Source organism: Curtobacterium sp. AC272, assembly GCF_979258155.1.
Genome location: NZ_OZ409838.1, coordinates 2,441,991 through 2,498,421, shown reverse-complemented (window position 1 = coordinate 2,498,421; position 56,431 = coordinate 2,441,991). Strand labels below are relative to the sequence as shown.

Annotated in this window: 48 protein-coding genes, 3 tRNA genes and 12 pseudogenes (2 of these 63 only partly in view); 31 read left to right on the top strand and 32 right to left on the bottom strand. The window is 69.0% G+C overall.

From position 1 onward, the window contains the following. The 3 genes and pseudogenes from ACZZ0J_RS12795 to ACZZ0J_RS12785 all read left to right on the top strand — a co-directional run. A protein-coding gene (locus ACZZ0J_RS12795; RefSeq protein ID WP_463438248.1) for a hypothetical protein crosses the window boundary here: on the top strand, positions 1-30 show its end. The gene continues 375 nt to the left of window position 1, outside the view; the window shows 30 of its 405 coding nt (coding positions 376-405); the start codon falls outside the window, past its left edge; its stop codon occupies positions 28-30. Beyond that, positions 30-218, top strand: a pseudogene (locus ACZZ0J_RS12790) (FAD-dependent oxidoreductase); the annotation flags it as partial. The gene ACZZ0J_RS12795 and the pseudogene ACZZ0J_RS12790, both read left to right, overlap by 1 nt. Positions 219-316: 98 nt before the next feature. Beyond that, complete coding sequence (locus ACZZ0J_RS12785) at positions 317-1,363, top strand: flavin monoamine oxidase family protein (RefSeq protein WP_463437206.1); 1,047 nt, start codon at positions 317-319, stop codon at positions 1,361-1,363. Between the two features lie 5 nt (positions 1,364-1,368). Here ACZZ0J_RS12785 and ACZZ0J_RS12780 read toward each other — a convergent pair whose 3' ends face one another. After that, on the bottom strand, positions 1,369-1,821 hold the full coding sequence (locus ACZZ0J_RS12780) for a hypothetical protein (protein WP_463437205.1): 453 nt from the start codon (positions 1,819-1,821) through the stop codon (positions 1,369-1,371). A 159-nt stretch (positions 1,822-1,980) separates the two neighbouring features. On the opposite strand from ACZZ0J_RS12780, the gene ACZZ0J_RS12775 reads away from it, so the two are divergent. Beyond that, complete coding sequence (locus ACZZ0J_RS12775; RefSeq protein WP_463437204.1) at positions 1,981-2,634, top strand: hypothetical protein; 654 nt, start codon at positions 1,981-1,983, stop codon at positions 2,632-2,634. On the opposite strand, the gene ACZZ0J_RS12770 is transcribed toward ACZZ0J_RS12775, so the two are convergent. Beyond that, the gene (locus ACZZ0J_RS12770; RefSeq protein WP_463438183.1) at positions 2,627-3,376 is read right to left on the bottom strand and encodes an SDR family oxidoreductase; all 750 of its coding nucleotides are present in this window, start codon (positions 3,374-3,376) and stop codon (positions 2,627-2,629) included. The genes ACZZ0J_RS12775 and ACZZ0J_RS12770 overlap by 8 nt on opposite strands. 71 nt (positions 3,377-3,447) lie before the next feature. After that, a pseudogene (locus ACZZ0J_RS12765) lies at positions 3,448-3,546 on the bottom strand (short chain dehydrogenase); the annotation flags it as partial. A gap of 124 nt (positions 3,547-3,670) precedes the next feature. Between ACZZ0J_RS12765 and ACZZ0J_RS12760 the strand changes: the two are divergent. Further along, positions 3,671-3,991: a helix-turn-helix domain-containing protein gene (locus ACZZ0J_RS12760; RefSeq protein WP_463437203.1), complete on the top strand. Its 321-nt coding sequence runs from the start codon at positions 3,671-3,673 to the stop codon at positions 3,989-3,991. Continuing rightward, positions 3,991-4,509 (top strand): MmyB family transcriptional regulator, encoded by a 519-nt coding sequence (locus ACZZ0J_RS12755; RefSeq protein ID WP_463437202.1) that lies wholly within the window; start codon positions 3,991-3,993, stop codon positions 4,507-4,509. The genes ACZZ0J_RS12760 and ACZZ0J_RS12755 overlap by 1 nt, the downstream gene beginning before the upstream one ends. Positions 4,510-4,693: 184 nt before the next feature. On the opposite strand, the pseudogene ACZZ0J_RS12750 reads toward ACZZ0J_RS12755, so the two are convergent. Further along, positions 4,694-5,338, bottom strand: a pseudogene (locus tag ACZZ0J_RS12750) (SDR family NAD(P)-dependent oxidoreductase); the annotation flags it as partial. Positions 5,339-5,443: 105 nt separating this feature from the next. Beyond that, positions 5,444-5,884 carry a VOC family protein gene (locus ACZZ0J_RS12745; RefSeq protein WP_463437201.1) on the bottom strand — a complete coding sequence of 147 codons (441 nt, stop codon included), beginning with the start codon at positions 5,882-5,884 and terminating at the stop codon, positions 5,444-5,446. Between the two features lie 60 nt (positions 5,885-5,944). Here ACZZ0J_RS12745 and ACZZ0J_RS12740 point away from each other — a divergent pair, with 60 nt between their 5' ends. The 4 genes from ACZZ0J_RS12740 to ACZZ0J_RS12725 all read left to right on the top strand — a co-directional run bounded on the left by ACZZ0J_RS12740 (position 5,945) and on the right by ACZZ0J_RS12725 (position 11,020). Next, a complete protein-coding gene (locus ACZZ0J_RS12740; RefSeq protein WP_463437200.1) occupies positions 5,945-6,979 on the top strand; it encodes a nitrilase-related carbon-nitrogen hydrolase in 1,035 nt (344 codons plus the stop codon). Continuing rightward, positions 6,976-8,061: an agmatine deiminase family protein gene (locus tag ACZZ0J_RS12735; RefSeq protein WP_463437199.1), complete on the top strand. Its 1,086-nt coding sequence runs from the start codon at positions 6,976-6,978 to the stop codon at positions 8,059-8,061. Before ACZZ0J_RS12740 ends, ACZZ0J_RS12735 begins: the two co-directional genes overlap by 4 nt. Before the next feature lie 159 nt (positions 8,062-8,220). Next, positions 8,221-9,642 (top strand): APC family permease, encoded by a 1,422-nt coding sequence (locus ACZZ0J_RS12730; protein WP_111083706.1) that lies wholly within the window; start codon positions 8,221-8,223, stop codon positions 9,640-9,642. A gap of 19 nt (positions 9,643-9,661) precedes the next feature. Then, positions 9,662-11,020 (top strand): NAD-dependent succinate-semialdehyde dehydrogenase, encoded by a 1,359-nt coding sequence (locus ACZZ0J_RS12725; protein WP_463437198.1) that lies wholly within the window; start codon positions 9,662-9,664, stop codon positions 11,018-11,020. Positions 11,021-11,104: 84 nt separating this feature from the next. Here the strand turns inward: ACZZ0J_RS12725 and ACZZ0J_RS12720 are convergent, their stop codons facing one another. The 4 genes and pseudogenes from ACZZ0J_RS12720 to gabT all read right to left on the bottom strand — a co-directional run bounded on the left by ACZZ0J_RS12720 (position 11,105) and on the right by gabT (position 15,576). Then, positions 11,105-11,266 carry a hypothetical protein gene (locus tag ACZZ0J_RS12720; RefSeq protein WP_194647222.1) on the bottom strand — a complete coding sequence of 54 codons (162 nt, stop codon included), beginning with the start codon at positions 11,264-11,266 and terminating at the stop codon, positions 11,105-11,107. A 36-nt stretch (positions 11,267-11,302) separates the two neighbouring features. Then, positions 11,303-12,691 (bottom strand): flavin monoamine oxidase family protein, encoded by a 1,389-nt coding sequence (locus ACZZ0J_RS12715; protein ID WP_463437197.1) that lies wholly within the window; start codon positions 12,689-12,691, stop codon positions 11,303-11,305. Next, positions 12,688-14,219: pseudogene (locus tag ACZZ0J_RS12710) on the bottom strand (NAD-dependent succinate-semialdehyde dehydrogenase). Before ACZZ0J_RS12710 ends, ACZZ0J_RS12715 begins: the two are co-directional and overlap by 4 nt. Continuing rightward, positions 14,216-15,576 (bottom strand): annotated as a pseudogene (gene gabT / locus ACZZ0J_RS12705) (4-aminobutyrate--2-oxoglutarate transaminase). Before gabT ends, ACZZ0J_RS12710 begins: the two co-directional pseudogenes overlap by 4 nt. A gap of 430 nt (positions 15,577-16,006) precedes the next feature. Here gabT and ACZZ0J_RS12700 point away from each other — a divergent pair. Further along, on the top strand, positions 16,007-17,203 hold the full coding sequence (locus tag ACZZ0J_RS12700) for a PucR family transcriptional regulator (protein ID WP_463437196.1): 1,197 nt from the start codon (positions 16,007-16,009) through the stop codon (positions 17,201-17,203). A 20-nt stretch (positions 17,204-17,223) separates the two neighbouring features. Then, complete coding sequence (locus ACZZ0J_RS12695) at positions 17,224-17,841, top strand: TetR family transcriptional regulator (protein ID WP_463437195.1); 618 nt, start codon at positions 17,224-17,226, stop codon at positions 17,839-17,841. On the opposite strand, the gene ACZZ0J_RS12690 is transcribed toward ACZZ0J_RS12695, so the two are convergent. Both ACZZ0J_RS12690 and ACZZ0J_RS12685 read right to left on the bottom strand, forming a co-directional pair. Further along, positions 17,824-18,525 carry an NUDIX domain-containing protein gene (locus tag ACZZ0J_RS12690; protein WP_463437194.1) on the bottom strand — a complete coding sequence of 234 codons (702 nt, stop codon included), beginning with the start codon at positions 18,523-18,525 and terminating at the stop codon, positions 17,824-17,826. The genes ACZZ0J_RS12695 and ACZZ0J_RS12690 overlap by 18 nt on opposite strands. Before the next feature lie 226 nt (positions 18,526-18,751). Beyond that, positions 18,752-18,837: transfer RNA gene (locus ACZZ0J_RS12685), tRNA-Leu, on the bottom strand. A gap of 86 nt (positions 18,838-18,923) precedes the next feature. Here ACZZ0J_RS12685 and ACZZ0J_RS12680 point away from each other — a divergent pair. From ACZZ0J_RS12680 to pknB, 8 genes and pseudogenes are all read left to right on the top strand, one after another. Further along, positions 18,924-19,604, top strand: coding sequence for an FhaA domain-containing protein (locus tag ACZZ0J_RS12680; RefSeq protein WP_123292929.1), 681 nt, complete (start codon positions 18,924-18,926; stop codon positions 19,602-19,604). Continuing rightward, positions 19,601-20,152, top strand: a complete 552-nt coding sequence (locus ACZZ0J_RS12675) for an FHA domain-containing protein FhaB/FipA (protein ID WP_263054938.1) — start codon at positions 19,601-19,603, stop codon at positions 20,150-20,152. The genes ACZZ0J_RS12680 and ACZZ0J_RS12675 overlap by 4 nt, the downstream gene beginning before the upstream one ends. A 6-nt stretch (positions 20,153-20,158) precedes the next feature. Then, a complete protein-coding gene (locus tag ACZZ0J_RS12670) occupies positions 20,159-20,941 on the top strand; it encodes a Stp1/IreP family PP2C-type Ser/Thr phosphatase (RefSeq protein ID WP_333924867.1) in 783 nt (260 codons plus the stop codon). A gap of 185 nt (positions 20,942-21,126) precedes the next feature. Beyond that, positions 21,127-21,516 (top strand): hypothetical protein, encoded by a 390-nt coding sequence (locus ACZZ0J_RS12665; protein WP_333924868.1) that lies wholly within the window; start codon positions 21,127-21,129, stop codon positions 21,514-21,516. Beyond that, entirely contained in the window at positions 21,513-22,955 is a 1,443-nt protein-coding gene (locus ACZZ0J_RS12660) for an FtsW/RodA/SpoVE family cell cycle protein (RefSeq protein ID WP_463437193.1), read from the top strand. Before ACZZ0J_RS12665 ends, ACZZ0J_RS12660 begins: the two co-directional genes overlap by 4 nt. After that, positions 22,952-24,405, top strand: a pseudogene (locus ACZZ0J_RS12655) (peptidoglycan D,D-transpeptidase FtsI family protein). The gene ACZZ0J_RS12660 and the pseudogene ACZZ0J_RS12655 overlap by 4 nt, the downstream one beginning before the upstream one ends. Continuing rightward, positions 24,402-26,183, top strand: coding sequence for a serine/threonine-protein kinase (locus tag ACZZ0J_RS12650; RefSeq protein ID WP_463437192.1), 1,782 nt, complete (start codon positions 24,402-24,404; stop codon positions 26,181-26,183). Before ACZZ0J_RS12655 ends, ACZZ0J_RS12650 begins: the two are co-directional and overlap by 4 nt. Before the next feature lie 133 nt (positions 26,184-26,316). Beyond that, positions 26,317-28,113, top strand: coding sequence for a Stk1 family PASTA domain-containing Ser/Thr kinase (gene pknB / locus ACZZ0J_RS12645; RefSeq protein WP_463438182.1), 1,797 nt, complete (start codon positions 26,317-26,319; stop codon positions 28,111-28,113). Between the two features lie 214 nt (positions 28,114-28,327). On the opposite strand, the gene ACZZ0J_RS12640 is transcribed toward pknB, so the two are convergent. Further along, positions 28,328-28,972, bottom strand: a complete 645-nt coding sequence (locus ACZZ0J_RS12640) for an anthranilate synthase component II (protein WP_463437191.1) — start codon at positions 28,970-28,972, stop codon at positions 28,328-28,330. Positions 28,973-29,053: 81 nt separating this feature from the next. On the opposite strand from ACZZ0J_RS12640, the gene ACZZ0J_RS12635 reads away from it, so the two are divergent. Further along, positions 29,054-29,308: a cell division protein CrgA gene (locus ACZZ0J_RS12635; RefSeq protein ID WP_111083690.1), complete on the top strand. Its 255-nt coding sequence runs from the start codon at positions 29,054-29,056 to the stop codon at positions 29,306-29,308. Between the two features lie 364 nt (positions 29,309-29,672). Here the strand turns inward: ACZZ0J_RS12635 and ACZZ0J_RS12630 are convergent, their stop codons facing one another. Together ACZZ0J_RS12630 and ACZZ0J_RS12625 are read right to left on the bottom strand one after the other, a co-directional pair. Beyond that, positions 29,673-30,527 (bottom strand): rhomboid family intramembrane serine protease, encoded by an 855-nt coding sequence (locus ACZZ0J_RS12630; RefSeq protein ID WP_463437190.1) that lies wholly within the window; start codon positions 30,525-30,527, stop codon positions 29,673-29,675. A 7-nt stretch (positions 30,528-30,534) separates the two neighbouring features. After that, on the bottom strand, positions 30,535-31,074 hold the full coding sequence (locus tag ACZZ0J_RS12625; RefSeq protein ID WP_111083688.1) for a peptidylprolyl isomerase: 540 nt from the start codon (positions 31,072-31,074) through the stop codon (positions 30,535-30,537). Positions 31,075-31,190: 116 nt separating this feature from the next. Between ACZZ0J_RS12625 and ACZZ0J_RS12620 the strand changes: the two genes are divergently transcribed. Then, positions 31,191-31,766 carry a hypothetical protein gene (locus tag ACZZ0J_RS12620; protein ID WP_463437189.1) on the top strand — a complete coding sequence of 192 codons (576 nt, stop codon included), beginning with the start codon at positions 31,191-31,193 and terminating at the stop codon, positions 31,764-31,766. Positions 31,767-32,151: 385 nt separating this feature from the next. Here ACZZ0J_RS12620 and ACZZ0J_RS12615 read toward each other — a convergent pair. The 10 genes and pseudogenes from ACZZ0J_RS12615 to dnaA form a co-directional block, all read right to left on the bottom strand. Next, positions 32,152-32,224: transfer RNA gene (locus tag ACZZ0J_RS12615), tRNA-Ala, on the bottom strand. 55 nt (positions 32,225-32,279) lie between these two features. Then, a tRNA-Ile gene (locus ACZZ0J_RS12610) sits at positions 32,280-32,356 on the bottom strand. Positions 32,357-32,431: 75 nt separating this feature from the next. Next, entirely contained in the window at positions 32,432-32,839 is a 408-nt protein-coding gene (locus ACZZ0J_RS12605) for a DUF3566 domain-containing protein (RefSeq protein ID WP_027466922.1), read from the bottom strand. Further along, complete coding sequence (gyrA, locus tag ACZZ0J_RS12600; RefSeq protein WP_216834274.1) at positions 32,832-35,489, bottom strand: DNA gyrase subunit A; 2,658 nt, start codon at positions 35,487-35,489, stop codon at positions 32,832-32,834. The genes ACZZ0J_RS12605 and gyrA overlap by 8 nt, the downstream gene beginning before the upstream one ends. Positions 35,490-35,615: 126 nt before the next feature. Then, a pseudogene (gene gyrB / locus ACZZ0J_RS12595) lies at positions 35,616-37,620 on the bottom strand (DNA topoisomerase (ATP-hydrolyzing) subunit B). 132 nt (positions 37,621-37,752) lie between these two features. Then, entirely contained in the window at positions 37,753-38,253 is a 501-nt protein-coding gene (locus tag ACZZ0J_RS12590; RefSeq protein WP_111083686.1) for a DciA family protein, read from the bottom strand. Then, positions 38,253-39,527, bottom strand: coding sequence for a DNA replication/repair protein RecF (recF, locus tag ACZZ0J_RS12585; RefSeq protein WP_463437188.1), 1,275 nt, complete (start codon positions 39,525-39,527; stop codon positions 38,253-38,255). Before recF ends, ACZZ0J_RS12590 begins: the two co-directional genes overlap by 1 nt. A 31-nt stretch (positions 39,528-39,558) precedes the next feature. Then, entirely contained in the window at positions 39,559-40,446 is an 888-nt protein-coding gene (gene gnd / locus ACZZ0J_RS12580) for a phosphogluconate dehydrogenase (NAD(+)-dependent, decarboxylating) (protein ID WP_123292939.1), read from the bottom strand. 70 nt (positions 40,447-40,516) lie between these two features. After that, entirely contained in the window at positions 40,517-41,662 is a 1,146-nt protein-coding gene (dnaN, locus tag ACZZ0J_RS12575; RefSeq protein ID WP_111083683.1) for a DNA polymerase III subunit beta, read from the bottom strand. A gap of 407 nt (positions 41,663-42,069) precedes the next feature. Further along, positions 42,070-43,524, bottom strand: coding sequence for a chromosomal replication initiator protein DnaA (gene dnaA, locus ACZZ0J_RS12570; protein WP_111083682.1), 1,455 nt, complete (start codon positions 43,522-43,524; stop codon positions 42,070-42,072). Between the two features lie 517 nt (positions 43,525-44,041). On the opposite strand from dnaA, the gene rpmH reads away from it, so the two are divergent. From rpmH to ACZZ0J_RS12525, 9 genes and pseudogenes are all read left to right on the top strand, one after another. Then, complete coding sequence (gene rpmH, locus ACZZ0J_RS12565; RefSeq protein WP_022889115.1) at positions 44,042-44,179, top strand: 50S ribosomal protein L34; 138 nt, start codon at positions 44,042-44,044, stop codon at positions 44,177-44,179. 47 nt (positions 44,180-44,226) lie between these two features. Beyond that, a complete protein-coding gene (gene rnpA / locus ACZZ0J_RS12560) occupies positions 44,227-44,577 on the top strand; it encodes a ribonuclease P protein component (protein ID WP_123937122.1) in 351 nt (116 codons plus the stop codon). Next, on the top strand, positions 44,574-44,954 hold the full coding sequence (yidD, locus tag ACZZ0J_RS12555) for a membrane protein insertion efficiency factor YidD (RefSeq protein WP_194647233.1): 381 nt from the start codon (positions 44,574-44,576) through the stop codon (positions 44,952-44,954). The genes rnpA and yidD overlap by 4 nt, the downstream gene beginning before the upstream one ends. 8 nt (positions 44,955-44,962) lie before the next feature. Next, a pseudogene (gene yidC, locus ACZZ0J_RS12550) lies at positions 44,963-45,936 on the top strand (membrane protein insertase YidC). Further along, positions 45,937-46,436, top strand: a pseudogene (locus ACZZ0J_RS12545) (Jag family protein). It begins immediately after the preceding pseudogene. After that, positions 46,433-47,113, top strand: coding sequence for a 16S rRNA (guanine(527)-N(7))-methyltransferase RsmG (gene rsmG, locus ACZZ0J_RS12540; protein WP_463437187.1), 681 nt, complete (start codon positions 46,433-46,435; stop codon positions 47,111-47,113). The pseudogene ACZZ0J_RS12545 and the gene rsmG overlap by 4 nt, the downstream one beginning before the upstream one ends. A gap of 81 nt (positions 47,114-47,194) precedes the next feature. Beyond that, the gene (locus ACZZ0J_RS12535; protein WP_131845076.1) at positions 47,195-48,082 is read left to right on the top strand and encodes a ParA family protein; all 888 of its coding nucleotides are present in this window, start codon (positions 47,195-47,197) and stop codon (positions 48,080-48,082) included. Between the two features lie 5 nt (positions 48,083-48,087). Beyond that, positions 48,088-49,052, top strand: a pseudogene (locus ACZZ0J_RS12530) (ParB/RepB/Spo0J family partition protein). Between the two features lie 179 nt (positions 49,053-49,231). Further along, positions 49,232-49,540 carry a helix-turn-helix domain-containing protein gene (locus tag ACZZ0J_RS12525; protein WP_463437186.1) on the top strand — a complete coding sequence of 103 codons (309 nt, stop codon included), beginning with the start codon at positions 49,232-49,234 and terminating at the stop codon, positions 49,538-49,540. Positions 49,541-49,577: 37 nt separating this feature from the next. On the opposite strand, the gene ACZZ0J_RS12520 is transcribed toward ACZZ0J_RS12525, so the two are convergent. From ACZZ0J_RS12520 to murJ, 8 genes and pseudogenes are all read right to left on the bottom strand, one after another. Then, complete coding sequence (locus tag ACZZ0J_RS12520; protein WP_463437185.1) at positions 49,578-50,165, bottom strand: ClpP family protease; 588 nt, start codon at positions 50,163-50,165, stop codon at positions 49,578-49,580. Next, positions 50,080-50,418 carry a ClpP family protease gene (locus ACZZ0J_RS12515; RefSeq protein WP_463437184.1) on the bottom strand — a complete coding sequence of 113 codons (339 nt, stop codon included), beginning with the start codon at positions 50,416-50,418 and terminating at the stop codon, positions 50,080-50,082. The genes ACZZ0J_RS12520 and ACZZ0J_RS12515 overlap by 86 nt, the downstream gene beginning before the upstream one ends. A gap of 65 nt (positions 50,419-50,483) precedes the next feature. After that, positions 50,484-50,732, bottom strand: a pseudogene (locus tag ACZZ0J_RS12510) (ClpP family protease); the annotation flags it as partial. Positions 50,733-50,956: 224 nt separating this feature from the next. Next, positions 50,957-51,918, bottom strand: a pseudogene (locus ACZZ0J_RS12505) (D-alanine--D-alanine ligase family protein). 60 nt (positions 51,919-51,978) lie between these two features. After that, the gene (locus ACZZ0J_RS12500) at positions 51,979-53,283 is read right to left on the bottom strand and encodes an aminotransferase-like domain-containing protein (RefSeq protein WP_123339332.1); all 1,305 of its coding nucleotides are present in this window, start codon (positions 53,281-53,283) and stop codon (positions 51,979-51,981) included. A gap of 161 nt (positions 53,284-53,444) precedes the next feature. Further along, positions 53,445-53,771, bottom strand: a complete 327-nt coding sequence (trxA, locus tag ACZZ0J_RS12495) for a thioredoxin (protein ID WP_017887828.1) — start codon at positions 53,769-53,771, stop codon at positions 53,445-53,447. A 76-nt stretch (positions 53,772-53,847) separates the two neighbouring features. Further along, complete coding sequence (gene trxB / locus ACZZ0J_RS12490; protein ID WP_111083668.1) at positions 53,848-54,834, bottom strand: thioredoxin-disulfide reductase; 987 nt, start codon at positions 54,832-54,834, stop codon at positions 53,848-53,850. Between the two features lie 83 nt (positions 54,835-54,917). After that, positions 54,918-56,431: the 3' portion of a murein biosynthesis integral membrane protein MurJ gene (gene murJ / locus ACZZ0J_RS12485; RefSeq protein ID WP_463438181.1), read on the bottom strand. 70 nt of this gene lie beyond the right edge of the window; 1,514 of the gene's 1,584 nt are visible here — the last part of the coding sequence; its start codon lies beyond the right edge, outside the window; it ends in the stop codon at positions 54,918-54,920.

The following is a 56,431-nucleotide window of genomic DNA, read 5'->3' as shown; positions in this document are numbered from 1 at the left end:
CTGATGGCACCGTTGACCGGAGGCCACTGATGGTTGCACTCGATGCCGACGTCGTCGTGGTGGGGGCCGGGGTCGCCGGACTCGCCGCTGCCCGAGCACTCGCACTCGACGGCCAGCGGGTCGTCGTGCTCGAGGCCCGCGACCGGATCGGCGGCCGAACCTGGACCGACACCGCGCTCGACGTGCCCGTGGACCTCGGCGCCTCGTGGATCCACGGCGTCGACGGCAACCCGCTCTGGGCCCTGGCTCCCCGCTTCGGCATCGAGACCGTGGAGTTCACCGTCGGGAGTTTCCAGTTCGACGGCCGGCCGATCGCGTGGCACGGCCCTCCGGCGCACCGCTGTCCGCTGCGGAGGCGTCGGCGTTCGTCGCGGACCTGCACACCGTCGACGCGGCGCTCGACACCGTCGTCGCACACGCTCCACCGCCCTCGACGTACGCGGCCGCCGTCGACACCGTGCTGCGGTCCCTGCAGTGGCAGGGCGACCGGGCCGCGCGGGTCCGCGAGTACATGGCCCACCGCTCCGAGGACCTCTGCGGCGCACCCGTGACGGTCCTCGACGCCCGCGGCCTCGAAGAGGAACACGTCCCCGGCGACGAGGTGGTGTTCCCGCGCGGCTACGCCCAGTACGCCGCCCTGGCCGAGGGGCTCGACGTCCGGCTGTCCGCGGTCGTGCGGTCGGTGACGCAGTCCGCGACGGGTGTCGTGGTCGGACTCGCCGACGGTTCGTCGGTCACGGCGGACGACGTCGTCGTGACCGTGCCGCTCGGGGTGCTGCAGGCCGGCGACGTGACGTTCGACCCACCGCTCGCCGAGGCGGTCACCGGTGCGATGGGCCGGCTCGGGATGGGGGTCTACGACAAGGTGTTCCTGCGGTTCCCGGAGCGGTTCTGGGGTGATTCGTGGGTGGTCCGTCAGCAGGGGTCGGCCGGTGTCGACTGGCACTCCTGGTACGACATGTCCCGCGTGACCGGAGCGCCGGTACTGGCCGCACTGGTCGGCGGGACCGGGGCCCGGCGCCTCGAGACCCTGCCGGACGCCATGATCGTGGAAGAGGGCATCGGCGGCCTGCGTCGGATGTTCGGCCTGTCGGTCCCGGACCCCGAGGCGTTCCGGATCACCCGGTGGGCCGACGACCCGTTCGCACGCGGCTCCTACTCGTACCTGCACGTCGGGGCGTCACCGGACGACCACGACCTGCTCGGAGCGCCGTCCGGCCGGGTGCAACTCGCTGGCGAGGCCACGTGGGGCGACGACCCGGCGACCGTGCACGGCGCGCTGCTGTCCGGACTGCGGGCGGCCGGGCGGTTGCTCGGCTCCGAGGTCGACCCGCTCGTGCTCGCGACGCCCGTCAGCGGCTGATCGGCTCAGTCGAACGCGGGGGTGTCGACCGAGCACGTCACGGGCTCACCCGCGGCAGCGGTCTCCGTGGCGATCTCGCGCTTGCCGTCGAGCAGGATCCGGCACGTCGCCGTCGCACCCCGCGCCGGGGTCGCCCGGACCGAGGCACGTTGCTCGGCGAGGACGATCGACTCGTGCTCCCAGGTGCCCGTCTCCTGCGTGCCCGTCTTCTGGGTGCCCGTCTCCTGCGTGCCGAGCCGGTGCACCTCGGGGGCGTCGCCGCGCTGCTCGGCACCCTCGACGCGGACGTCGGACAGTTCCGACCCGGCCGGCCCGTCGACCTGCACCTGGTACGTGACCGCCCAGGCGTCGCCCGTCTGCTGCTGGATGAAGGAGCAGCCGGTCGCGGTGAGGGCCAGGCCCCCGGCGAGCACGGCGGCGGCCACGAGACGGACGGGGTGGTGGATGCGTTCGGTCATGGCTCCAGCCTCGACCGGTGCCGACCCGGTGTCGTCCGCCGCTCGGTGCGGCGTCCTGCACCTCCGGGGCGACCCCGCGTCCGTCGAGCGGTGGACACGACGGACCGACGCGCCGCTGCGGGTCACCTCCGCGCGCAGCCGGTGCGCGACACTCACACCGTGACCCCGACCAGGACCCGCCACCGCCACGAGCACCGCGCGCCGGTGGCGATCGCCGTCCTGGTGAACCTCGGGCTCAGCCTGTTCCTGCCGAGCGAGGTGCTGTTCTTCCCGTCGTGGGTGGTCCCGGTGCTCGGCGTCCTGCTGCTGATCCCGCTCGTCGTCTTCAACCCGCGACGACTGACCCGCGAGACGACCTGGTCGCGGTGGGTGTCCTTCTCGCTGGCGATCCTGCTCACCGTCGCGAACCAGCTGACCGTGGTCCGGACGATCGAGCTGCTCCTCGGTGGCCACGCGGACGGCGGTGCCGTGCTGCTCACCGCCCTGCAGGTGTGGGTGAGCACGATCATCGCGTTCGGGCTCGTGTACTGGGAGCTCGACCGGGGCGGGCCGGTGGCTCGTCGTCGTCCCGAGCTGTGGACGAGTGACGAGGCCGACTTCCAGTTCCCCCAGGAGACCGACCCGAAGACCGCCGCATGGCGTCCGGTCTACCTCGACTACCTCTACGTCGCGATGACGAACATGGTGGCGTTCAGCCCGACCGACACCATGCCGATGACCGTGCGCGCGAAGATGATCATGGCCTACCAGGCACTCGGGGGGTTCATCCTGCTGGCCCTGGTCATCTCGCGCGCGGTCAACATCATCAGCTGACCAGCGCCTCGGACGCGTCCCAGAGCCGTGCTGCGTCCTCCGTCCGGAGCATCGGAGCCCACGGTGCCCGACGTCCGGCCGTGCCCCCGAGCTGGCCGATGCCGGTCGGCCCGGCGAACCCGCCGTCGAGGTCCGGAGCCGTGGCCGCGAGCAGAGCCGGCTCCGCAGCCGTGGCCGGTGTCCCCACGAGGAGCCCGCGCGCCGACAGCCACCGGATCACCCGGACCTGCGGGGTGTCGCCGCCGCGGCCGATCTCCGGGCGGGCGGCGAGCAGGCTCGTCGGGGCGACGCCCGGGTGACTGACCGCACTCGTGACACCCCACCCTCTGGAGCGGCTCCTCCGACCGAGTTCGAGGGCGAAGAGGGCGCACGCGAGCTTCGACTGCGCGTACGCCCGCATGCCGTCGTAGTCCCGCTCGGACTGCAGGTCGTCCCAACGGATCGACGCACGCCGCGCCGCCACGCTCGTCTGCATCACGACCCGGCCGCTCGCTGCTCGGAGCAGGGGCAGCACTCCGCCGACGAGCGCCACGTGGCCGAGGTGGTTCGTGCCGAACTGCAGCTCGAAGCCGTCCTCCGTGGTCCCGCGTTCCGGCGGGGTCATCACGCCGGCGTTCCCCACGAACACGTCGATCGGCGTTCCGTCGGCCCGCAACCGGTCACCGAGCGCCCCGATCGAGGTGAGCGAGGACAGGTCGAGGTCCTCGAGCACGACCGACGCCGCCGGGTGCCGCTCGCTGATCCGGGCCGCCGCCGTCGCCCCTTGCCGCGGTTCCGCACGGGCATGACGACCTCGGCTCCGGCTCCGGCGAACCGGGCGGCGATCTCCAGCCCGATGCCGTCGCTCGCGCCGGTCACCAGGACCCTCCGACCCGTGAGGTCCGGGAGGGGCAGCTGCTCGGTCCGTGCCATGGTTCGCCTCTTTCGTCGTGGACGCCGGGGACGACGCTCACGACGATCGTCCCCGCCCTCCGCCTCCGCAACCACGGCCTGATGATCCGTGGATACGCCGTCGTGTCCGGGAGAAGATGGGGCCGTGATCGACCGAGCATCCCTGGCGGACTTCCTCCGCGGGCGTCGCGCTGCACTCCAGCCCGAGGACGTCGGCCTCGCGCGCGGGCAACGGCGCCGCACGACCGGACTGCGCCGCGAGGAAGCGGCCCTGCTGAGCAACATGTCCGTCGACTACTACGCGCGGTTGGAGCGAGAGCGCGGCCCGCAGCCGTCCGACCAGATGCTCGCGTCCATCGCGCAGGGACTGCGGCCACGATCGCGGAGCGCGACCACCTCTTCCGCCTCGCCGGACACGAGCCACCAGCGGCCGCCTCCGGAGGGGACCACGTCAGCCCGGGGATGATGCGCATCTTCGACCGGCTCGCCGACAGCCCCGCCGAGATCGTCACCGAGCTGGGCGAGACACTGCAACAGACGCCGCTCGCCGTCGAGCTGACCGGTGACGCGCGCGGCCGCCGAGGCGACGACCGGAGCATCGGCTACCGGTGGTTCGCCGCTCCCGGTCCCGCGACGTGCACCCGGTCGAGGACCACGCGTTCCTGTCTCGGATGTACGCCTCGGGGCTCCGGGGCGTCCTCGCACGCCGAGGCCCCGGTTCCCGAGCAGCGCCTGGCCGACCACCTGCTCGGGACGAGTGCGGAGTTCCGCGACGTCTGGGCACGTCGCGAGGTCGGCGTGCGACCCCGTGACGTGAAGCGGTACCGCCACCCGGAGGTCGGCCTGCTCACGCTGCAGTGTCAGGTGCTGAACGACCCCGAGAGTTCCCAGACGCTGCTGGTCCACACCGCGGAGCCCGGCAGCGAGAGCGCGGAGCGGCTCCGGCTGCTGTCCGTGATCGGCGCGACGAGCACGCAGCGCTGACCGCCGGGCCGTCAGGAGCCGTGTGCCTCCTCTGACACCGGCTGCCACTCGCGCCAGGTCGCCAGGCGGGACTCGTAGTCCTGCTCGGCGATGCCGAGCGGCGCCTTGCCGAAGAAGACGCGCAGGGCGGCTGCTCGGCGTCGACGACCTTCAGGATCGCCGAGCGGGTCGCTTCGGGCTTGCCGGGGTCGGCGGCCGACGGGCGCTTCGACGCGGCTTCGCGGACGTCGGCGTACGCGGCGATCTGGTCGCTCTTCTTCGACGACGGCCCGGACCAGTCGGTCGAGAAGCCGCCCGGCTCGATGAGCGTCACGTGGATGCCGAAGCCGGCGACCTCCTGCGACAGGGACTGCGACAGCCCCTCGAGCGCCCACTTCGATGCGTGGTAGGCGCCGACCGTCGGGAACGCGCTGATCCCGCCGATGCTCGACACCTGGATGACGTGCCCGGAGCCCTGCTCGCGCATGATCGGCAGCGCGGCCTGGGTCACCCAGAGCGCACCGAACAGGTTCGTCTCGAGCTGGGCGCGGACCTCGTCCTCGGTGAGTTCCTCGACCATGCCGAAGTGGCCGTAGCCGGCGTTGTTCACGACGACGTCGAGTGAGCCGAAGTGCTCCGCCGCACGCTGCACGGCCGCGAAGTCCGCGGCACGGTCGGTCACGTCGAGCTGCAGTCCGAGGAACGTGTCCGGGTACTGGTCGACGAGTGCCTGCACGTCGTCGGTGTTGCGGGCCGTGCCGGCGACGGAGTCTCCACGTTGGAGCGCGGCTTCCGCCCACTCGCGGCCGAAGCCCTTCGACGCTCCGGTGATGAACCAGGTCTTGCTCATGCTGTCTCCTCCTGAGATCTGACGCGATCAGGCAACGCTCCGCGCCCCAGTGGCACCTGGAGGTCCGGGTGACGGACGCGGCAAGCGGACACCGGTGCACCGTGCTCAGGGCCGCGGTGCCGCGAACTCCAGGTTGACGTCGTCGGGGTCCTGCACGGACAGGATCACCAGGCCGAACGGCGGCAGGTCGGTGACGTCGCCGTGTTCGATGCCGGCGGCGTCCAGTCGCTCGACGGCGGCGTGCAGGTCGTCGACGGACCCGACGCGGAACGACACGTGGTCGAGGCCGACTCGGTCGGGATCGAACCGGTCCTCGGCTGGGGCGACTGGTCGCAGGCCGAGCGTCTGCCCGCCGAGGGTGAACGAGCACCCACCGTAGGTCCGCCACGGGTCGTCGTGGATCGTCGGGTCGTCGATCTGGTCGCTGAAGTCGCTGCCGGGCGGCATGCCGAACAGCTGCTCGTAGAAGGCCTTGCTGCGGCGGATGTCGGTGACCGTGAGGCGCACGTGCGAGAAGCCGAGCGGCGTGACGATGGGTTCGCTCATCACCCCACCCAACTCCACCTGGGCCTTGCGCTCATTGACCATGCGATCAACAATGGCGGGATGGACGTCCTCATCGCTCCCCCGCACCCGTCTCCGCTGCACCAGGACACCGGCACCCCCCGCCGCTCGACCCGCGTCGCCCTCGTGCAGGTGCGTTGGCTCGCGGACCCCGCTGCCCACCGCGCACAACTCGCCGACGGCATCGCCACCGCCGCGGCCAACGGCGCCGCGGCGGTGTTCCTGCCCGAGCTCACCCTGCGCCGCTACCCCGGCGACACCCCGGCCAGTGGTGTCCCGAAGGACCTCGCCGAGTCACTCGAGGACGGCCCGACGGTCACCTTCGCCCGCGCACAGGCGATCGAGCACGGGGTCTTCGTGCACGCCTCGCTGTACGAGCGACCTGCCGACGACGACCACCCCGACGACCCCCGCGGCCACAACACCGCTGTCCTCGTCGCCCCCGACGGCGCCCTGGTCGGCCGGACCCGCAAGACCCACATCCCGATCAGCGCCGGCTACCACGAGGACACGTACTTCCGCCCGGGGACGGACGACGACGCCTTCCCGGTGTACGAGCCGGCGGGACTCGGCGCACGCCTCGGGCTGCCGACCTGCTGGGACGAGTGGTTCCCCGAGGTCGCCCGATCCTACGGCCTCGCCGGGTCCGAGGTCCTGGTGTACCCGACGGCGATCGGCTCCGAACCGACCTTCCCGGACTTCGACACCGCCCCGATCTGGCGGCAGGTCATCGTCGCGAACGGCATCACCGCCGGCCAGTTCATGGTCGTCCCGAACCGCTGGGGCGACGAGGGCGACATCACGTTCTACGGGTCGTCGTTCATCTCGGACCCGTTCGGCCGCGTGCTCGCCGAGGCACCCCGTGACGCCGACGCGGTGCTCGTGGCGGACCTCGACCTCGAGGCCCGGACGGAGTGGCTCCGACTGTTCCCCTTCTACGTGACCCGTCGCCCGGACCTCTACGCGGGGCTCGTCGCCCCGGTCGACGAGGACCGTCACGCGTACGGCGCACGCGACGCGATCGACGCGGCCATCGGGGTGGCGGCGACCGACGCCGGACCGGAGGCGCGCGCATGACGTGGGTGATGCCTCCCGAGACGGCTCCGCAGGAACGCACCTGGATGGCGTTCCCGCGCCCCGGCCTGACGCTCGGTGACGACGCGGCGAGCGCCGAGGCGGCGCGACGGACGTGGGCGACCACCGCCAACACGATCAGCGAGCACCAGCCCGTCACGATCGTCGTGGACCCGGTCGCGCGAGCCGACGCTCGTCGCCTGCTGTCGACGGCGGTCAAGGTGCTCGAAGCGCCCCTCGACGACTTCTGGATGCGCGACATCGGGCCGACGTTCGTCGTCGACGACGTGACCGGCGAGCTCGGCGCCGTGGACTGGGTCTTCAACGGCTGGGGCGCGAACCCCTGGTCGACGTGGACCCGTGACGCCGAGGTCGCCGCCACCGTCGCGGCCGCCGCCGGTGCACGGCGGATCCCGTCGCTGCTCGTGAACGAGGGCGGCGCGATCCACGTCGACGGTACGGGCACGGTCCTGGTGACGGAGACCGTGCAGCTCGATCCGCGACGGAACCCGTACGCCGACCGCGAGCGCGTCGAACTCGAGCTGGCCCGGACGATCGGCGCGACGGACGTGGTCTGGCTGCCCCGCGGCCTGACCCGTGACTACGACGGGTTCGGGACCCGGGGCCACGTCGACATGGTCGCGACGTTCGCGGGCGCGCCGAGCGGCACCAGCGCCACCAGCGACATCAGCGACACCAGCGACATCAGCGACACCAGCGCCACCACGACCTCCCGCACCGTCCTGCTGCACGCGCAGCCCGACGCCGGCCACCCGGACCACCTGGTGATGCCGCAGATCCGTCGGGCGCTCGAGCAGGCCACGGACGCGACCATCGTCGAACTGCCGGCCCCGTCGACCCTGACCGACGACGACGGCCCGGTCGACTGGAACTACGTCAACCACGTGGTGGTGAACGGCGCCGTGATCGCCTGCGCGTTCGGTGACGCCGTCGCCGACGACCGCGCCCGCGGCATCCTCGCCGACGTGTACCCGGGTCGTCAGGTGCGTTCGATCGACGCTCGTCCGGTCTTCGCGCGCGGCGGCGGCCTGCACTGCATCACGCAGCAACAGCCGGCGGTCTGATCCATCGCCGCGGTGTACAGCGACTGCCCGACGTCTGTACACCGCGGCCGGTCCACCGAGCACTCGCACATCGGTATGTTGCTCCGAACCAGTCCGGGCGACGCTGCCCAGCCCAGCTCCGGCGCTGCCCACCCCCGACCCAGCAGGAAGTCAACGCACATGGCATCACCGACCGCGGTCCCCGCACCGACAGCACCGGCAACGCCTGCGCGCGGCGGTTCCCTGAAGCGGAGCCTCGGACTCTGGGCGATCGTCGGCCTGGGCCTCGGCTACATGACCCCGACGGTGGTGTTCGACACCTTCGGCATCGTCTCCGGGCAGACCGACGGCGCCGTGCCGAGCGCGTACCTGATCGCGCTGGTCATCATGGCCCTGACGGCGATCAGCTACGGGAAGATGGTCCGGGTCTACCCGGCGGCCGGCTCGGCCTACACGTACGTGCGGGAGTCGATGCACCCGAACCTCGGGTTCATGGTCGGTTGGGCGTCTCTGCTCGACTACCTGCTGCTGCCGATGGTGAACGCCCTGATCATCCGGCTCTACCTGGAGCAGGTGTTCCCGGCGCTGCCGTCGTGGGTGACGGTCGTCGTCTACACGGTGTTCGTGACGACGGTGATCTGCCTGTCGATGCGCGGCACGTCGAACCTCAACATGGTGCTGCTCATCGGCGCGATCCTGGCGATGATCGCGTTCGTGGTCTTCACCGTCATCGAACTCGTCCACGGTGCCGGCGCCGGCACGATCGCGAGCACCGAGCCGTTCGTGCACGACGGTGTGACGATGTCCGCCCTGCTCACCGGTGCGACGGTGGTCTGCTTCTCGTTCATCGGCTTCGACGCCGTGACGATGTACACGGAAGAGGCGAAGTCGATCCGGATCATGCCGAAGGCGATCATGCTGACGGTGCTGCTCGGCGGCGCGATCTTCCTGGTGTCCGCGTACTTCGCGCAGCTGCGGTTCCCGACGAACACCCCGTTCGGCGAGTTCACCGACGACCCGCTCCCCCAGATCGGCCTGCTCGTCGGTGGCCCGGTGTTCCAGGCGGTCCTGGTGTCGGCCGGCTTCGTCGCTGCGCTGGCGTCGGGGCTCGCCTCGCACGCGAGTGTCGCCCGCATGCTCATGGTGATGGGCCGGAACAACGTCCTGCCGAAGCGGGTGTTCGGCTACGTCAACCCGCGCACGCACACCCCGGTGTTCAACGTCGTGTTCGTCGGCGCGGTCACGCTGCTCGCGATGAGCTTCTCACTCGACACCATCTCGTCGTACATCAACTTCGGCGCGCTCGTGGCCTTCACCTTCGTCAACGCGAGCGTCATCGTGCACTTCGCCGTCCGGCAGGGCCGTCGCCACACCGCGGGTGACCGGTGGAAGTACATCGTCCTGCCCGGCCTCGCGATGGTGCTGACGGGGGTGCTCTGGTCGCAGCTCCACGCCGACGCGCTGATCGCAGGAGGAGTGTGGGCCGCGATCGGCTTCGCCTACCTGCTCGTCATCACGAAGGGCTTCCGGGTGCTGCCGAAGAGCTTCGACGAGAACCAGCCCGTCACGGGTGTGAACAAGCAGCTGACCGACCAGGCCTGACCCACCACGAGAGGACGCCATGTACGCCGTCACCGACCCCACCACGGGCACGACCCTCGAGACGTTCCCGACCATCACCGACGACGAGCTCCGTGCGGCGATCGCTGTCGCGGACCGCGCCCACCGCGAGCGCAGCAGCACCGTCGCGGACCGCGCGGCCCTGCTCCACCGCGTCGCGGACCTGTACCGGGAGCGTCACGCCGACCTCGCCGCCACGATCGTGCGCGAGATGGCGAAGCCGATCGACCAGGCGGAGGGCGAGGTGGACTTCTGCGCCGACATCTACGACTACTACGCCGACCACGCCGAGGAGTTCCTCGCCGACCAGCCGATCACCCTGGCCGACGGCTCCGAGGGCAGCGCCTTCATCCGGAAGTCGTCGATCGGCGTCCTGCTCGGCATCATGCCGTGGAACTTCCCCGCCTACCAGATCGCCCGGTTCGCCGGTCCGAACCTGCTCATCGGCAACACGGTCCTGCTCAAGCACGCACCGCAGTGCCCCGAGTCGGCCCTGGCGATCGAGCGGATCTTCCGCGACGCCGGGTTCCCCGAGGGCGCGTACACGAACGTCTTCGCGACGAACGACCAGGCCGCCGACGTCATCGCCGACCCACGCGTGCAGGGCGTCTCGCTGACCGGGTCCGCCCGCGCCGGTGCCGCCGTCGCCGAGATCGCCGGCCGGAACCTCACGAAGGTCGTGCTCGAGCTCGGTGGGTCGGACCCCTTCATCGTGCTGTCCACCGACGACCTCGACTCCGTGGTCGAGTCGGCCGTCACCACCCGCCTCGAGGGCAACGGGCAGGTCTGCAATGCCCCGAAGCGCTTCCTGGTGGTGGACGACCTGTACGACGACTTCCTGGCGAAGTTCACGACGGCCATGTCGGCGGTCTCGCCGACCGACCCGTCCGTGCCCGGCGCCGAGCTCGGGCCGCTGTCGTCCCCGACCGCCGCGGACCGGCTGCAGGAGCAGCTCGCGTCCGCCGTCGCGCAGGGAGCGACGGTCGTCACGGGCGGCGACCGCCGGGGCAACGCCTTCGTGCCGACGATCCTGACCGACGTCACGCCGGACAACGACGCGTACCGCGAGGAGTTCTTCGGCCCCGTCGCCGCCGTGTACCGGGTCGCCGACGAGGACGCCGCCGTCGCACTCGCCAACGACACCCCGTACGGCCTCGGCTCGTACCTGTTCACGACCGACGCCGACCAGGCGCTCCGCGTCGCGGACCGGCTCGAGGCCGGCATGGTCTACGTCAACATCGTCGGCGCGGACAGCCCCGAACTGCCGTTCGGCGGCGTCAAGGCGAGCGGCTTCGGCCGCGAGCTCGGCCCCCTGGGGGCCGACGAGTTCGTCAACAAGAAGCTGATCCGCATCGGCTGACGGACGCTCTGGACCCGGCTCCACGACGGACGGGAGGCACGGTGCCAGCTGGCACCGCGCCTCCCGTCCGCTCGTCGGTCGCCGCTACTGCTGCGGGTCGGCGGGCTCGCCGCCGGAGTCCGTGTCGCTGTCCTGCTCCGGGTCCTTCGTGGCGTCGCCGGAGGGCGACCCGTCGGGCAGGTCCTCGGTGTACTGCGCTTCGGCCTCGCTGGGGTCGCTGGATCCGTTCGCCGTCGTGTCGCTCATGGCCCGGACGCTACGCGCGGTCGACGCTGCACCCGTTCAGACGGACGAGGCGGCAGCGCCGGAGCCGGCGGCGACCGGGGTGACGGCCAGGATCTCGTCGGCGACCTCGCGCCCGATCCGCACCGCACCGTCGACGTGCTGGTACCCCTGCCCGGCCAGGTCGCTCGACGCGAACCGGATCGGACCGACGGCTGCACGCTGGTCGGCGCCGTAGCGGACGAGCCCGCCGAGGTCGAAGCTCGCCGCGTAGGCGCCGCGGGTCCACTCCTCGGTGCCCCAGTCGCTCTCGTAGTAGACGACCGGGCGCAGGGCCTCGTCGCCGTAGTAGTGGGCGAGCGAACCGAGCACCCGGGCCTTCCGTTCCTCCGCCGACAGCGTGAACAGGTCGTCGGCGTGCTGGTCGGAGACGAACCCGACCAACGTGCCCTGCTCGGAGCCGTGCTCGGTGTTGTCGTACGCCTCGTGCACGACCTCGTAGGGGCTGAACGCGGTGCCGGAGAGACCGGCGCCGCGCCAGAACGGCCGGTCGTAGACGGCGTGCACCTTGATGACGAAGCCCATCGACAGGTGCTGGTGCAGCTGGTGCTGGCGACGGGGCAGCGGCGGCTCGTACGAGATCCGTGAGTACAGGGGCGGCGGCACGGCGACGAGCGCCTGCCGGGCGTGGACCTCGAGGCCGCCGTCGGCGAGCGCGACGACCCCGTCGTCGGTCCAGCGCAGGGTGCGCACCGGCGCGTTCAGGTGCACGGCGTCACCGAGGCGCTCCGCGAGTCGTTCCGACACCTGTTGCATGCCGCCGACGACGCGCTTGTCCAGGATGAAGTCGGCGTCGACCAGGTTCGTGAAGCTCCCGGCAGAGGCGGCCATCAGCAGGGCCTGCAGTGCCGAGAACGCGTGTGCCGGCTTCGTGAGCATGGCGCCCGCGATGAACAGTTCGACGTTGTCGGTGGCGACGCGGTCGTCGCTCAGCGTGTGGAGCCAGGCGCGGAAGGAGACCTCGTCGAGTGCCGCCGCGTGCGGGGACTCCCACGGACGCGCGGGGTCGACCGCTGCGACGTACTCGTCGACGACCGTCACGAGTCGCTCGATCTCGTTCGCCGTCGCCTCGGGCAGCGGGAAGATGTCGCCGGTGTACTCGGTGCGGGTGCCCTCGGCGTCGACGTAGACGCTGGAGCCCTCGCGGTACCGGTCGTACGTGTCGAGCCCGAGTTCGTCGAGGGTCTCGAGCAGCGCGGTCTGGTCGGGCGAGACCCACTGGCCACCGATCTCGAGCGTGACGCCGTCGATGTCGTTCGTCCAGGTGCGGCCGCCCACGCGGTCGCGCGCCTCGAGCACCGTGACGGTCAGTCCCGCGGCGCGCAGGCGGTTCGCGGCGGTCAGGCCGGTGACACCGGCTCCGATGACGACGACGTCGCTCTCGATCATCGTGCTGCTCCTTCGGTGGTGGTGCTCCGGAACGGGTCCGGGGTCAGCGTGTACATGGTCTCGAGGTACTCGGCGATGCCCTCGCCGCCGCCCTCGCGGCCGAGGCCGGACTGCTTCACCCCGCCGAACGGGGCCGACGCGTTCGAGACGACCCCGGTGTTGAGTCCGAGCATGCCGGTCTCGAGCCGCTCCATCAGGCGCCGCCCTCGGGCCGGGTCCTCGGTGAACGCGTAGCCGACCAGACCGTACTCGGTGTCGTTGGCGGCGGCCACGGCCTCGTCCTCGGTCCGGAAGGTCCGGATCGCCAGGACGGGCCCGAAGATCTCGTCGCGGAGCAGGTCGCTGCCGGGCTGCACGTCGGTCAGGACCGTGGGCGCGTAGAAGGTGCCGGGGCCGTCGACCGGGTGTCCGCCGGTGCGGAGCGTGGCGCCGCGGTCGAGCGCATCGGTGACCAGGCGGTGCGCCTTGTCGACGGCGCGGTCGTCGATGAGGGGTCCGATGGCGACGCCGTCCTCCGTGCCGCGTCCGACCCGCATGGCCTCGACGCGTGCGGTGACCCGGCGCGTGAACTCGTCGACGACGTCCTCGTGCACCAGGAACCGGTTCGCGGCGGTGCACGCCTGCCCGGTGTTCCGGAACTTGGCGGCGAGCGCGCCCTCCACGGCCAGGTCGAGGTCGGCGTCGGCGAACACCAGGAACGGGGCGTTGCCGCCGAGCTCCATGCTCGTCCGGAGCACGTTCTGCGCCGCCTGGGCGAGCAGCGTGCGTCCGACCGGCGTCGAGCCCGTGAAGGACAGCTTCCGGAGCCGGGGTCGGCGATCACCGGCCCGGAGACGTCGGCGGCCCGTGTGGTCGGGACCACGTTGACCACCCCGGCGGGCAGACCGACCTCGCGCAGCAGGTCGACGAACAGCAGGGTCGTGAGCGGCGTCAGTTCGGCCGGCTTCACGACGACCGTGCACCCGGCGGCGAGCGCCGGTGCGATCTTCCGGGTCGCCATCGCCAGCGGGAAGTTCCACGGTGTGATGAGGAACGCGGGGCCGACGGGCTTGTGGGAGACGGTGGCACGGCCGGTGCCCTCCGGGTTGGTGCCGTACGAGCCGCCGATCCGGACCGCTTCCTCCGAGAACCAGCGCAGGAACTCCCCGCCGTACGCGACCTCGCCGCGGGCCTCGGCGAGCGGCTTGCCCATCTCGAGCGTCATGAGCAGCGCGAACTCCTCGCGTCGTTCCTGCAGCAGGTCGAACGCGCGGCGGAGCAGCTCGGCGCGGTGCCGCGGCGGTGTGCTCGCCCAGCCCGTCTTGGCGGCTTCCGCGGCGTCGAGGGCGCGGACACCGTCTTCGGGGGTTGCGTCTGCGATGTCGAGCAGCGTCTCGCCGGTGGCGGGGTCGACGACGGCGAAGGTCCGGCCGTCGGCCGACGACTGCCAGGTGCCGTCGACCAGGAGGCCCGTGGGGACGCGGGCGAGCAGCTCGCGTTCGGCGTCGGTGCGGTCGGCCGCAGGGGCGGTGGTGGTGCCGGTGGTCATGCTGTTGCGAGTCCTTCCAGGACGACGTCGAGTCCCTCGTGGAGCAGGGCGTCGTCGATCGACAGTGGGGGCAGGAACCGGACGACGTTGCCGTACGTGCCGGCGGTCAGCGCGATGACGCCGTGCTCGAACGCCGACCGCACCACCTTCCCGGTCAGTGCTGCGTCCGGTTCGCCGGTCGCGGGGTCCACGAGTTCCATCGCGACCATCGCGCCGCGTCCGCGGACGTCACCGATCCGCGGGTCGGTCGTCTGCGCGGCACGGAGTCGTCCGAGCAGCACCTCGCCGATCTCGCGGGCTCGGTCGATCAGCCCGTCGTGCTCGAACGCGTCGATCGCGGCGAGGGCGGCGGCGCAGGCGATCGGGTTGCCGCCGTAGGTGCCGCCGAGCCCGCCGACGTGCGCGGAGTCCATGATCTCGGCGCGCCCGGTCACGGCGGACAGGGGCAGACCGCCGGCCATGCCCTTCGCGGTCGTGACGACGTCCGGCACGATCCCCTCGTGCTCGCTCGCGAACATCGACCCAGTGCGCGCGAAGCCGGTCTGCACCTCGTCGGCGATGAGCACGACGCCGTTCGCCGTGGTCCACTCGGACAGGGCGGTGAGGAACCCGGGCGCGGGGACGACGAAGCCACCCTCCCCCTGGATCGGCTCGATGAGCAGCGCAGCGGTGTTCGCCGCGCCGACCTGCTTCTCGATCTGGCTGATCGCGCGCTTCGCCGCCTCGGGCCCGGAGAGGCCGTCGTGGAACGGGTAGGACATCGGGACCCGGTAGACCTCGGGCGCGAACGGGCCGAAGCCGTCCTTGTAGGGCTGGTTCTTCGCGGTGAGCGCCATCGTGAGGTTCGTGCGGCCGTGGTACGCGTGGTCGAACACCACGACGGCCTGCCGACCGGTGTGCTTGCGCGCGATCTTCACGGCGTTCTCGACGGCCTCGGCGCCGGAGTTGAACAGCGCCGTGCGCTTCTCGTGGTCACCGGGGGTCAGCCGGTTGAGTGCCTCGGCGACCGCGACGTACCCGTCGTAGGCGGCGATCGTGAAGCACGTGTGGGTGAAGGCAGCGACCTGCTCGGTGACCGCGGCGACGACGGCGGGGTGCGCGTTGCCGACGCTGGTCACGGCGATCCCGGACCCCAGGTCGACGAACGAGTTGTCGTCCGCGTCCACGACGACCCCGCCACCGGCCGCGACGACGGCGATCGGCACGGCGACCCCGACCCCGGCCGCGACGGCTCCGGCCTTCCGCGCCATGAGCTCGCGTGACCGGGGCCGGGGACGGCCGTGACGAGCCGTCGTTCCTGGGGCAGCGAGGGGCCGCCGGTGGGCGCACTGATCGATGGTGCTGCGGTGGAGGACATGCGGCGATGGTAGGAGCCTGCGGCGACCCCGGTGGCTGTCCACCGTGTACATCGAGCACCGGTCGGATCGCCCCGGTGGATAGGGTGCTCCCATGCCCGCGACGCTGCGTTCCCTGTTGCACCGTGCCGACCTCCGCCTCCGACCGCTGACCGACGCGGACACGGGCGCCCTCGACGCCCCGCTGTCGTGGCTGCACAGCTCCGACCTCGAGGACCCGACGCCGTTCCTGGCCGACGGGCAGGGACTGCTGACCACGGGCACCCAGTTCGGCGCCGAGGCCGAGGTCCCGGAGGACGTCGCCGGCCCCTACGTCCGCCGACTCGTCGAGCGGGGCGTCGTCGCACTCGGGTTCGGCACCGAGGTCGTCCGCGCGGGCACCCGGACGCCCTCGTCGCCGCCTGTTCGCAGCACGGGCTCCCGTTGTTCGAGGTGCCCTACGAGACCTCGTTCATCGCGGTCGCGCAGGCGAACGCCGAAGCGGTCGCCCGCGACGCGAACGCCCGGAACGCCTGGGCCCTCGCCGCACAGCGGGCGATCTCGCTCGCAGCGATGCGCCCGGACGGGCTCGGGGCCACGATCGCCGAGCTCTCCGGGCAGCTCGACGGCTGGGTCGGGCTCTTCGACGTGTCGGGGCGCCTGGACCGCGGGCACCCGGCGGACGGCGTGCCCGCGCAGGACCTCGAGCTGCTCCGGACCGAGGCGCTGCGCCTGTTGCGTGCGGGACAGCGGGCGAGCCTGCCGGTGACGACCGAGCACCACACCGGGTTCACGCTGCAGACCCTCGGCAGCGGTGGCCACCTGAGCGGCGTGCTCGCGATCGCCAACGGAGGAGCACTCGACCGCGCCGGACGCGAGGTGGTGACGTCCGTCATCGCCCTCGCCGGACTCGCGCTGCAGCAGAACCGTGAGCTGGCCCGGGCACGCGGGCTCCTGCGCACCGGCCTGCTCACCATGCTCTCGGTCGGCGATCCGGAGGTGGTCCAGTCGACCTCGCGCGAGGTGTGGGGTCCCCTGCCCGCCGAACCCGTCCGGATCGCGGCCCTCGACGTCGACGACCACGACCTCGACACCGTCGTCGACCTGCTCGAACTGTGGGTGCAGGACCGGCCCGGACAGCTCTTCTTCGCCGTCGACGACGCCCTCTTCCTGTGCGTGAGCGCCGACGACACCGCGATCGTCGAGGAACTGGTCGGGCGCTTCGACCTGCGGGCCGGCCTGTCGGACGGTGCCGCCTACCGATCGTTCGGACGCGCTCGCACCGAGGCCGTGCAGGCCCTGGACCGTCGGCGCGAAGGACGACCGGGCACCACCGAGTTCGGCGACCTCGCCCGGGAAGGCGTCCTCGCACACCTGGCCCACGTGGACGTCGACGCCGGAGCCGTCGCACGCGCGTTCCTCGCTCCCCTGCTCGAACACGACCGGTCGGCGGGCACCGAGCTCACCCGCACCGTCCGTGCCTGGCTCGAGCAGAACTGCGAGTACGACCGCGCCGCCCAGGTGCTCGGCATCCACCGCCACACGGCACGCTCCCGGGTCGAGCACGCCGGCCGGCTCCTCGACCGCGACCTCGCCGTCTTCGCGACCCGTGCCGACCTGTGGGCGGCCTTCGTCGTCGAGGGCGCGTGACGCGCGGATACGGTGGGACGATGCCGACGACACCGGCCCGCCGGCGCCTGAGCCCGGCCGAACGCGGATCCCAGATCGCGGCGGCTGCCGTCGACCTGGCGCGCGCCGAGGGCCTCGCGGCGGTGACGCTCCGCGGGGTCGCCGCCGTGATCGGGGTCGCGCCCTCGCTCGTCGCCCACTACCGCCCGAGCATGGAGGACCTGGTCGGCGAGACGTTCCGCACCGTCGCGGCAGCCGAGGTCGCCGAGGTCCGCGCGATCGTCGACGCTGCTCCCGACCCCGTCTCCGGCCTCCGCACCCTGCTCGGCTGCATCGCCGATCCCGCGCGCGACGACGTCGCCACCCTGTGGGCCGACGCGTGGAGCATCGGCCGCACGAACGCGGCACTGGCGACCGCTGCACGGGACGTCATGGACGACTGGCAGCTCCTCGCGACCACGGTCGTCGTCGACGGAGTGCGCACGGGCGTGCTGCGGACCGACGACCCGGACGGCGTGGGACGCCTGCTCTTCGCGCTCGTCGACGCCACCAACGGGTACGCCCTGGTCGACTACCTCGACCGCCCGACCCGCGAGGGCCTGGTCCGCACGACGATCGCCCGAGCGGTGGGCCTGGACGGCTCAGCCCTGTCGGGGTGACACCCGCCGCAGTGCCACCGACCGCAGTGCCACCCACTGCAGCAGCATGATCGTCTTGCCGTCGGCGATCCGGCCGTCCTCGACCATCGCGAGCGCCTCGTCGAGTGCCAGCTCGAGCACCTCGATGTCCTCGCCCTCGTCCTCGACCCCGCCGCCCGCCTCGACCCGGTCCGCCGGCGTGTAGGCACCGACGTAGAAGTGGACACGCTCGGTGACCGAGCCGGGGCTCATGAAGACGTCGCCCACGCGCACCAGGTCGCCCAGCCGGATCCCGAGCTCCTCGGCGGCCTCGCGGCGGACGGCGGTCTCGGGGTCGTCCTCGTCGAGCAGCCCCGCCGCCGACTCGATGAGCATCCCGTCCGGGTGCCCGTTCACGTAGGCCGGCCACCGGAACTGCCGGGTGAGCAGGACGGTGCCACGCTCGGCGTCGTACGGCAGCACCGTGGCGCCGTTCCCGCGGTCGTAGGTCTCGCGCTGCTGCCGGTCCCATCGGCCGTCCCGGCGCCGGACGTCGAGCGTGGTGCGACGGAGCACGTGCCAGCCGTCCGACACGACCTCGACGTCCCGCACGACGACGTCGGGGTTGCGGTCGAGGTCACGACCGACGGCGTCGAGTCCGGTCCGCCCACGGGCATCGGGGACGTCGACACCGGGACGAGGGGCTGCTGCACGATCATCGGTCACCTGGTCACGCTAGCGGCGCGGGTGGACCCGGAGCGATGCGGGAAGAACCGACCACGGGTTCTCCGGACCCGGCGTGTCGGGGTCGAGCCGCGCCTCCTGGCCGGATCCCGACCACGCGACGGACGCCGATCGGACCTGATCCGCCATCCGGCGACGGCCGCTCCGGGACGCCCCGGAAGAAACACGAAAGGCCCCGGATTCCTCCGGGGCCTTTCGCTGTTTCGCCTGGTGCGCGAGGGGGACTTGAACCCCCACGCCGTTTCCAGCACACGGACCTGAACCGTGCGCGTCTACCAATTCCGCCACTCGCGCCAGCCCCAAAACACTACCACGCACAGACTGCCCCCTGCGCCAACCACTACCATGCAGTGGTTGACGACCGACGACTCTGGAGACACATGGGCCTGCTGGACAACTTCGAGCGAGGGCTGGAGCGCGCCGTGAACGGCGCGTTCGCGAAGACCTTCCGCTCCGGTGTGCAGCCGGTCGAGATCTCCAGCGCCCTGCGCCGCGAGCTCGACACGAAGGCCGCCGTGGTGTCGCGAGAGCGCATCCTGGTGCCGAACGAGTTCACCGTGCGCCTCGCGCCGCCGGACTTCACGCGCATGAACGACGTCGGTCGTCCGCTCATCGACGAACTCACGCAGATGGCCCACCAGCACGCCGTCGCGCAGAACTACTCGTTCTCCGGACCGGTCACCATCCGGCTGCAGCAGGACGGCACGTTGTCGACGGGCATCCTGCAGATCGACTCCACCACGGTGCAGCGCGACGTCGCCTGGATCGCCGTGCTCGACATCGGCTCGCAGCGCCACCGCCTGCAGCGCGGACGCACGGTGATCGGCCGTGGCAGCGACGCCGACATCACCATCGCGGACACCGGGACGAGCCGGAAGCACGTCGAGGTCCTGTGGGACGGCAAGCACGCCCAGGCCACGGATCTGGGCTCGACGAACGGCTCGAAGCTGAACGGACAGCACTTCCAGCAGGCGATCGTGGAGCCGGACTCCACCATCGAGATCGGTCGTACCCGTATGGTGTTCCGGGTGATCCCGGAGAACGACGGAGGTGCTCGATGACCACAGGCCTGACCCTGCTCGTCCTGCGCTTCGCGTTCCTCGCGGTGCTCTGGCTGTTCGTCTTCGTGATCGTCTTCGCCCTGCGCAGTGATCTCTTCGGCCAGCGCGTGCGCACGATCCCCACGGATTCCAAGTCGGCTCCCTCCGGACCGACGACCCCGACGATCCCCGCAGCGGCGGCGCCGGCAGCGGCCTCGGGTGGCGCGTTCACCGACCTGATCGGGCAACCGACCCAGGCGACGCAGTCCGCATCGCCAGCCGCGACCCGCCTCGTGATCACCGAGGGCGCGCGTGAGGGCATGGAGATGCCGCTCGGCGGCGGACCGATCACGATCGGTCGCTCCAGCGAGTCCAACGTCGTGATCCGCGACGACTACACCTCGACCAACCACGCCCGGCTCGACCTGCGCGCCGACGGCTGGCTCCTCACCGACCTCGAGTCCACGAACGGCACCTTCGTCAACGGTCAGAAGGTGAGCGCTCCCCTGATCGTCGCGGAGCGCACGCCGATCACGATCGGGACGACGACGTTCGAGCTGCGGCGGTAACCCGGCATGACCGCTCGCACGTTGAGCGCCGCTGTGTCCCACGTGGGCCGCATCCGCGCGAACAACCAGGACTCCGGCTACGCCGGGGCGCACCTGTTCGCGGTCGCGGACGGCATGGGTGGGCACGCCGGCGGCGACGTCGCCTCGGCGATCGCGATCCGGCGCATCAGGGAGGTTGACCGCGAGTTCCCCTCCGCACACGACGCCGAGTTCGCGCTGCAGTCGGCACTGATCGCGGCGAACCAGCTCATCACCGAGACGGTCTTCGAGCACCAGGAACTGACCGGCATGGGCACCACGGTGTCCGCGATGATCCGGGTCGGCGAACAGATCGCGATCGCGCACATCGGTGACTCGCGCATCTACCGCCACCGCGACGGTGAACTGCAGCAGATCACGTCGGACCACACCTTCGTGCAGCGCCTGGTCGACAGCGGCCGGATCACCCCGGAAGAAGCCGCGGTCCACCCCCGTCGCTCGGTGCTCATGCGGGTGCTCGGCGACGTCGATGCGGCACCCGAGGTCGACACCGCGATCATGGACATCCAGCCGGGTGACCGCTGGCTGCTGTGCTCCGACGGCCTGTCGTCGTACCTGGCCGAAGAGCGCATCCGGCACGCGCTGGCGTCGAACATGGACGCCAACCAGGTCACGCAGCGCCTGGTCAAGGAGACGCTCGACCACGGCGCCCCCGACAACGTCACCGTCGTCGTCATGGACGTCACCGCGGACGAGGTCGACGACGACGACGACGCGGCCACCACCGTCGGGTCCGCGGCCGCTCCCTGACCTTCGAGGCGTCGACCGGCCGCAAGCCGATCCGCCTCCCCACGATCCTGCTGCACCCGCTCAAGGTCACCACGGCTCCAGAGGACTCGCACTTCGAGCCCGAGTCCGACCAGTTCTTCGCCGAACTCATCGCCGAGGACCGCCGACGCCGCATCCGACGTCGGGTCTCGTGGACGGTCGCGCTCGTGGTGGCCGTCGCCGCCCTGGTGGGGGCCGTCTTCCTCGGCTGGCGGATCACCCAGGACCACTACTACGTCGGCACCGACCGCGGCACGGTCGCCATCTACAAGGGCGTGCAGCAGTCGATCGGACCACTGGCGCTGTCGGACGTCTACGAGGACACCGACATCACGGTGTCGATGCTGCCGGACTACACCCGCGAGAACGTCCGCTCGACGATCAACGCGCAGTCGCTCGGTGACGCGCGCGACATCGTCGACCGACTGCGCAAGGCCGCCGAGACCGGGCAGGACCAAGCCGGTACCGGCGGTGACGGCGGATCCACCTCGTCACCCTCGCCGTCGCCGACCCGGTCGTCGACGCCCACGCCGACTCCGACCCGGGGCTCGCGATGAGCAACGCCACCGCCCAGTCGTTCACGCAGGCGATCACGATCAAGCTCCGTGAACCCGCACGTGCTCGGAACCTCGAGCTCGTGCTGCTCGTCATCGCCTGCGGCATCTGCGCCGGCGCAATGGTCCTCGTGCAGCTCGGCACCAAGGGGCGGCTGTTCGACACCTCGGTGCTGTGGGTCGGCGCGGGCATCCTCGGGCTCGGGCTCGTGATGCACGTCGTGCTGCGGGTCGTCGCGAAGAACGCCGACCCGTTCGTCCTGCCGATCGCACTCGTGCTGAACGGCATCGGCATCGCGGAGATCTACCGCATCGACGTCCACAACGGCCTGACCGGCTGGGACGCCATCGGTGTGAAGCAGATCGTCTGGACGATGCTCGCGATGGTCCTGGCGATCATCACGCTGCTGCTGGTGCGGAACCACCGGTTCCTGCAGCGGTACCGCTACATCTTCATGTTCCTGACGATCGCGCTGCTGCTGCTGCCGATCCTGCCCGGCATCGGCCAGAACATCGGTGGCGCACGCGTCTGGATCAAGATCGGGCCGTTCTCGTTCCAGCCCGGTGAGCTCGCGAAGATCACCATGGCCCTGTTCTTCGCCGGCTACCTGGTGACCGCCCGCGACTCGCTGTCGATCGTCGGCAAGAAGTTCCTCGGCATGACGTTCCCGCGCGCCCGTGACCTCGGCCCGATCCTGGTGATGTGGGGCGCCGCGATGGCGGTCCTCGTCTTCCAGCGCGACCTCGGCACGGCGCTGCTGTACTTCGGCCTGTTCCTCGTGATGATCTACGTCGCGACCGCGCGCATCAGCTGGGTCGTCATCGGCCTCGCACTGTTCGTCGGCGGCGCCCTCGTCGCGCAGAGCGCCCTCGAGTACGTGCACGGCCGGTTCGAGCAGTGGCTCGACCCGTTCAACCAAGAGGTCTTCAGCCGCGACACCCAGGCCAGCTACCAGCTCGTGCAGGGACTGTTCGGCTTCGCGAACGGCGGCATCACCGGCACCGGCCTCGGCCAGGGGCGCCCGTACATCACGCCGGTCGCCAACGCGGACTACATCATCGCCTCGCTGGGCGAGGAGCTCGGCCTGATCGGCGTCTTCGCGATCCTGGCGCTCTTCATCGTGCTCGCCTCGCGCGGCATCCGTGTCGGGTTCATGGCACAGGACGACTTCGGCAAGCTGCTCGGCGTCGGCTTCGGCTTCGTGATCGCCCTGCAGGTGTTCGTCGTCGTCGGTGGCATCACCCGCGTGATCCCGGTGACCGGCCTGACCACACCGTTCATGGCCGCGGGTGGTTCCTCGCTCATCGCCAACTGGATCATCGCCGCGATGCTGCTGCGACTCACCGATTCCATCCCAGCCGAACAACGCGTCCAGCAGGGCGCGATCCCCGCCGCGAGCGGGCGGTCCGCGCGCGCGACCAGGAAGGAGCGTCGTCGATGAACCGACAGCTCCGCGGTGTCTCGACCGTCATCGTGCTCATGTTCGTCGCACTCTTCGTGTCGACGACGTCCATCCAGTTCTTCTCGGCGGACTCCCTCCGCGCCGATTCCCGCAACTCGCGCACCATCTTGGACAGTTACTCGACCAAGCGCGGTGCGATCCTCGTCGGCGGCAGCCCGATCGCCGAGTCGACCCCCGTGGACGACCAGTACGAGTACCAGCGCAAGTACACGAACGGTGAGCTGTACTCGGCGGTCACCGGGTACTTCACCATCGGCCAGGGCAACACCGGCATCGAGAGCGCGGAGAACACCGTGCTGTCGGGCAACTCGGACGCCTCGTTCTTCCAGAACCTCAACTCGATCCTCACCGGTCAGGACGTCCAGGGCGACAACGTCAACCTGACGATCGACCCCGCCGTGCAGCAGGCTGCGTACGAAGCCCTCGGCACGAACAGCGGTGCCGTCGTCGCCATCCAGCCGAAGACCGGCAAGATCCTCGCGATGGTCTCGAAGCCGAGCTACGACCCGAACACCCTCACCTCGCACGACACCGCGAAGGTCAAGGAGCAGTACGACGCCCTGCTCGGCGCGTCGTCGTCCCCGCTGCAGAACCGCGCGATCGGCGGCGACCTGTACACGCCGGATCCGTCTTCAAGCTCGTCGTGGCATCAGCGGCGCTCGAGGGCGGCAAGTACAACCTCGACTCGACGTTCCCGAACCCGTCGCGCCTGCAGCTCCCCGGCACGAGCTCGTACATCAACAACGCCGAGGGCGGCACGTGCGGCGGCGGCGACAAGGTCAAGCTCCGCACGGCCATCCAGTACTCGTGCAACATCCCGTTCGCCGAGCTCGGACAGAAGCTCGGGTACGACGCGATCAAGAGCATGGCCGACAAGTACGGCTTCGGTGACGCCATCGAGGTCCCGATGTCCGCGACCGCCAGCCAGTACCCCGAGGTCGACTCCACCGCGCAGCTCATGCTCAGCGCCTTCGGCCAGGCGAGCGTCCGGGTGTCCCCGCTGCAGATGGCCATGGTGTCGGCCGGCATCGCGAACGGCGGCAAGGTCATGCAGCCCTCGCTCGTCGACTCGATCACCACGAGCGACCTGAAGACGGTCGAGTCCTTCTCCCCGAGGCAGTACAGTGATCCGCTGTCGTCCTCCGAGTCCGCTGACCTCACCGAGGCCATGCAGAGCGTCGTGAACGCCGGGACCGGAACGAATGCCAAGATCGACGGTGTCGACGTCGCAGGGAAGACGGGCACGGCCGAGGGCGGAACAGGCGATCCCTACACGCTCTGGTTCACCGGGTTCGCGCCCGCGAAGGACCCGGAGGTCGCCGTGGCGGTCGTCGTCGGAGACGGCGGCGGGCTCGGTCAGTCGGGAGTCGGCAACACAGTCGCGGCCCCGGTCGCGAAGAAAGTCATGGAGGCGGTGCTGAACAAATGAGACCCACCAGCGGACTCACCTTCGGTGGGCGGTACCAGCTCTCGTCCCGGGTCGCCATCGGCGGCATGGGAGAGGTGTGGCAGGCCACCGACCTCGTCATCGGCCGAACCGTCGCACTCAAGATCCTCAAGGACGAGTACCTCGGCGACCCCGGGTTCCTCGAGCGCTTCCGCGCCGAGGCCCGCCACGCTGCGCTCGTCAACCACGAGGGCATCGCCAACGTCTTCGACTACGGCGAAGAGGACGGCAGCGCCTACCTCGTGATGGAGCTCGTCCCCGGCGAAGCGCTGTCGACCATGATCGAGCGCGAGCACACGCTGCCCGTCGACAAGGTCCTGGACATCGTCGCGCAGACCGCGAACGCCCTGCAGGCCGCACACGCGGTCGGTCTGGTGCACCGCGACATCAAACCCGGCAACCTGCTCATCACGCCGGACGGCCGCGTCAAGATCACCGACTTCGGCATCGCGCGCATCGCCGACCAGGTCCCGCTCACCGCGACCGGCCAGGTCATGGGCACCGTGCAGTACCTCTCGCCCGAGCAGGCGAGCGGGCACCCGGCGTCGCCGTCGACCGACATCTACTCGCTCGGCATCGTCGCGTACGAGGCCCTCGCGGGTCGTCGTCCCTTCACGGGCGAGTCGCAGGTCGCGATCGCGATGGCGCACATCAACGAGCAGCCGCCGGCGTTGCCCGGGGACATCCCCGAACCCGTCGCAGCCCTCGTGATCTCGTGCATCGCGAAGAAGCCCGCCGATCGTCCCGCCACCGCCGCCAACCTCGCGCGCGCCGCACAGGCGCTCCGTCGTGGTGACGTCGCAGCGGCCACCGTCGCCGTCCCCGCCATCGCGCAGGGTGGCACCGTCGCGTTCAACCCGCCGCAGGGTCAGGGCAACGACGCCGCCACGGCACTGCTCGGCACCCAGTCGGGCGCGGCAGCCGCGGGCGCCGGCGGACCCGGCGCACCGGTGTCCCCGTCGAACGACGAGGCCGAGGAGCCGAAGAAGAAGCGCGCCTGGATCTGGTGGGTCGTGGGTGTCGTCGTGGTGCTCGCGATCGCCGCCGTCATCGGCGCGTTCGCGCTGAACGGTTCCGCCGATCCGAGTCCGTCGCCGTCCAGGTCCGTCTCGAAGAGCCCGCGCCCCTCGCAGACGCCGACCCCGACTCCGACGCCCTCGCCCACCGAGACCCGCGTCACGCTGAGCAACGACGAGTACGTCGGCATGTCCACCGCCGAAGCCGAGTCCCAGCTCCAGAGCCTCGGCTTCCAGACGGCGGTCGAGGACGGCGACGCCGCACCGAACGCCGACCAGGCGAACACGGTGCAGTCGATCACGCCGACGGGCAGCGTCCTGCAGGGCTCGCTGGTGACCATCCGGCAGTACACGACGCCGCCGTCCGTGGCGAAGCCCACCGCAGCGAAGGCCGGCACCGTGTCGTCCGACGGCTCGGTCCTGTTCAGCTGGCAGGCGTCCGAGTGCCCCGTCGGGTACACGGTCTCGACGTACACCTGGGTCGCGAAGAACGGCAAGGACGCGTCCGGTGCGACCTCGGGCACGATCTCGTCGACGGCGGTGACCATCCAGGCAGACGCCGTGGACACCCCCGTCACCTTCGTGTACTCGGTCACGTGCGGCTCCAACGGCAACACCCTGCCGAAGTCGCCCGGCTCGGACGCTGCGACGGCGACCTGGACCGCGGACGAGACGGATCCGGGCGACACCACGGACCCCACCGACGGGGCCAACCCCACCGAGACCCCGATGGACGGCAACTGAACGACCCCCGGACGGGGACTGTCGACACCGTTCGGTAACGGTTCGGTCGACCCCTCGCCGACCAGCGTCTCACCAGGTGGTGCTGCCGTACACTAGCCCGGACGGACAGACGGAGGAGTACGTGCCAGAAGGTGTGACCGCGGGGATCACCCTCCTCGCCAACCGTTACGAGATCGGTGATGTCATCGGCCGAGGCGGCATGGCAACCGTGCACCTCGGCAACGACACCCGTCTCGGTCGCAAGGTCGCGGTGAAGCTCCTGAAGCCGAGCCTGGCCAACGACCCGGCGTTCCGCACCCGGTTCCGGCAGGAAGCCCAGGCAGCTGCACGCATGGCCCACCCGACGGTCGTCCGGGTGTACGACGCCGGTGAAGAGACCGTGACCGAGACCTCGGGCGCCGAGGTGCAGGTCCCCTTCATCGTGATGGAGTACGTCGAGGGCCGTCCGCTCTCCGACATCATCGCCGAGGGCGCCGTCGCTCCGGCTGAGGCCGTCCGCATCACCGAGGGCATCCTGACTGCGCTCGAGTACTCCCACCGCGCCGGCGTCGTGCACCGCGACATCAAGCCCGCCAACGTCATGGTCACGCACAACGGCCAGGTCAAGGTCATGGACTTCGGCATCGCCCGAGCCATCACCGACACCTCGGCCACCGTCGCGCAGACCACGTCGATCCTCGGCACCGCGTCCTACTTCTCGCCGGAGCAGGCGCGCGGCGAGACCGTCGACGCCCGCACGGACATCTACTCCACCGGTGTCGTGCTGTTCGAGCTCCTCACCGGCCGTGCGCCCTTCCTCGGCGACACCCCGGTGGCAGTGGCCTACCAGCACGTCAGCGAACAGCCCGTCGCTCCGTCCTCGATCACGCCCGAGGTCTCTCCGGCACTCGACGCCGTGACCCTGCACGCCCTGGTCAAGGACCGCACGCGCCGGTTCCAGAACGCCGCCGAGTTCCGCTCGGACCTGCAGCAGGCCGCTTCGGGTCGGGTTCCGGCGTCCACCAAGAAGATCCAGCAGAACGCGGCGAACGACGCGTCGACGGTGCTGTTCGGGGTCGACCCGCGCACCACCTCGAACCCGGCCGCGGCCTTCCGCGAGCTCGACGACGACACCGCCGAGCACCGCCCGCAACGCACCCAGAACCGTCCACCGGTGGCGTGGATCTGGGTCGGCATCCTGCTGACGGTGGCGGTCATCGTCGGCGTCGTGTTCTTCGTCGCCAACCTGCAGCCGGGAAAGCCGCCGGTCTCGTCGTCCGTGAGCGTGCCGAACGTGACCGGGTCGACCTACAGTGCCGCGGTCAGCGCCCTCGAGAAGAAGGACCTCACACCGGTCAAGGTCGAGGAGAACTCCGACGACGTCGACAAGGGCATGGTCATCCGCACCGACCCGGGCTCCGGGATCAACGTGGGGCGGAAGTCCAACGTCGACGTGGTCGTCTCGCTCGGCCCCCAGCGGCTCCCGGTCCCCGAGTTGAACGGGCAGTCCCAGGCAGCCGCACAGCAGACGCTGGAAGACGCCGGCTTCCGCGTCGGCGCGATCAGTTCCGACTACTCGTCCGACCTGCCAGAGGGCACCGTGATGAGTTCCGACCCCGAGTCCGGTTCGCTCCACACCAAGGGCATCGTGATCAACCTGACGGTCTCCAACGGCAAGGTGCAGCTGCCGAACGTCACGAACCAGCAGTTCGCCGATGCCAAGGCGTCGCTCGAGCAGCTCGGCCTGACCGTGACACCGTCACCGTCGTACTCGTGCACGGGTGGCCTCGTCACGCAGCAGGACACCCCCCAGGGCGACGTCGCCCAGGGAAGCGCGGTCGCCCTGACCTACTGCGCCGCGTCGAGCCAGCCGACCAAGGCCCCGTCCGACGACGGGAACGACAAGGGCGACAACGGGGACAACGGCGGCGACAACGGCGACGGTCGCTGACCAACCGATCAGGGACGCCGCCATCGGGGCCGTCGACCCGACCACACGCGTACGCGCGCAGCGTGACGGACCGGTGACGGGCCTCCCGTCGGCACGCTGACGGCCAGGAGGCCCGGCGCCTCCCCGCCACGCGTCCGTGCGCCCGTCGGGTCGTCGCGTCCACTGCTCCAGGCGCGTCGACGCACGACGCCGTCGAGCGCGCCCTCCTGGCGCGTCAGGCGCGGTGGGTCGCGATGAGCGGGCCGAGCCCTTCGGCGCGTTCAGCGGCACCGGACAGACCGGTGGTCTCGAGCCAGTTGCCGACCATGCGGTAGCCGCCCTCGGTCAGGACCGACTCGGGGTGGAACTGCACGCCGTAGAGCGGGTGGTCGCGGTGCTGGACGCCCATGATGACGCCACCGCCGGTCCGGGCCGTCACGGTCAGTTCGTCGGGGACCGTGCCGTCGACGATCGCAAGGGAGTGGTACCGCGTCGCCGTGAAGGGGTGCGGGACTCCGGCGAAGAGCGTGCTGTCGTCGTGGTCGACCTGCGAGGTCTTCCCGTGCATGAGCTCGTCGGCGTGCGTGACCGTGGCCCCGAGGGCTTCTGCGATGGCCTGGTGGCCGAGGCAGACCCCGAGCAGGGGCGTCCCGGACGCGATCGCCGCGTGCACCGTCGGGATCGAGACGCCGGCGTCGGCCGGGGTCCCCGGGCCGGGTGACAGCAGCACACCGTCGTAGTCGGCGATGCGGTCTGCGATCTCCGACTCGGGGAAGGCATCGTTGCGCACCACGTCCGTCTCGGCCCCGAGCTGCTGGACGTACCCGTTCAGCGTGTAGACGAAGCTGTCGTAGTTGTCGACGACGAGGATCCTGGTCATGGCGGTTCACCGTACTCGTGGGGGATGTGTGCAGCGGTCTGCGGGCCGATCCACACACGTGGTCACGGTAGGATACCGGCCATGGCCAGTGACAAGGACCGCACCAAGCCCGCCCGGAGGACCCGAGCCGACTCGGTCGACACCGCGGGGGACGCCCCGAACCCGGTGTGGTTCAAGCCGGTCATGTTCGGCTTCATGATCATCGGCCTCGTCTGGGTGATCGTCTTCTACATCTCGAACGCGACCCTGCCGGTGCCGAGCCTCGGCTCGTGGAACATCCTCGTCGGCTTCGGCATCATGTTCATCGGATTCCTCATGACCACCCGCTGGCGCTGATCCACAGCCTCGAGACACTCTGACGCCCGTCGCACCAGTTGGTGCGGCGGGCGTTGTCGTTCTCCACAGGGCTTTCGGCCGCTGGTACCCAGATCATCGAGGATGCCGGCGGTTCTCCACACTTCTCCACACTCTCCACATCGTCATCCACACCCGGACCCCGGAGTTATCCACAGCTGAGTCCACAATGGGGATAATCACACGCGTGTAACTCACCGGTTTCTCCACACCTGTGGATAACTCTGCAGGTGCCTTGTGGACGAGGTCTTGTCGGGCCCGATTCGCGCCCCGAGGTGACGGTGGAACGACGAACGCCCCGCCGCGGAAGCGACGGGGCGTTCGGTGGACGTGTGTCCGGATCGGGTCAGCCGATGGTGACGGCGTACCCGACTGCCGTGAGGACGATGCCCACCACCGCGGAGGCGACGAGCAGGCCGATCTGCAGCGGCCGCTGCCGGATGTTCCGGGTCTTGGCGAACACGAAGCCCACGAGGAAACCGCCGATGATCCCACCGACGTGCGCCTGCCACGAGATGTTCGTCCCCGGGAGGAAGCCGACGACCAGGTTGAGGCCCATGATCACCAGGAGCTGGACGGCGTTCTGACCGAGGCTCCGCTGCAGGACGAAGAACGCCGCGAAGAGACCGAAGATCGCGCCGGACGCCCCGACCACCCAGGTACCGGGGGCGAGGAACGTGACGAGCATCGAACCGAAGATCCCGGTGATGAAGTACAGCGCCACGAACCGCCAGGCACCGAGCATGTTCTCGAGCATCCTGCCGAAGATCCACAGTGCCCACATGTTGAACACGATGTGGAGGATGCCCGAGTGGACGAAGAGCACGGTCACGACCCGCCACGGCTGCGTGGGCAGCAACAGCGAGTTGTAGGCGAGCAGGCTGGTGAAGAACCCACCACTCACCTGGTCCAGCAGCCAGATGGCGACCGTGATCGCCACGATGACGACCGTCGCCTTCTGGTCGAGCATCGCGAAGCGCCGTCGCGCGACCGTCAGCCCACTGGGGGCTCCGGACGCGCGACGGTTCGCTGCGAACTGTGCGCGCTGTTCACGCACGCACTCCGGGCAGTGCACCCCGACTGCCGCCGGCGTCTGGCACTCCGGGCAGATCGTCCGCCCACAGCGCTGGCAGAGCACGAAGCTCTGCCGGTCCGGATGCCGGTAGCAGGTGTTGTTCGGGTTGTACGCCTGGTCGGTCACGTGAGGATCAGACGCCTTCGACGTCGATGCTCTGGATGACCACGTCTTCGACGGGCTTGTCACGGCCGTCGGTGGGGACACCCTCGATGGCGTCGACGACGGCACGCGACTCGTCGTCGGCGACCTCACCGAAGATGGTGTGCTTGCCCTGCAGCCACGGCGTCGCCACCGTGGTGATGAAGAACTGCGAGCCGTTGGTGCCACGGCCACCCTGGATGCCGGCGTTGGCCATGGCGAAGATGTAGGGGTTCTGGAACGTGAGCTCGGGGGAGATCTCGTCGTCGAAGCGGTACCCCGGGCCACCGATGCCCTGGCCGAGCGGGTCACCGCCCTGGATCATGAAGTCCTTGATGATGCGGTGGAAGACGACGCCGTCGTAGAGCTTGTCGGTGGAGACCTTGCCCGTGCCCGGGTGGGTCCACTCCTGCTTGCCCGTGGCGAGGTCGACGAAGTTCTTGACGGTCTTCGGTGCGTGGTTGCCGAACAGGTTGACGCGGATGTCGCCCTTGTTGGTGTGGATCGTTGCGACAGCGGTGTGCAGAGACATGTTCCGATTCTCGCATGTACCGGCTGCGTACGGACCGGACCCACAGGTGAGGCTCCGTGACCTGTCAGGGACTCTGGTGGCAGGATGGGGTCACGCCGATCCGATGGAGGTACCAGATGACGACGATCGAGATCCCGCGCAAGCGTCGGAAGCAGATCAAGAAGCTCAAGGGCCAGACCGCCTCGCTCCTCGGAGAGCAGCGCAAGGTCCTCGAGCACGCGAACGCGATCCTGGCGGAAGCCCGGTCGAACGCAGCCGACGCAGCCCGCAAGGACATCGCCCCCCGTGTGCAGAACGCGATCGACAACGGGCTCCGTCCCGCGGTCGCGACCGGGGTCCACGCTGCGACGTCCGCAGCACAGAACGCTTCGCACAAGTTCCAGTCCGAGGTCATCCCCGGACTGGTGTCGACCGCTGGCTCCGTGCTGAGCGTGACCGACCTCGCGAAGGACCCCCGGGTCAAGAAGATCGTGAAGAACGCCCAGAAGAAGGGCAAGAAGGCCAAGAAGGCTGCCGTGAAGTACGTGCCGTCGCAGCAGAAGAAGGGCATCGGCTTCGGTGGTGTCGCACTCATCATCGTCGGCGTCGTCGCCGTTGCTGGTGCTGCGTACGCCGCGTACCAGACGCTCCGCGCCGACGACGACCTGTGGGTCGCCGACGACGCAGACACGGCGGAGAAGCCTGCCGCCTGACCTCCACGGTTCGTACGAAGGGCCCCGGCACTCCGCCGGGGCCCTTCGTCGTTCCCGGGTGCAGCGCTGCGACAAGGTTCGGTGTTCCGGTGTCCGGTACCGCGCGGCCGCGCCCGTCGGCCGACGCCGAGGTTCCACGACACGCCGCCCGTTGCCCGCCGAGGTTCCACGGATGGCCCCAGGAGCGCCCGAGATGCCGAGATCTCGGAACCTCGGCGGCGCGAGACCTCGGCGCACGACCCGAGCACGCACGACGACGACGAACGCTCGACGTCTCGCCGAGGCGGCCATAGCGGAGCGGCCAGTGCCGAAGGCACGAGGCAAGCACGGCGGAACGACCCGGCGGAGAGAGGAACGACCGCAGCAGGGTCATCCCGGAGTGGAGTGGAGCCTGGGAGAATCGAACTCCCGACATCCTGCTTGCAAAGCAGGCGCTCTACCAACTGAGCTAAGGCCCCGGGTGCCACCGAGGTGATCGGTGGCGGGATGGAATTGTCGTGTGTTCCGAAGAACTGGTGGGGCTACAAGGACTTGAACCTTGGACCTCTTCGTTATCAGCGAAGCGCTCTAACCGCCTGAGCTATAGCCCCTCAGACCGGATGAAAGCCTACCCCACGGATCTCGCAGAACGAAATCGAGCGATCGGCTCACCCGGCCCGGGTGTGTCAGTTGTTCGTGAAGCCGACGAGCAAGCCGCCGGTGATGCGAACACTGAGGTTGTAGAGGACGCTCACGATGGCCCCGAGCACGGTGCCGACGACCACGTTGAGGATGCCCACGACGATGGAGAACCCGAGCACCTGACCCAGTGAGAACTGGTCCATGATCGAGTAACTGTTCTGACCGGTGACGTCCTTCAGCAAGGCGTCCACCTGCGTGAACACGCCCGTCTGGTTGAGGATGACCCACACCAGCGCCGTGGCGACCACGATCACGATGCTGCCGGCCAGGGCGATGAGGAAGCTGAGCTTCACCATCGACCAGAAGTCGACGTAGACCAGCCGCAGCCGCACTTGGCGGGTGCCGACGGGTCGCTTCGCCTTCTTCTGGAGCTTCTCGGCGACACTACTCATTGCTTGACTGGTCCTCTCCGGCCTCGTCCGCGACGGGCTCGGTGTCGATGGGATCAGTGGAGTCCGGTGCCGCTTCGGAAGGGCTGACCGTCTCCACCGGGCCCGCTGGCTCGATCTCGGCGTCGTCCTGGTCGACCAGGTTCCGCTCGGTGTTCTGGGCCACTGCGATGATCTTGTCGTTCGCCGCGAACCTGGCGAAGACGACACCCATGGTGTCGCGACCCTTGGCAGGGACCTCGGCCACGGCAGACCTTACCACCTTGCCCGATTGCAGCACGACGAGCACTTCGTCGTCCTCACCGACGATGAGAGCACCCACAAGGTCACCTCGGTCGGTCGCCAACTTCGCCACCTTGATGCCGAGACCACCGCGTCCCTGGATGCGGTACTGGTCGACGGCGGTGCGCTTGGCGTACCCACCCTCGGTCATCACCCAGACGAAGCCGTCGTCCGCCACCACGCGTGCGGCCAGGAGCGAGTCGCCGTCGCGGAAGGACATGCCCTTCACACCGGAGGTCGACCGACCCATCGGCCGCAGGGTGTCGTTCGTCGCGGTGAACCGGAGCGACATGCCCTGTCGGGAGACGAGCAGCAGGTCGTCGTGCTCGTCGACGAGCAGCGCCTGCCGGAGCTTGTCGCCGTCGCGCAGGTTGATCGCGATGATGCCACCGGTGCGGTTGGTGTCGTACTCGGTGAGCGCGGTCTTCTTCACCAGCCCGTGCTCGGTCGCGAGGACGAGGTACTGCGCGACCTCGTAGTCACGGATGTCGAGCACCTGCTGGATCTGCTCGTCCGGCTGCATCGCGAGCAGGTTCGCCACGTGCTGGCCCTTGGCGTCGCGGCCGGCTTCCTGCAGCTCGTACGCCTTGGCGCGGTAGACCCGGCCCTGGTCGGTGAGGAACAGCAGCCAGTGGTGCGTCGTCGTGACGAAGAAGTGCTCGACGATGTCGTCCGCGCGGAGCTGGGCACCACGGACACCACGGCCACCTCGGTGCTGCGAGCGGTACTGGTCGCTGCGCGTGCGCTTGACGTACCCGCCGCGGGTGATGGTGACGACCATCTCCTCTTCGGGGATGAGGTCTTCCATCGACATGTCGCCGTCGTAGCCGAGCATGATCTCGGTGCGACGGTCGTCGCCGAAGCGGTCGACGATCTCCTCGAGCTCGTCGCGGATGATCGTGCGCTGCCGGGTCTCCGACGCCAGGATGTCCTGGAAGTCGGCGATCTTGCGCTCGAGCTCTTCGGCCTCGTCGTGGATCTTCTGGCGCTCGAGCGCGGCCAGTCGACGGAGCTGGAGCTCGAGGATCGCGCGCGCCTGGATCTCGTCGACGGACAGCAGGTCCATCAGGCCGGAGCGGGCCTCTTCGACGTCGGGCGAACGACGGATGAGCGCGATGACCTCGTCGAGGGCGTCGAGCGCTGCGAGGTAGCCGCGCAGGATGTGCGCGCGCTTCTCGGCCTCGCGCAGGCGGAACTGGGTGCGGCGGACGATGACGTCGACCTGGTGCGCGACCCACGCCGAGATGAACCCGTCGAGCGGCAGGGTGCGGGGCACACCGTCGACGATCGCGAGCATGTTCGCGCCGAAGTTCTCCTGCAGCTGCGTGTGCTTGTACAGGTTGTTCAGCACGACCTTGGCGACGGCGTCGCGCTTGAGCACGATCACGAGGCGCTGGCCGGTGCGACCAGAGGTCTCGTCGCGGATGTCCGCGACGCCGGCCAGCTTGCCGTCCTTGACCAGGTCGGCGATCTTGATCGCGAGGTTGTCCGGGTTGACCTGGTACGGCAGCTCGGTGACGACGAGGCAGGTGCGACCCTGGATCTCCTCGACGTTGACGACGGCGCGCATCGTGATCGAACCACGACCGGTGAGGTAGGCGTCCTGGATGCCCTTGGTGCCGAGGATCTGCGCACCGGTCGGGAAGTCGGGCCCCTTGATGCGCTGCATGAGCGCGGCGAGGAGCTCTTCGCGCGTCGCCTCGGGGTTGTCGAGCGCCCACTTCGCGCCCTCGGCCACCTCGCGCAGGTTGTGCGGCGGGATGTTCGTCGCCATGCCGACCGCGATGCCGACCGAGCCGTTGACGAGCAGGTTCGGGAACCGTGCCGGCAGGATCGCCGGCTCCTGGGTCCGACCGTCGTAGTTGTCCTGGAAGTCGACGGTGTCCTCGTCGATGTCCCGGACCATCTCCATGGCGAGCGGCGCCATCTTGGTCTCGGTGTACCGCGGGGCTGCTGCGCCGTCGTTGCCCGGCGAGCCGAAGTTGCCCTGGCCGAGTGCGAGCGGGTAGCGCAGCGACCACGGCTGCACCAGACGGACCAGCGCGTCGTAGATCGCCGAGTCACCGTGCGGGTGGAACTGCCCCATGACGTCACCGACGACGCGGGAGCACTTCGAGAACGCGCGGTCCGGACGGTAGCCGCCGTCGAACATCGCGTAGATCACGCGGCGGTGCACCGGCTTCAGGCCGTCGCGGACCTCGGGCAGTGCACGACCGACGATGACCGACATCGCGTAGTCGAGGTAGGAACGCTGCATCTCGAGCTGCAGGTCGACCTGCGAGATGCGGTCACCGGAGACGACGATGTCCCCGCTGTCGCCGTGGACGATCTCGGGCTGCTCGTCGGGGGCGTTCTCGTTGTCGTCAGCCATTGGCTTGCGTTACCTTTCTGACGGCCGGGAGGCCGTGGTGACGTTCGTCGCGGTGGACGCGACCACAGGTGGTCCGGACCAGAGCGCGCGGCTGGCACCGCGCCTCCAGGCCAGGGTCGAGACTGTTCAGATGTCCAAGAAGCGGACGTCCTTGGCGTTCTGCTGGATGAACTGGCGACGTGCGTCGACGTCTTCACCCATCAGCGTCGAGAAGGTGCTGTCCACCGCGGCGGCGTCCTCGAGCGTGACCTGCAGGAGCGTGCGGGTGTCCGGGTTCATCGTGGTGTCCCAGAGCTCCTTGTAGTCCATCTCGCCGAGGCCCTTGTAGCGCTGGATGCCGTTGTCCTTCGGGATCCGCTTGCCGGCGGCGATGCCCGACTGCATCAGGGCGTCGCGCTCCCGGTCGCTGAACACGTACTCGTGTGCGGCGTTCGACCACTTCAGGCGGTACAGCGGCGGCTGCGCGAGGTACACGTAACCGCGCTCGATGAGCGGCCGCATGTAGCGGAACAGCAGGGTCAGCAGCAGCGTGGTGATGTGCTGTCCGTCGACGTCGGCATCGGCCATCAGCACGATCTTGTGGTACCGGGCCTTGTCCGGGTCGAAGTCCTCACCGATGCCGGCGCCGAACGCCGTGATCATCGACTGGATCTCCTGGTTGGCGAGCGCGCGGTCGAGCCGCGCCTTCTCGACGTTCAGGATCTTGCCGCGCAGGGGCAGGATCGCCTGGGTCATCGGGTTGCGGCCCTGCACGGCGGAACCGCCAGCGGAGTCGCCCTCGACCATGAAGATCTCCGACAGGGTCGGGTCCTTCGACTGGCAGTCCTTCAGCTTGCCGGGCATGCCACCCGACTCCGAGCAGCCCCTTGCGACGCGTGGTCTCGCGGGCCTTGCGGGCCGCGAGCCGTGCCTGCGACGCCTGGATCGCCTTGCGGACGACGTCACGGGCCTGGGTCGGGTTGCTCTCGAACCAGTGCGTGAGCTCGGCGCCGACGACGCGCTGCACGAAGCCCTTCGCCTCGGTGTTGCCGAGCTTCGTCTTCGTCTGGCCCTCGAACTGCGGTTCGCCGAGCTTGACGGAGATGACGGCCGTGAGGCCTTCACGGATGTCGTCACCCGTCAGGTTGTCGTCCTTCTCCTTGATGATCTTCGTCTCGCGCGCGTACTTGTTCACCAGGTACGTCAGCGCCGCGCGGAAGCCCTCTTCGTGGGTGCCGCCCTCGTGCGTGTTGATCGTGTTCGCGAAGGTGTGCACGCTCTCCTGGTACGAGGTGTTCCACTGCATCGCGACCTCGAGCGCGATCTTGCGCTCGGTGTCCTCGGACTCGAAGCCGATGACGTCCGGGTGGACGAGGTCCGCCTTCTTCTGCGCGTTGATGTACTCGACGTAGTCGGCGAGACCACGCTCGTACATGAAGGAGTCGTTCCGCGCCTCTTCCCCTTCTTCCGGGGTGCGCTCGTCGCGCAGGTTGATCCGCAGGCCCTTGTTGAGGAAGGCCATCTGCTGGAACCGGGTGCGCAGGGTCTCGTAGTCGAAGACGACGGTCTCGAAGATCTCGGCGTTCGGCCAGAAGGTGATCGTGGTGCCGTGCTCGTCGGACGGTTCGTCCTTGGTCAGCGGTGCGACCGGGACGCCGTCGGTGTAGCTCTGGCGCCAGACGTGGCCCTGCTGTCGGACCTCGACGTCGAGCTCGGAGCTCAGCGCGTTCACGACGGAGGAACCGACGCCGTGCAGACCACCGGACACCGCGTACGCGCCGCCGCCGAACTTCCCGCCGGCGTGCAGGACGGTCAGGACGACCTGGACGGTTGAGACGCCCTCGGCCGCGTGGATGCCGACCGGGATGCCACGGCCGTTGTCGACCACTCGGACACCGCCGTCTTCACGGATGGTGACGTCGATGGTGTCGCAGTACCCGGCGAGGGCTTCGTCGACGGAGTTGTCGACGATCTCCTGGACCAGGTGGTGCAGACCGCGGGGCCCCGTCGAACCGATGTACATACCGGGACGCTTGCGGACCGCCTCGAGCCCCTCGAGCACCTGAATCTGGTCTGCTCCGTAGGACGGTTCGCTCTGCGGGGTCTCCGCGTCGAGCGGGTTCTGCGGGTCGTCTTCAGATTCTGATGCCATGTCGAGCGTGCTCCTGCCTGCGCGCGGAACGCCCGCGCACTGCACCTCCCAGTCTACCGCAGAGGCCCCTCTTTCGAGGGCTCATCCGGCCCACAGGCGGGCTTTTTGGCACCACAGGATGATTTCGTCGGCTCAACCGTAGGTGTCGCGAGGACCGCGCCCCTGGACCGTCCTGGGGCCGCGTTTCCAGGTGGGGACGTCCGGCCCTGAAACCCGGATCGACTCCACCCCGGCTTCCGGGTGCCGCTCGGCGATGGTCGTCGTGACACTGGCACGCATGAGACGGAGCTGGGTCGCCCAGGCGGTCGAGTCACACCGGATGACCAGCGCACCGTCGTCGATGGTGACCGGGGTGGAGTGCTTCGCGAGTTCCTCACCGACGACGCTCGGCCAGTCCACGAACAGCTCCGAGCGGGCCAGGGGTTCGGTCCACCCGAGCTCGTTGGCCAGGGATCCGACGACGTCGCCGAGCCCTCGGGGTTCACGGCCGCGGCCGTAGGGGACGGTGTCGGCGTCGAACTCGCGGGAGCGACGGCGGCGGGCGTCGACCCCGCGCTTCGACGGGTCGCCGAAGACGGCTCGGAGGTGCCGGTACAGCCGCGACGGCTCGGTCGGCTTCCACGGGCGGGGCATCAGGAGTCGGCTTCCGGCGGGGTCGCGTCGGTGTGGTCCATCGCGTCGGGTTCGTCGGTCGCGTCGGTTTCGTCCGTGGTCGACCTGGAGGCCCGGCTGGCGTCCGCCTCGTCGGTCACGATCGTGCCCGCCTCGATCCGCACCGTGTGCGCGGCCAGCTGCGAGGGGACGTCGCCGAACACCGCTGCCGTGATGAGGACCTGCTCGTAGTCGGCCACGGCGTTCCCGAGGCGCTCACGTCGAGACTCGTCGAGTTCGGCGAACACGTCGTCGAGGATGATGATCGGGTCACCGAGGTTCGACTCGGCCCGCAGGATCGACGCGCTCGCCAGCTGGATCGCGAGCGCGAACGACCAGGACTCTCCGTGACTGGCGTACCCGCGGGCAGGTAACCCGTTGAGCTGGAACAGAACGTCGTCCCGGTGCGGCCCGACGAGGGTCAACCCGCGGTCGAGCTCGTCGCGACGACGCCGCTCGAGGGCAGCCGCGAACGCCTCGGCTGCGGCGGTCACGCTCACCGGCTCGTCGGGGGTACCGAGGACCGGGTCCGTCGCCGCGGCGGCCTCCGGGTCGCCGCCACGGATCGAGAGCACACCGGCGATGGAGGCATCGTGGTCTTCGCCCGCGACGGTGGCGTACGCCTCGGCGACGAACGGTGCGAGCCGGCGGGTCAGGTGGTCGCGCGCGGCGACGATCTCGGCACCGAGTCCGACGAGGCGGTCGTCCCAGACGTCGAGCGTCGACAGGGCGTTTGCCTTGGCGCCGGTGGCACGGGCCGACTTGAGCAGGGTGTTCCGCTGGCGGAGTGTGCGGTCGTAGTCGGCCAGCACCCCTTGCATCCGCGGTGCGATCTGGCCGAGCAGCTCGTCGAGCATGCGTCGCCGACCGGCCGGTTCGCCACGGACCAGGGCGAGGTCCTCGGGAGCGAAGAGGACCGAGGTGCAGTAGCGCGGGAGTTCTCGGGGCTTGATCGCCGACCGGTTCACCTGCGCACGGTTCGCTCCGGTGCGGTTGATCTGCACCTCGGCGAGGATGCTGCGGTCCTCGTGCGCCAGGCGGGCCCGGACGATCGCGGCGTCGCAGCCCTGACGGACGAGCGCGGCATCCGTCGGGACCCGGTGCGAACCGAGCGTCGACAGGTACCCGATCGCCTCGACCAGGTTGGTCTTGCCCTGTCCGTTCCGCCCGACGAACAGGTTCGGCCCGCGTGCGAGGTCGACGTCCGCCTCCCGGTAGTTCCGGAAGTCGGTGAGTTGGAGATGGTCGACGTGCACGCGGGCCGAGTCCGGGTTTCCCCGGGTGGTCCTAGGACTTCTTGACGGCGTGACCGCCGAACTGGTTGCGGAGCGCCGCGACGGCCTTCATCGTCGGGGACGCGCTGCCCTGACGCGAGACGAAGCGGGCGAAGATCGACGCCGAGAGCGCCGGCATCGGAACGGCGAGCTCGATGCCCTCTTCCAGCGTCCAACGCCCCTCGCCCGAGTCCTCGACGTAGCCCTCGAGCTCGTCGAGCTTCGGGTCTTCGTTGAGGGCCAGGACCATGAGGTCGAGCAGCCAGGAACGGACGACCGTCCCGCGCTGCCACCCGGCGAACACGGCGGGGACGTCGGTGATCAGGTCCTTGGCCTCGAGGAGCTCGTAGCCCTCGCCGTAGGCCTGCATGATCGCGTACTCGATGCCGTTGTGGACCATCTTGGCGTAGTGCCCCGCGCCGATCGGACCGGCGTGCGAGAAGCCCTCTTCGCGGGGGCCCTCGGGGCGCAGTGCGTCGAAGACCGGCATCGCGAACTCGACGTCCTTGACGTCACCGCCGACCATGAGGCCGTAGCCGTTGTCCTTGCCCCACACGCCGCCGGAGACACCGGCGTCCATGTAGCGGATGCCGCGCGCACCGAGCTGCTCGGCGTGCGTGGTGTCGTCGAGCCACTTCGAGTTGCCACCGTCGATGACGAGGTCGCCCTCGTTCAGGACGCCGGCCAGCTCGGTGATGACGTCGTCGGTGATCTTGCCGTGCGGCACCATCACCCAGACGAGTCGCTGACCCTCGGGCAGGGCGCCCGCCAGGTCTGCGAGGCTCGCGACGTCGGAGACGGCGGGGTTCGCGTCGTAACCGGTGACCTCGATCCCTGCGTTGCGGAGACGGGCACGCATGTTGTTGCCCATGCGACCAAGGCCGACAAGACCGATGTGCATGATTTCCTCTTCTGTTTCGTCGTCGCGCTGAGGCCGCAGCTGGTGCGTCAGCGCAGTGTTCCTGTTGCGCCTATCGCAGCAGCAGGTTGGGCTGCAGCAGGTACCGGTATCCATCGGTCGCGGCAGCCTCTTGCGAAGTCTGGCCGGTGATCAGCACCGGGCCCGGCTTGTTGGGGTTCTCCGTCTTGGTGAAGGAGATGCGGACGAACTCGGAGTGCACCGCGTTCAGTCCGTCGAGGAGGAAGGCGGGCTTCAGCGAGACCACCGTTTCCTCTCCGGTCAGCAACGCACTGATCGACTCTGACGCCTGCGCTTGTTCGGATCCGATCGCCTCGAGCGTGAGCCCGTCGACCGTGAAGGAGAACCGGAGCGCTGCTTCGCGCTCCAGGACGAGTGAGACCCGTCGGACGGCTTCGACCAGTTCCGCAGTGTTGATCACCGCGTGGTCGTTGACGTTCTCGGGGAAGAGCCGGCGGACCGGCGGGTAGTTGCCCTTGATGAGCAGGGAGGTGACCGTCTTGTCGTCGGCGTGGAACGCGATGAGCTCGCGGTCCGAGTTGCCGCTGATCGAGACGGAGACGGTGGACGCCGACCCGAAGGTGCGACCGACCTCCTGCAGGGTGCGGGCGGGGACGAGGGCGTGCAGCGGGTCCGAGCCGACGCGGCCGGAGTCCCACGCGATGGTGCGGACGGCCACGCGGTACCGGTCCGTGGCGATGAGCGACAGGTCGTTGTCGCCGACCTCGAGCTGGACGCCGGTGATGACCGGGGTGACGTCGTCGCGGCTCGCGGCGACGGCGACCTGCGACACGGCCTCGGAGAAGGCATCGCCGGGGATGACACCGGTCTGCGGACCGATCTCGGGCAGCGTCGGGTACTCCTCGACCGGCATGGACAGCAGCGTGAAGTGCGCCGATCCGCAGGAGACCGAGATCTTGGAGTCCTCGGTCGTGAAGGTCACGGGGGCGTTCGGCAGTCGGCTCGCGATGTCGTTCAGCAGGCGACCGCTGACCAGGACCGTGCCCGGGTCGTCGATCTGCGCCGAGATGGACGTCTGCGCCGAGACCTCGTAGTCGAACGACGAGAGCGTCAGACGATCGCCGTCGGCGTGGATCAGGACGCCCGACAGGATCGGGAGGGTCGTGCGCTGTGGGAGGAGTTTCACCGCGAAGGAGACGGCTTCGGAGAAGACGTCCCGGTTGACCTCGAACTTCACAGCTGGAACCCCTGTCGATCGGCTTGGACTGTCCGGCCGCCCCATTCTGGCACAGGCGGACGTGGGCCGGATTTCTTGTCATCCCGCCGTCCACAAGGTTGTCCCGCGGAGATGGATCGTTAACCAGGAGTAATGGTGTTAACGCCTGTGCACACTGTGGATAACCCTGTGCATGCCGCTCGGCCGTAGGGAACTACACGGTTGTGACTTGTGGGCGGTCTGTGGGCGACGTCGGGATGAATGAATCTCATCTATCCACTTCCATCCCCAGTTTCCACAGGAGGCCCCCTCGCTGTGAACAACCGGCCGGCGTGTCCTCCACAGTTATCCACAGGCTATCCACACTGTGAGAACTCCGGCCCATGGAACCGTCTCAGATGGTGGATGCGCCCGGAGACGCACCGATCTCAGCGGTAGCGGCGGTCCTGCTTGATGCGGCTCGTGAGCTCGGTGACCTGGTTGTAGATCGACCGCCGCTCCTTCATGAGCTCGGTGATCTTCTTGTTCGCGTACATGACCGTGGTGTGGTCGCGGTTGCCGAACAGCTGCCCGATCTTCGGGAGCGACAGGCTCGTGAGCTCGCGGCACAGGTACATCGCGATCTGTCGCGCGGTGGCGATCGCCTGCGAACGGGACGAGCCGTACAGGTCGTCGACGGAGAGCTTGAAGTACTCCGCGGTGTGGTTGATGATGTCCGTCGGCGCGACGACGTTGTCCTCGTCCAGGGTGATCAGGTCCTTGAGGACGGTCTGCACCAGGGCCATGTCGACAGCCGTCCGGTTCAGGCTCGCGAACGCCGTGACGCGGATGAGCGTCCCCTCGAGCTCCCGGATGTTGCTCGACACCTTCGACGCCATGAACTCGAGGATGTCGTCCGGCACCTGCAGGTGGTCGGACTGTGCCTTCTTGCGGAGGATCGCGATGCGCGTCTCGAGCTCCGGCGCCTGGACGTCGGTGATCAGACCCCACTCGAAGCGGGAGCGCATGCGGTCCTCGAAGCCGGTCAGGTGCTTCGGTGCGACGTCGGACGTGATGACGACCTGCTTGTTGTGGTCGTGCAACGTGTTGAACGTGTGGAAGAAGGCCTCCTGCGTGGAGTCCTTCCCCTGCAGGAACTGGATGTCGTCGATCAGCAGGATGTCGATGTCGCGGTAGCGCTGCTGGAACTGGTTCGACCGGTTGTTCGCGATCGAGTTGATGAAGTCGTTGGTGAACTCCTCGCTCGACACGTACCGGACGCGGATCCCCGGGTAGAGGCTCTCGGCGTAGTGCCCGATGGCGTGGAGCAGGTGGGTCTTGCCCAGTCCGGAGTCGCCGTAGATGAAGAGTGGGTTGTAGGCCTTCGCCGGAGCCTCGGCCACCGCGACCGCTGCGGCGTGGGCGAAGCGGTTCGACGAGCCGATGACGAAGTTGTCGAAGTTGTACTTCGGGTTCAGCCGCGACTCGGGCCGGCCGCTCGTGCCCGGGGAGTCGATCTGGCTCGGCACGAAGGGTGCCTCGATGTACTGGCGGGGTGCAGCGCTCTGCTCCACCGCTTCCTGCACGGGCTCGGCGTACTCCGGCACGTTCGGGTCGACGCGCGGCTCGGACGCCATGTCCGGGTTCACCGTGATGGCGAAGTTCGCGACCGAGTCGTCACCGATGCGGGCGACGGCCTCGGTGATCGGGATGCGGATCCGCTGCTCGAGCATGCCGCGGGTCAGGTCGTTGGGGACCTCGAGGTACAGGGTGCCGGCGAGGACGCCCTTCGGTTCGACCAGGTTGAGGAACCCGTGGAGCTGCGGCGTGATGCGGGGGTCTTCGCTGAGGATTCCGAGTACGGATGACCAGAGGTCCTCGACGGGGTCGGCCGGCATCGTCATGTCGCGCTCGTCTCCAGGTGTGTGTCGTGCGTTCGGTGCCGGACCGGGGTGCGTCCTGCTGGGTCGGACGTGCCGGAGTGCCGCGGGGTGTGGCACTCAGCGGACCGTGTCGTGCGCCGGCGGTTCGTCGGGGTCTCGGGGGCTTCGTCGACGCCTCGTACCGCGCGTGTTCCCACAGGGTTGTCCACAGTGTTGTCCACGACCGCCCGGATCCGTCGGACAGGAGTACTTCCCTGTCGTACCGGGGCGCGGGGCCGATCGATGACCCCACTGTAAAGGACCGGGCCGGGTGGCACCGAACGGAAGTTGTCCCCAATGTGGAGAATGGACCGCAGCGGTGTCCTCGACGCCTCCGGCACCGAGGCCGGCCCGATCGGCGTTTGACCTGCTCGCTGCTGTCACGTACCGTTAACCAGTTGACTGCGGCCGATTGGTCGCGCCCATCTGCGTCGTTCGACACCGAGCGATGACACATACATACGTGACGGCTCGCCGCGAGCAGCCGTGTGGAGAGATCATGAGCAAGCGCACCTTCCAGCCGAACAACCGTCGCCGCGCCAAGAAGCACGGCTTCCGCCTCCGCATGCGGACGCGTGCCGGCCGCGCCATCCTGTCGGCGCGTCGCGCCAAGGGCCGCACCGAGCTCTCGGCCTGATCAGGCTCACCGCCTGATCCGGTCCTCGGTCTGACCCCGGCATCGCAGTGTTGGCCAGCGCCAACCGCATCGTCCGCGGGGACGACTACCGGAACGTCGTGCGTCGTGGTCGCAAGAGCGCCACGGCGCACGTCGTCGTGTCCGTGGTCCGTCGCTCGACGGACCCCACCGGACCGTCGCGGTTCGGCTTCATCGTCGCCAAGACGGTGGGCAACGCCGTGACCCGGAACCTGATCAGGCGGCGGCTCAAGGCGATCGCGCACGGCATCCTCGCCGACTCCCCCGTGGGGTACGACGTGGTGGTGCGCGCACTGCCAGCCGCATCGCAGGCCGGATGGCCTACCCTGCTCGAAGACGTCGTGCGCTCCTTCGCGCGCGGGGTGGAGAAGGCAGCATGAACCGCACCCTGTGGACCCGGCTGGCCTGGGTCGCCGCGTTGCTCCCACGCAACGTGTGCGTCGTCGTGCTCCGCGCCTACCGTGCAGTGATCTCCCCGTTGTACGGCAACGTCTGCCGGTACCACCCGTCGTGCTCCCGGTACGCCCTCGAAGCGATCCAGCAGTACGGCGTCGTCCGCGGATCCGCGATGGGCGCCTGGCGCATCGCTCGCTGCAACCCCTGGGCTGCAGGCGGGATCGACGACGTCACGGAACGTCGTCGCCCGTTCGTCGTCAACCGGTTCGGGTTCGTCCTCGCGCCGATCCCGCAGCAGCCGCACCCCGCGGTCGGAACGGCCCGGCCGGTCCTGCTCCCCCAGCGCACTCGAAAGGCGTAGCCGTCCCCATGGACATCATCGGTACGATCCTCTGGCCGCTCAAATGGGTGGTCTCCGCCATCCTCGTCGGCTTCCACTGGATCTTCGAGAGCATCGGCATGGACCCGGGCGCGGGTATCACCTGGGTCCTCTCCATCATCTTCCTGACCTTCGTGGTCCGCGCCGCACTGATCCCGATCTTCGTGCGGCAGATCAAGTCCCAGCGCCGCATGCTCGAGGTCGCGCCGCAGCTGAAGAAGATCCAGGACAAGTACAAGGGCAAGAAGGACCAGTTCTCGCGTGAGGCCATGAGCCGCGAGACCATGGCGCTCTACAAGGAGACGGGTACCAACCCGCTGAGCTCCTGCCTGCCGCTGCTGCTGCAGATGCCGATCTTCTTCTCGCTGTACTCAGTGCTGCACGAAGCGCAGATCAACAAGACCGGTATCGGCCTGCTCACGAACGACCTCGCGGCGTCGTTCGGCAACGCGGCCCTGTTCGGTGCCCCCTGCACGAGACGTTCACGAACGCTTCCGGGTGGGAAGTGCGTGCGATCGCCGGCTTCATGATCGTCGTCATGACGGCCTCGCAGTTCATCACGCAGCTGCAGCTCGTCGCCAAGAACATGTCGCCGGAGACCAAGGCGTCGCCGATGTACCGCCAGCAGAAGATGATGCTGTACATCCTCCCGCTGGTCTTCGTGATCTCGGGTCTGAGCTTCCCCCTCGGCGTCATGTTCTACTGGCTCGCCTCCAACGTCTGGACGATGGCGCAGCAGTACTTCGTCATCCGCAGCATGCCGACGCCCGGTTCCGAGGCGGCCCTGGCACGAGAGGCACGCCTGGCCAAGAAGGCCCAGCGTCGTGGGATCGCCAACCCGGTGCTCGCCGAGGCCGGTGCCGGTGCTGGTGCTGGTGCTGCCGAGATCGAGGCCGTGCGCGTCACCACCCAGCGTTCGCAGCCGGTCGGCAAGCAGCGCTCGAAGAAGAACGGGAAGAAGTAAGTGACCGAGCAGGACACCGCCGCAGCCGTCGACTCCACCGAGGCCCCGGACGAGGACGCCCGTGACGAGGCCGACATCGCTGCGGACTACATCGAGGAACTCCTCGACATCTGCGACCTCGACGGAGACATCGAGATCGAGGAGCGCGCCGGTCGCGTCTACCTGTCGGTCACCGACGACGGCGAGGCGCTCCGCGTCCTCTCGAAGCCGGACACCGTCACGGCGCTGCAGGAACTCACCCGCATCGCCGTCCAGGCGGAGACGGGCGAGTTCAGCCGGCTCATCCTCGACGTCGGCGGCTCACGCGACGCTCGTGCGGACGAGCTGCAGCGACTGGTCGACACCGCCGTCGAGCGCATCGAGGGTGGATCGTCGTCCGCAGCACTCCCCCGATGTCGTCGTACGAGCGCAAGCTGGTCCACGACCTCGTCGCTGAGAAGGGCTTCCACTCGGAGTCCGAGGGTGAGGGTCGGGACCGCCACACGGTCGTCACCCGATGACGGACGAGTCGGTGTCCGCGGACACCGCTCCCGCACCTTCGGACGCTGCTCCGGTGCTCGAGGCTGAGCCGGCAGCTGCGTCCGCGCTCTTCGGCGATCAGATCGAAACGGCTCGGTCGTTCACGAACGAGCTGGCTCGCCGGGGCGAGGAGCTGGGCCTGATCGGCCCGCTTGAGTTGCCTCGACTCTGGACGCGACACATCCTCAACTCTGCATTGCTGGCGCCCCTCCTGGAGGCCCGTGGCCGGGTTGCCGACGTCGGCTCGGGTGCAGGATTGCCCGGCCTCGTGCTCGCGATCGCCCGTCCGGACGTGCACTTCACGCTCATCGAGCCGATGGAGCGTCGAGTGGACTGGCTCACCAGCGAGGCGAGCCGGCTCGGCCTGTCGAACGTGACAGTGGTCCGTGGCCGCGCCGAGGACGTCTCCGACGACATCGTGGTCGACCAGGTCACGGCGCGAGCAGTCAGTGCGTTGTCGAAGCTCATCCCGATGACGGTTCCGCTTGTCCGTTCGGGTGGGCAGCTCATCCTGATGAAGGGTGCGCGAGTCGACGACGAGATCGAGAAGGCACGCAAGGTGATCCTGCGCCAGCACCTCTCGGACGTCGAGGTCCTCGAGCTCGGGGACGGTGTGGTCGCAGAGACTACGCGCGTCTTCCGGGCTACAGTTGACTGACCCTGCGGCTCGGATCGGGACAACTGATCCCATGCTGCTCCACGTTTCACGTGAAACATCGAACCGGGGAAGAGGCACTCGTTGAGCTCATCGACCGATTACGACGCGTCGACTCCGCTTGCTCGCGAGATCGCCGACCTGAACCGCCGGCGCCGGGCGATCGCGACACAGCAGTTCCCGTTGCCCCCGAAGACGCGGATCATCACCGTGTCGAACCAGAAGGGCGGCGTCGGGAAGACCACGACGACCGTCAACTTGGCCGCCGGGCTTGCCCACGGTGGCGCACGAGTGCTCGTGATCGACCTCGACCCACAGGGCAACGCGTCAACGGCCCTGGGGGTCGACCATCAGGCTGAAGTCGCGAGCATCTACGACGTCATCGTCGACGAGGCCGCGATGGCCGACACTGTGCAGCGGTCCCCCGAGTCGGACACCCTCTGGTGTGTCCCGGCGACGATCCACCTCGCGGGTGCTGAGATCGAGCTCGTCTCCTTGGTCGCTCGAGAGCAGCGGCTGCGCACGGCGCTCGATCTGTACCTCCAGTCGCTGGATGAGCCGTACCACTACGTGTTCATCGACTGCCCGCCGTCCCTTGGTCTGCTCACGATCAACGCGTTCGTGGCGGCGCAGGAAGTCCTGATCCCCATCCAGTGCGAGTACTACGCGCTCGAGGGACTCAGCCAGCTGTTGCGCAACATCGAGCTCATCGAGCGGCACCTCAACCCGAACCTCCGGGTCTCGACGATCCTGCTGACCATGTACGACGGTCGGACCAACCTGGCGAATCAGGTGGCGAACGACGTGCGCGAGCACTTCGGTGACCAGGTCTTGAAGGCGATGATCCCCCGATCCGTCCGGGTGAGTGAAGCGCCGAGTTACGGACAGAGCGTCGTCGCGTACGACGTGAACTCCACCGGGTCGCTCTCCTACTTGGAAGCGGCCGCCGAGATCGCAGCACGAGGAGCGTAGGACTGATGGCACCCAAGCGAACCGGACTCGGACGCGGCATCGGCGCGCTCATCCCGACGGCAACGGACCAGCAGGACCGCCCGGTCGACGTGTTCTTCCCGACCGGTGGGTCACCGGCGTCCGCACCCACCGCGGACGAACTCGTCGCGGTTCCGGGAGCCCGACTCGCGAACCTCAACCCGCTGGACGTGATCCCGAACGGGCAGCAACCGCGTAAGGAGTTCCGCGAAGAGGAGTTGCAGGAGCTCGTCCACTCCATCCGTGAGATCGGCGTGCTGCAGCCCATCGTCGTCCGCCCGATCCCCGGGGCTGCGGGGACGGAGCCGCAGTATGAGCTGATCATGGGTGAGCGTCGCCTCCGGGCGACCAAGGAGCTCGGGCTCACGACGATCCCGGCGATCGTCAAGGAGACGCCGGACGACGCGATGCTCCGGGACGCCCTGCTCGAGAACCTGCACCGGGCGCAGCTCAACCCGCTCGAAGAAGCTTCGGCGTACCAGCAGCTCCTGGCGGACTTCGGGATCACGCAGGAACAGCTCGGTCAGCGCATCGGCCGATCGCGTCCGCAGATCACCAACACGATCCGTCTGCTGCGGCTCCCTCCCCCGTGCAGCGCCGGGTCGCTGCCGGTGTGCTGTCAGCCGGCCACGCTCGCGCGATCCTTGCTGCCCCGGACGCCGAAGCCATGGAGTACCTCGCCGAGAAGATCGTCAACGAGGACCTGTCGGTGCGCGCTGCCGAAGCGATCGCGCAGCAGTTGGCGACGAAGACTCCGCCGAAGACGGCCCCGCAGCCGTCGAAGAACCAAGCACACTTCAACGACCTTGCCGAGCGCATCGGCGACCGGCTGAACACCCGGGTCAAGATCGCGGTGGGGGCGCGGAAGAGTTCCGTGACCATCGACTTCGCGAACGGCGACGACCTCAATCGCATCCTGTCCGAGCTCGGGATCAGCGACATCTCGTCCTGACGGCTCGCCGACGGTGCTGTGCGGCCCGTAGCGGGCCTCGCAGGCCCGGTACGGGTGTTGGGGTCAGCGAGACAGAATTCGGCCCGATACGGGGCGCGGAGCCGTTCAGTTGGTTGACGTTCACGAGCAGCGAACGGGAAGTCCGAACGTTTCACGTGGAACACTGCCAAGCTCGCATCATGAGATCCCGCAATCCCGAGCCGCTCTGGCGTGACGTCGTGGGACAAGAGCTCCGCGCTCGTCGCCGTGGCCGCGGGGACACCCTGCACGACGTTGCTCGTCGTGCAGGGGTGTCGCCGCAGTACTTGTCGGAGATGGAACGGGGGCGGAAGGAGCCTTCGAGCGAGATGCTGGCAGCGGTGGCGGGCGCACTCGAGAGCTCGTTGCTGGACCTGACCGCGGCGGCGGCAGAACAGCTTCGCGAGCGGGCACGTTCGACAGGTACTGGTAGCGAACAAGTGCGGAGCGCGTTCGTCCTCGCAGCGTGACGCGTCGCCAGTCAGCGCCGCCGGTCAGCGCCGACGGTCAGCGTCGAGTGATCACGTGGTCCACGAGCCCGTACTGCTGGGCCTGACGGGCCGTGAAGACGCGATCGTGATCCGTGTCGGCTCGGAGACGGTCGACACTCTGGCCGCTGTGCTGGGTGAGTACGTCCTCGATCTCGGCCCGGATTCGAACGACTTCGTCGGCCTGCAGGATGAGCTCGGGAATTGCCCCTTGTCCCTGAGCAGCGGGCTGGTGGAGCACCACCCGAGCGTGCGGCAGGGCCGATCGCTTTCCTTCGGCGCCTGCGGCGAGCAGCACGGCTCCGACACCGATTGCCTGGCCAACACAGGTGGTCGCGACGGCGGGGCGGATGAACCGCATGGTGTCGTAGACGGCGAGCATGGCACTCGGGTCGCCGCCGTCGCAGTTGACGTAGAGCTGGACGTCCGAGTCCGGGTTGTCTGACTCCAGGAAGAGGAGTTGCGCGATGAGGGCATTCGCCACGCCAGCATCGATCGCGGTACCGATGTAGATGATCCGCTCAGTGAGCAGGTGCGAGTAGACGTCCAGGACCCGATCGCCGCGAGCGTCCCGCGCGATGACGTTCGGGATTGTGTAGGCGCTCAACGGTCTCCTCCCCTGCCGCAGGTCCGCCAAAGCCCGTCACCGTGGAGCGGGGCTGCTGGGGCCGGATCACCGAGAAGTCGTCGACGATCACGTCGACGAACCCGTAGTCGAGGGCCTCCTGCGCGGAGTACCAGTGGTCGTGCAGCGAGTCCTCGAAGATTCGGTCGACCGGCTGGCCGGTGTCCGCTGCGATGAGTCCGAGCACGGTGTCGCGGGTGTTGCGGAGGTGGTCTGCCTGCAGCGCCACGTCCACCGCACTCCCCCGATCCCTGCGGATCCCTGGTGCATCAGGATCCGGCTGTGTGGCAGTGCTCGCCGTTTGCCAGGAGTACCCGAGGAGAGGAGGAACTGCCCTGCACTGCAGGCGATCCCGAACGCGAGCGTGCTGACGTCGTTGGGGATCACCCGCATGAGGTCCCGGAGTGCGAGCATCGCCGGGACCGAGCCTCCGGGCGAATGGATCCAGAGCGCGATGTCGTTCCAGGGGTCCGCCGTCGCGAGCTGTACCAGCTGCGTCATGAGGACGGTGCCGTTGTCGTCGTCGAGGGGGCCGTCGAGTACGAGCACGCGTTGGTCGAGAAGGGCTCGCCGGTACTCGGTCGTGAAGGCTGAGGGGGTGGTGAATCGGTCATGCGTCCACCGTGCGCCGGCAGATGACCAGACGCATGCGATGCTGCTCAGAGCAGATCAGCTCTCAGCAGCGAACCGCGGGTGCCGACGTTCCACGTGGAACATCGACGCTTGCGAACGCCCGTGTTCCCCGTGGAACGCGGACCGTGGGAGCGTGCGGATCAGGCGTGGTGGTCGCGGATCGCCTGTTCGGCGAGCTCTGCGTACGTCCACCCGAGATCGAAACCGGACGCGGAGAGTGCCTGCGGCAGCAGCGACGTCTCGGTCAGGCCCGGGAGCACGTTGGCCTCGAGGAACCAGGGCGTACCGGCGCCGTCGACGATGAGGTCCACACGGGACAGGTGGCGGAGGCCGAGTGCCGCGTGTGCCGCGACGGCGGCGTCGGCTGCAGCGGTCGCGAACTCGTCGGACAGTCGAGCGGGGTGTAGAACGTCGTCTCCCCCGCGTTGTACCGGGCCTCGAAGCCGTAGATGCCGTTCCGCGGGACGATCTCCACTGCGGAGAGCGCCACCGGCCCGTCGCCCGTGTCGATGATGCCGACCGCGACCTCGGTGCCGCGGATGAGCTGTTCGACCACGACGTCGTCGCAGTACGTGTAGGCCGTGACCATGGCTCGTGGCAGGTCGTTGACGTCGTCGACGAGGGTCACTCCCTGCGCACTCCCGCCGCGTGCCGGCTTCACGGCGAGCGGGACCGGGTGCTCCCCCGCGATGGCCTTGAGTACCCCGACGGCACCGAGCTCGCGGAACACGTCGTGGGACAGCGTGACGGATCGAGGGGTGCGGACGCCTGCCCGCGCGACCAGCGCTGACGCCGTGGGCTTGTCCCATGCCAACCGGGCCGACGTGGAACGTGAGCCGACGAACGGGATGTCCACCGCCTCCAGGATGCCCCGCAGGGCCCCGTCTTCACCGGAGGCGCCGTGCAGAGCCGGCCACACGACATCCGGGCGGGACTCGGCGAGAGCCGGAAGCAGCAGCGCGTCGGCGTCGCGGAGGTCGACCTGCCAGCCGTACCCGGTCAGCGAGTCGGCGACTCGTCGCCCGGAGCGCAGGGAGACGTCACGCTCGTGCGAGATCCCTCCGGCGACGACGACGACGTGACGACGGGTGAGCTCAGCCATGGGGGTCCTCCGGTGTGGAACGACGGTGCTGGTGGGCCACGCACCGCGGAAAAGCGCTGATCAGGAGATGTTCGGCGGCGGAGCGCTGACCGAGGACGTCTCGCGGACGACGCTGTTCGGCCGAGTCGTCGGGCCGAACGTCTCGATCAGCTCGAGTTCGTCGTTGACGACGTTGGCGAGCCGCTTCACGCCGACGCGGATCTGCTCGGGGGTCGGGTAGCAGAACGACAGACGGATGTGCCCGCCGCCGCGACCGTCGGCGTAGAAGGCCGTCCCGGGCGTGTAGGCGACGAGCTCCTTCACAGCGCGCGGCAGCATGCCCTTCGAGTCGAGTGACTCGGGGAGCGTCAGCCAGACGAAGAAGCCACCGTTGGGCTTCGTCCAGGACAGGTCCGGTAGGAACTCCCCCAGGGCGGACAGCATGGCGTCACGGCGCTCTGCGTAGATGCCTCGGAAGGTGTCGACCTGGCCCTTCCAGTCCGCGGCGTCCAGGTAGGCGTTCACGACGTACTGACCGAAGGAGTTCGGGGCGAGGACGGCGGACTCGTTGGCGAGCACGAGCTTCTCGCGGATGGCGTGCGGTGCGAGCGCCCAGCCGACGCGGAAACCGGGTGCGAGGGTCTTCGAGAAGGACCCCAGGTACACGACGCCCTCTTCGTCGATGGAACGGATCGCCTGCGGTGCCGGCTCGTCGAACCAGAGGAGTCCGTAGGGGTTGTCCTCGAGCACCAGGATGTTGTTCGACCGGCAGATGTCGAGCACCTCGATGCGGCGCTCCCGGCTCATGGTGACGCCGGCCGGGTTGTGGAAGTTCGGGATCGTGTAGAGGAACTTGATCCGCTTGCCCTGCGTGCGGAGGTTCGCAATCGCCTCACGCAGTGCCTCGGGCACCAGACCGAGCTCGTCGGTCGTCACGTGGACGGTTTCGGCTTGGTACGACCGGAACACACCGATCGCACCGACGTAGGACGGGGACTCGGCGAGGACGACGTCGCCCGGGTCGATGAACAGCCGCGTGACGAGGTCCAGCGCGTGCTGCGAGCCCGTCGTCACGACGACGTCCTCGGCACTGGCACGGATGCCCTCGAGGCTCATGACGTCCACGATGTGCTCGCGGAGGGACCGCAGACCCTGTCCGCCGCCGTACTGCAGTGCCATGGCCGCGTGCTCGTTCATCACGCGGTCCAGGGAGCCCGTGACGAGCTCCCTCGGCAGCGCGGAGACGAACGGCATGCCGCCGGCCAGCGAGACCACCTCGGGGCGCGAGGCGACGGCGAACAGGGCTCGGACCTCGGAGGCGCTCAGCCCGGCGGTGCGCTGGGCGTAGGAGTCGTACCAGGGGTCGAGGCTGTTGCCGTTCGTCATACCGTGCTCCGATCAGTGAGACATTCCCGCCACACTACGACATCGACCCCGGAAACCCGGGCTCCGCGGCGGGGGCCGATCCGCAACGGGTGGCATGCGAACGCCCCGCCGACGCCTGCTGAGCAGGACGAGGACGGGGCGTTCGGTGGTGCTGGTGCGACCTACGCGAGGAACTCGGCGAGGTCGGCCTCGAGCGCGGGCTTCGGCTTGGCGCCGATGACGGTCTTGACGACCTCGCCGCCCTTGAAGACCTTCATCGCCGGGATCGAGGTGATCTGGTAGTTCATGGCCGACTGGGGGTTGTCGTCCACGTTGAGCTTCACGATCTCGATCTTGCCGGCGTGCTCTTCGGCGATCTGGTCGAGGATCGGCGAGACGGCGCGACACGGGCCGCACCACTCGGCCCAGAAGTCGACCAGGATCGTCTTGTCGGACTTGAGGACCTCGTCCGAGAAGGTGGCGTCGGTGACAGCCTTTGCGTTGGACATGGGTGTCCTTTCGTGAGAAGTCGGTACTGGGTGTGGAACCGCGGACGGGCCCCCGGCATTCCGGGGGCCGTACGGGTCAGGCGGAGATGGTGACCGGCTCGACCGGGGTCTCGCCCGCAGCAGCGTCGGTCAGCGTGTCCTCGAGGTCGGCGAGGTACTTCTCGGCGTCGAGCGCGGCGACCGCACCGGAACCGGCGGCCGTGATGGCCTGGCGGTACGTGTGGTCGAGCACGTCGCCTGCGACGAAGACCCCGGGGACGCCGACCGCCTTGGACGTGCGGCCCTCGACGGCGATGGTGCCCTCGGGAGCGAGCTCGAGCTGACCGTGCACGAGGTGCACGCGGGGGTCGTTGCCGATCGCGATGAACAGACCGTCGAGCGCGAGTTCGCTCTCGGTGCCGTCCACGGTGTCCTTGAGCGTCACGCCGGTAACTGCGGAGTCACCCTGGATGCCGATGACCTCCTTGTTCCAGGCGAACTCGATCTTCGGGTCGTTGTGGGCACGGTCCTGCATGATCTTCGACGCGCGGAGGGTGTCCTTGCGGTGGATCACGGTGACCTTGTCGGCGAAGCGGGTGAGGAACGTCGCTTCTTCCATCGCGGAGTCGCCGCCGCCGACCACGGCGATGTTCTTCTGGCGGAAGAAGAAGCCGTCGCAGGTCGCGCACCACGAGACACCGTGGCCCGAGAGGCGCTCTTCGTCGGCGATGCCGAGGTGGCGGTACGCCGAACCGGTCGCGTAGATGACCGCGAGGGCTTCGTAGGTCTCGCCGGAGCCGACGGTGACCTTCTTCACGTCGCCGGTGAGGTCGACGGAGACGGCGTCGTCGTACAGGACCTCAGCGCCGAACTTCTCGGCCTGCTCCTGCATCTTGATCATGAGGTCGGGACCCTGGATCCCCTCGGGGAAGCCCGGGAAGTTCTCGACCTCGGTCGTCTTGGTGAGTTCCCCGCCCGTCTCGACGCTGGACGCGACGATGAGCGGCTTGAGTTCTGCGCGCGCGGCGTAGATGCCGGCGGTGAACCCGGCCGGACCGGAACCGATGATGATGAGCTGGCGCATGCCTGACTGCCCTTCCGTTGCGTGCTGACCGGGTCAACACATGGTACCGGCGCGGCATTCCGCGACGTCCGGGAAGCGTGCGGTCAGCGACCGAGCTTGCTCTTCACCATGCCGACGGCGTTCTTGATCTCGCCGTTCTTGGCGACGACGAGCGCCCCGAAGTACACGAGGACCATGACGGCGCCGGTCAGGACGATGGTGATGAGTGCCCCGGTGCGGTCGGACATCGCGAACCCGGCTGCGGAGAACGCCCCGAGGAAGTTCGCGACCACCAGACCGACCACGCCGGCGATCAGCGCGGCGATGATGAACTGCACGTGCGAACGGGTCACGACGGGGCCCTCCATGCCACCCAGGCGCTTGCGGACGAGCACCAGCGCCACGATGGTCTGCGCGGTGCCGGCCAACGTGGTGCATGCGGCGATCGCGACCCCGATCGTCTCGTTGGGGAGCGTGGTCACCGCCAGCGCGCCGACGACGAACAACACGGACTGGACGCACTGCATCAGGAACGGCGTGCGGTGGTCGTGCATGGCCCAGAACACGCGCTGGATGATGAACAGGATGCTGAAGAGCACGAGGCCCGGCATGTAGGCGAAGAGCACGGCGCCGATCGACAGCGCGCCGTCGAACGTGTCCGAGAACATCCGTCCGAACGGCACGGCGACGACCATCAGTGCGACGGACGCGAAGACCGTGAAGAGCCCGACGATGCGGAGCGAGAGCGACAGGTTCTTCTGGACCGCGCCGAGGTCGCCGCGCTCCGCGTCGTGGCTCATGCGCGTGAAGTAGGCGGTGGCGATCGAGACCGTGATGATCGAGTGCGGCAGCATGAACAGCAGCCATGCGTTCTGCAGGACGGCGTTGCCGGCCGCACCCGAGCCGAGCGACGCGACGCGCGACTGTAAGATGCCGGCGAGCTGGGTGACGAGGATCATCGCGAACAGCCATCCGGCCGCGGTCCCCGTTGCCTTCAGACCGACGCCCCGCCAGCGGAAGTCGGGACGGAAGCTCAGGCCGGCTCGGCGCCAGAAGAACGGCAGGAAGGCTGCCTGGGCGAGGACGCCGAGCGAGGCGCTGCCCGCGAGCACCGCGATCTTCGTGGCGTCCCAGTCGTCGACGCCCGAGTTCGCGGCGCTGCCGCCGAACATCGCGATGAAGACGACGAGACCGGCGAGCGAGATGACGTTGTTGAGCAGGGGCGCCCACGTGAACGGTCCGAAGACCTGCTTCGCGTTCAGGACCTCGCCGAGCAAGGAGTACATCGCGTAGAAGAGGATCTGCGGCAGGCACCAGAAGGCGAAGAGGACGGCGAGGTCGTACGCCTCGGGTGAGAGGCCCTTGCCACCCGAGGTGGATTGGGAGCTGTACAGGCGCACCAGCAGCGGAGCAGCGAGGGTGGCGACGATGGTGATGACGATGAACACCGAGCCACCAAGCGTCACGATCTTGTTGACGTAGGACTGGCCGCCGTCGGTCCCGTTCTTCATGGCGCGGACGATCTGCGGGATCAGCACCGCCGACAGCAGGCCGCCCGCGATGAGGGCGTAGATGTTGTTCGGCAGCTGGTTCGAGATCGCGAAGGCGTCTCCGGCAG

Bases quoted from the DNA above. Each gene is read 5' to 3' on its own strand.
- ACZZ0J_RS12780 (WP_463437205.1), bottom strand. From the start codon at position 1,821: ATGACCGAACGCATCCACCACCCCGTCCGTCTCGTGGCCGCCGCCGTG.
- ACZZ0J_RS12755 (WP_463437202.1), top strand. From the start codon at position 3,991: ATGCGCATCTTCGACCGGCTCGCCGACAGCCCCGCCGAGATCGTCACC.
- ACZZ0J_RS12745 (WP_463437201.1), bottom strand. From the start codon at position 5,884: ATGAGCGAACCCATCGTCACGCCGCTCGGCTTCTCGCACGTGCGCCTC.
- ACZZ0J_RS12740 (WP_463437200.1), top strand. From the start codon at position 5,945: ATGGACGTCCTCATCGCTCCCCCGCACCCGTCTCCGCTGCACCAGGAC.
- ACZZ0J_RS12735 (WP_463437199.1), top strand. From the start codon at position 6,976: ATGACGTGGGTGATGCCTCCCGAGACGGCTCCGCAGGAACGCACCTGG.
- ACZZ0J_RS12730 (WP_111083706.1), top strand. From the start codon at position 8,221: ATGGCATCACCGACCGCGGTCCCCGCACCGACAGCACCGGCAACGCCT.
- ACZZ0J_RS12725 (WP_463437198.1), top strand. From the start codon at position 9,662: ATGTACGCCGTCACCGACCCCACCACGGGCACGACCCTCGAGACGTTC.
- ACZZ0J_RS12720 (WP_194647222.1), bottom strand. From the start codon at position 11,266: ATGAGCGACACGACGGCGAACGGATCCAGCGACCCCAGCGAGGCCGAA.
- ACZZ0J_RS12715 (WP_463437197.1), bottom strand. From the start codon at position 12,691: ATGATCGAGAGCGACGTCGTCGTCATCGGAGCCGGTGTCACCGGCCTG.
- ACZZ0J_RS12695 (WP_463437195.1), top strand. From the start codon at position 17,224: ATGCCGACGACACCGGCCCGCCGGCGCCTGAGCCCGGCCGAACGCGGA.
- ACZZ0J_RS12680 (WP_123292929.1), top strand. From the start codon at position 18,924: ATGGGCCTGCTGGACAACTTCGAGCGAGGGCTGGAGCGCGCCGTGAAC.
- ACZZ0J_RS12675 (WP_263054938.1), top strand. From the start codon at position 19,601: ATGACCACAGGCCTGACCCTGCTCGTCCTGCGCTTCGCGTTCCTCGCG.
- ACZZ0J_RS12670 (WP_333924867.1), top strand. From the start codon at position 20,159: ATGACCGCTCGCACGTTGAGCGCCGCTGTGTCCCACGTGGGCCGCATC.
- ACZZ0J_RS12660 (WP_463437193.1), top strand. From the start codon at position 21,513: ATGAGCAACGCCACCGCCCAGTCGTTCACGCAGGCGATCACGATCAAG.
- ACZZ0J_RS12650 (WP_463437192.1), top strand. From the start codon at position 24,402: ATGAGACCCACCAGCGGACTCACCTTCGGTGGGCGGTACCAGCTCTCG.
- ACZZ0J_RS12640 (WP_463437191.1), bottom strand. From the start codon at position 28,972: ATGACCAGGATCCTCGTCGTCGACAACTACGACAGCTTCGTCTACACG.
- ACZZ0J_RS12635 (WP_111083690.1), top strand. From the start codon at position 29,054: ATGGCCAGTGACAAGGACCGCACCAAGCCCGCCCGGAGGACCCGAGCC.
- ACZZ0J_RS12625 (WP_111083688.1), bottom strand. From the start codon at position 31,074: ATGTCTCTGCACACCGCTGTCGCAACGATCCACACCAACAAGGGCGAC.
- ACZZ0J_RS12620 (WP_463437189.1), top strand. From the start codon at position 31,191: ATGACGACGATCGAGATCCCGCGCAAGCGTCGGAAGCAGATCAAGAAG.
- ACZZ0J_RS12605 (WP_027466922.1), bottom strand. From the start codon at position 32,839: ATGAGTAGTGTCGCCGAGAAGCTCCAGAAGAAGGCGAAGCGACCCGTC.
- gyrA (WP_216834274.1), bottom strand. From the start codon at position 35,489: ATGGCTGACGACAACGAGAACGCCCCCGACGAGCAGCCCGAGATCGTC.
- ACZZ0J_RS12590 (WP_111083686.1), bottom strand. From the start codon at position 38,253: ATGCCCCGCCCGTGGAAGCCGACCGAGCCGTCGCGGCTGTACCGGCAC.
- gnd (WP_123292939.1), bottom strand. From the start codon at position 40,446: ATGCACATCGGTCTTGTCGGCCTTGGTCGCATGGGCAACAACATGCGT.
- dnaA (WP_111083682.1), bottom strand. From the start codon at position 43,524: ATGACGATGCCGGCCGACCCCGTCGAGGACCTCTGGTCATCCGTACTC.
- rpmH (WP_022889115.1), top strand. From the start codon at position 44,042: ATGAGCAAGCGCACCTTCCAGCCGAACAACCGTCGCCGCGCCAAGAAG.
- yidD (WP_194647233.1), top strand. From the start codon at position 44,574: ATGAACCGCACCCTGTGGACCCGGCTGGCCTGGGTCGCCGCGTTGCTC.
- rsmG (WP_463437187.1), top strand. From the start codon at position 46,433: ATGACGGACGAGTCGGTGTCCGCGGACACCGCTCCCGCACCTTCGGAC.
- ACZZ0J_RS12525 (WP_463437186.1), top strand. From the start codon at position 49,232: ATGAGATCCCGCAATCCCGAGCCGCTCTGGCGTGACGTCGTGGGACAA.
- ACZZ0J_RS12500 (WP_123339332.1), bottom strand. From the start codon at position 53,283: ATGACGAACGGCAACAGCCTCGACCCCTGGTACGACTCCTACGCCCAG.
- trxA (WP_017887828.1), bottom strand. From the start codon at position 53,771: ATGTCCAACGCAAAGGCTGTCACCGACGCCACCTTCTCGGACGAGGTC.
- trxB (WP_111083668.1), bottom strand. From the start codon at position 54,834: ATGCGCCAGCTCATCATCATCGGTTCCGGTCCGGCCGGGTTCACCGCC.